Genomic DNA, 57,671 nt, shown 5'->3' on the forward strand with positions numbered 1-57,671 from the left:
AATATAGTTGTTGATGTTACCGATAGTGACAGCATAGCAATGGGAGCTAAATGGTGGGAAGATCTTACAGCTTCCGGTGGAGAGGGTATGGTGGTTAAGCCTTTTGAGTTTATTTCAAAAAACGGCAGGGAGCTTTTGCAGCCTGCTGTAAAATGCCGTGGGAAGGAATACTTGAGGATTATATACGGACCTGAGTATACCTTGAAAGAGAACATAGAAAGGCTTAAGAAAAGATCTCTTGGAAAAAAGCGTTCACTGGCATTAAGAGAGTTTGCACTAGGTATGGAGGCTTTGGAAAGGTTTGTAAAAAATGAACCTTTATACAGGGTACATGAATGTGTATTTGGGGTTTTAGCACTTGAAAGTGAGCCTGTTGACCCAAGGTTGTAAACTTAAATATTAATATTGGTTGGAATCCATTTTTTATTAAATTATTATTAATAATTTAGCCTCAATTGTCGATATGTTATATAACCCTTTGTTTTATGTAAAGTATAACATAAAAAATAATTGAGGCGGTATTATTTATGAAGAAAAAAGTTGAGAAAAAAAATGATAGTAAGATGTTTGGGAATAAACCAAACAAAATACTGGACGTTTTGAGGTTTATTAATGACTTTTTGGAAGATAATTGGATTACAAGGAGATTCTTAAGAAATACCAAGATTAAAGTACGATTAATGGTGTCTTTTATAGCTTTATCAATAATCCCTCTCACCCTAATAGGTATTTTTTCGTATTCATTGTCAAGCAATACCATCGACTCAAAGATCAGAACATACTCCAAGCAATTAATAAGGGAAACAGGCATAAAAACAGAGGATGTACTTGTGAAGTATAAAAACTACGCTATTGAAATGTCACTTTCTGCTGATGTTCAAAAGAAAATAGAAACAGTTTTATCTGGAGACGATTATAGCGGCTTCCAGGCTGTAAGTGAGCTAAATAATATTTTGCTTACAAAATTCTCATCACATAAGGAAGTATCCTTTGCTGCTATTTTGCTGGATAATGGGGAGATGGTAAAATATAACACTTCTGATTCTTTGAATAATGATGATACAGTAAAAAGGTTAAAAAAATTGGCCGATGATAATACTGAAGATTTTGCGTGGACAACTGAAACCTTGGATTCAAAACATAATTTAATTTGTCTAAGAAAAATCAAAGGAGTGTCATGGAGCAAGAATTTAGGGTATTTGCTTATTGGAATAAACAATGAAAATTTTTTGAATATATATAAGGACATAAATATCGGTGAAGGGTCAGAGTTGTTTGTATTGGACAAGAAAGGTAAAGTTATATCGTGTTCAAATAGCAGCCATCTTGGTAAGTTGTATGAAGACAAAGGCCTTATTGGAGAAATTGAAAAAGACAAACATGCTGAGCACATTTTTGATTATAACGATAGTATGGTTTCGTACAAGGAAATAAATGGAACGAATTGGTTTTTGGTTGGTAAGGTACCTATATCATTTATCAATGCAGAACCGAACAGGATAAAAAGTTCTTTGATTGTTTTTGTTATGGCTTGTCTCGGACTTTCACTATTCTTAGCTTACCTAATCTCGGGAAGTATATCAAGACCATTGGACAAGATGGTTAATATTATAAAAGAAGCGAAAAACGGAAACCTTGCTGTTGACATTAGAGACAACTATAAGGATGAAATCGCAATTGTTTCAGAAAATTTTAATGAAATGGCTGCAAATATCAGAAAGTTAATAGAACAGGTTCGTTTTTTATCAGTAAATAATGTTTTAAAGAGCTCGGAATTAATAGCTGAATCTTCTAAACAATCTCATGTTGTATCAGAACAGATAGCAAAAGCTATTCAGGAGGTTGCAAGCGGTTCAGCCAATCAGGTTGAAGAGATTAACAGCACTGTATCCAATATGAATCAACTTGACGAGAGCTTTAATAAAGTTGAAGAAAATATGGTATCTGTATTTAATATGGTAACTAATACAAAAGAATTGAGTCATTATTCTTTAGATACTGTCAAAATGTTGAATGATAAGACTAATGAAACCTGTACTGCATCTAAAGAAGTAATTGATGACATTGTTGACCTGAATCAATATATGAGGCAAATTAAAAAAATTGTGGAGACAATCGTTGGTATTGCCAGCCAAACAAAACTTCTTGCACTTAATGCATCTATTGAAGCAGCAAGGGCGGGTGAAACAGGAAGAGGATTTGCAGTGGTCGCAGGTGATGTAAATAAGCTTGCACATAGATCAGAAGAAGCATCTACAGCAATAAACAATATTATTAATAATATTCAGGAGAAAACTCAGCATACAGTAGATATGGCGTATAAGGCAAATCGTATTCTCGATGAACAGATGGGAGTAGTACGTGAAACAGACGACTCATTCCGTAAGATATATGATGCAATGTCAAGTATTTCCCTTTGCGTTGAAAATGTATCTCAGTCACTTAATAAAGCAATAACTTCAAAGGACAAGGCAGTCAATTCAATAGAAAGCATTTCTGCACTGGCTAATCAAGCAGCTGTTTCAGCTGAGGAAGTAGCCGCTAGTACCCAGGAACAAATAGCAAGTTCGGAAGAGCTGGCACATTTCTCACAAGAATTAAATAACATGGCTCTTAAACTTGAAGAGGCAGTCGAAAAGTTTACGCTTAAATAAGGTAAATTCTATAGCTTATTATATTCTGCTAATTGCTGAAAAAAATTAAAAGTGATGAATCCAAGCACTTTTAATATAGCTATTGTGGAATATTTTAAATAAACCCAAAAAACCAGGAGGCTAAAATATGAAAAAGTTTTTTTCAAAAGCAATTTGCTTTACTATTATGTTAATGTTGTTAAGTTCAACTGTTGGCTGCGGCTCGGGAACCTCAAATGAAGGTGATAATGGTGCAAAAGTTAATGATAGTACAGAACAAGATGTTTCTAAAAAGAATAAAGGACCGCAAGTAGAACTTAAAGTTGCTGTTTTTGACAGAGGGACTAAGGGTTATGTAGCAGATAACAATTTTCAAACAAAATGGATACAGGAAAAGTTCGGCGATCCCAACAACATAAAGGTAACATTTGTACCCATCCCAAGGGCACAGGAAGTTGACAAGCTAAAGGTGCTTATGGCTTCAAACCAGGCTCCAGATATATGTTTTACATATACCGATAGTGTAGTTGTGGACTTTGCCAAGAATGGCGGACTTACCGATTTAACAGAATTAATTGATAAGAATGCACCTAACTTAAAGAAATTCCTAGGCGAAGATTTGCTTAGCTACGGAAGATGGGATAATATTCAATATGCTGTTCCTGCAAAAAGAGTAATGGTAGCAGCTGAGTCAACTTTTATAAGAAAAGACTGGTTGGACAAGGTTGGTTTGCCTGTTCCGAAAACAACAGATGAATTCTATAATGCAATGAAGGCATTCAAGGAAAAGGATCCTGGAAAGCTGGGAGGCAAAGTAATACCTTATACATTTGCTGTTGATCCTAATAATTTAATGTGGGGCGTCAGTCCTTTGTTAGATTCGTTTAAGGAGAAAATATCCGAGGAAGATACTTACAGCCTCCCAAACTGGTTAGTGCCAGGATTTAAGGAAGGTATGAGATTTTTAAACAAGATGTATAATGAAGGACTTTTAGATCCTAAGTTTGCTACAGATGACGGAAAACATAATGATGATAATATAAGCAAAGGGCTGGCAGGAGCATTCATACATACATTTGATTTGACTTATAGGGCAGGAAGCTTTTCAGACAAGATAAAAACCGTTGCTCCAGAAGGCCAGTATATTCCTATTGACCCATTTGTAAATAAAGAAGGAAAACACTTGAAATTTAAATTTAATCCTAACGGCTTATTTATAATAGTACCAAAGACAAGTCAAAGAGCAGCTGAAGCGATAAAATATCTTGAGTGGATGGCGGATCCTGAAGTTTTATTCTATTTGCAAAATGGAGAAAAAGGTGTCCATTATTTAGATGAAAAAAATGGAATACCTGTAAATATTATTCCGAATGATAAGCTTGCTGATGATAATAAGGCGAACTTTATCGATTTGTCAATTATCGTTAACGGTAAGGAATTTGGAAGTGAGGATAAGAATGTAGAAGCTGCTTCTTATGGTTTCCCAGGATATGAAGAGCTTTACAAACAAGCATATAGTGCTGCCATGAATGATGCAAGTTTTATGCCGCACTTAGACAGGGCTATCGAATCAAAAGCAAAATACAGTAAAGTATTGGGAGAAAAGGAAGTAGAAACATTCATAAAAACAATAACTTGTAAGCCTGCAGAGTTTGACAAAACTTACGATACTCTTATACAGGAATACTTAAAAGCAGGTGGTCAGCAAGTAATTGATGAAACAAGAGCCGCATATAAGGCGATGAAAAAATAATAAAGATAAATTGTTTTTTGGTTAATAATAGCATAAATTGAGTGAAATTCCTCAAGTATTAATCATAAAACTACATAAAATATCTTTGTAAAAGTATTTTGCTTTTACAAAGATATTTTATTGGAAATTTTAGTATATGATTAAAGGAGGAGCTAAAATGGCTAGCTGTCAAAGAATACTTTGCTCTGTAGGAAGCTGTATTTATAATAAAGATAAGGATAACCTTTGTACTTTAGATGCAATTCAGGTTAGTGCTGCTGCAAAGTCAGACAGTGGTGCACCTTATGATGAAACATTATGTGCAAGCTATAAAGCTCAAGTAGAGAAGAAATAGAATAAGTATTAAGTAAAGAAGTCTGGTTTCATATTTATTTATGGAATCAGACTTCTTTTATTTTTTAACAAATGAAAATCTCTCCAATAAATGATAAAATTATATTAAGATTTTACATTTGTTTTAGGGGGATATGTATGAAAAGGGTAACAATTATTATAATCTTTATATTTTGTATAAACCTGCTGGCATTGCCATCAACTATTGCCTCAGCAGGTACACCGGGAACTGTAGAAGGCGAAATCCATTATGGCTATGCAACCTATTACGGGGGAGGATATGAGGGCGGATGCTGCATGCTTGATCCTGTTTCAAAGGATTACTTTGTTACTGCACTAAATATATTTGATTTTGATACTGCTCGGATGAGCGGAGCCTATCTCGAAGTTACCGGACCGTTGGGAAAGATCAACGTATTGGTCACAGACCTATTACCTGAAGGCCAAAAAGGTGATTTGGATCTTAATATAGATGCATTTCCCCATGTAGCCAACCCTATAGACGGAAAAGTACCAATATCATGGAGGATAATACCTCTTGATACCGATGGACCTGTGCAATATAAGTACAAGGAAGGCAGTTCTGCGTTTTGGATTGGGGTTCAGATCAGAAATCATAGATACCCTGTTGATAAATTTGAATACATGGACAAAGATGGCAAATTTGTTGAAATTCCACGCAGAAATTATAACTATTTTGAAACTAGAGATATGGGGCCGGGCCTTATACATTCAGGGTTACAGACATATATGGGCAGGAATTTACAGATAAGGACATTCCATTTACAGGAAGTGAGACGATTGTGTCAGGTACAAAACAATTCCCAATCCGTCAAGATAATATGAATAAATATTATTCAATAAACGGGTCAATAAAGCCGAGTGTTGATGTTTCCAATACAGCACTTAATGAAGGATTTAAGGTAAGTATACGTGGTACCTCTTTATCTGCCACAACAGACAGCAATGGAAATTTTACAATTGATAGTATTCCCGAAGGTACAAATACAGACATTATAATAACCAAATCCTCATTCCTTACAAGAAATATAGCATTGGGAAAGATAACATCAACTATATCGGTTAAAAGTCCCATAGTTATGTGGGCTGGAGATATAGAAGTCAATAATGTTCAGGATGGTGCCATAAATATGTTGGATGTTATTGAGGTTGCAAAATTATATAATGCTGTGCAAAATGACTTGAAATATAATCAAAAGGCTGACCTCAATAGAGATGGAAGAATCAACCTTGCAGATATTGTTTTGATTGCAAAAAACTTTAATAAAACCTCAAAAGATTATTTAGATATACAGTAGTATATTAAAAGTGCTAATAATCTTAAATTTATCACTTTTAATACTGTATTATTGAAATACATGGGATTAGGGGGTATAACCGACGCACAGGGTTTTTCCTTCTTTGACCCATTCTGTTTTCATACCTAGAGCCTTTAAGAGTGTGTCTATTTCCACATTCATTGTATCGCCGTTCATATAAGGCGGATTTGTAAATTTATACAGTTTTCCGTCAAAGGTGAAGTCGGTGCTGCCATTGTGCAAGGTACAGGACTTCCCATTCCATTTTATAAGAGCTGATTTGTTGTTAGCATCCAATGTAATTTCCCCGCCAAAAGCATTTCCTATTGATGTTATTAGAGGCACCGTAAGTTTACCGTTTAAAATCCTTGAATATTCATTTGTCATATCATAATCAGGTTTTTTCTCAAATATGTTAAAATCCCAGCTACCAAGCTTATTTCTTATCCTGGTAAGTTGTAATTTTGATGGCTTCATTTCAATTAATGCCACTCCATCGGGGAAGAAATTATCGTATTGGCTTATGGTTTCTTCATGATTATCGGCAAAGACAGCTTTAACTATGTATGAAAAAGCTCTAAGAGATGGGATTCCTGCATCAACATATTCATTGTTATTAAGAGGAGCTTCATTGATTTTTATAAAGTCTGATGAACCCGGTATTATTTTTCTATAAATATTGTAGCCTGTAATATCTTTGGAGTCTATGTAATTCCATGAAATCCTGTTACCGTTATCAATCTCGTCAATTTTTGGGGTAAAGGAAAGGTTGGCAAAATCCCCTAGATCGCACCAACTTCCAGGACCTTTGCTTGAAAGCCAGTTTTTTGAATCAGATCTTCGCCATTTCATTTCACATTCCTCGGAATCACTTGATATGCGAACTTCAATTTCTCCGGATATAGAAGTTCCTGTTTTTATGGTTTCTATAAATTTACCATTAATAACGTATCCATAAGTGTCTTCATATTTTATAACGCCTTCAAAGCTGCCGTTGTTAAATTCGTATAATCCCTTTACATTATTTCCCTGTCTTATAAGGTTGAAACTTCCAACGGGTGTTAAATAAGCTCTATCTAACACGTTCAGGTGGTCATCAATAGTATTGTCATGAATCTCTTGTGTTACTATCAGTTCGTTGCTTTTTGCAAGAACTGATTTTGATGCTTCATCAACCAATTCAAAATGCCAGCTTGCCTTTTGGTTAGGCGTAAGGAATTTAAAAGAGCCGCTGCTTTTATACCAAATGCACCTTCTGGAAATTGGATATGTATCAGATGATTTTTTCAATAGAAGATAGCACCTTTTATCGGTTGGTATATTTTCTAGACTTACTTCTATGATATCACCTGGTTTATAATTGCCTTGGGCATACTCCAGCTTTATTGCTAAATCTTTAGCAGTATTTGTAGCGGTACTAGCTGGTATGTTTTTTGCAGCATCTGTAGCTGTATAATTAACCGCTGATTTAACAGAATTATTAACTGTATTAGGAGATGTTTTACCCCAAATCAGTAAAATTCCTGCTAAAATAACTAATGAAAATATCAAGATGGTATTATATTTTTTATTATCCATAGATAGTTCTCCTGTATATTTAAAGTCTGGTATGCCATATATTGGCCGTTGTATCCCAAGTTTTGATATCAAACCCAATTAATTAAATTATAACAGTATTTCTATCAAATTAATAGTCAGTAGAGGGACAATTTACTTTGTCTTTCGGCTTTTAAGCAAAAAGAAATGATGGAGATATAATTTCAAATAAAAAACATATATTTATTTTAGTATGCTGCCATTAGTCTCCTTATGAACTTTGATTATGATTTCAGACAAATGTTTTATGAATCTCTTTAAAGCTTTTTTTTGCTCGTTATTCATGATAGATGATTCCTTATAATAACTTCTACTAAAGTATATTTGGTAATGACTCAAATATAACTTCTGATACAAATTTCCCGCATGTGTTGGCTTCACTCATCAACACCCGCATAAAAATTGGAAGGAATACTTTAGTCATTCCTTAATAAAACGAAAGTCCAATAAACAGTGTTAATATTATTTTCATAGAAGAACATCCATATATAGGGAGGGATATTACCTGAAATCCGATAATAATCAGCTAGCAGCTTTATACGTGCGTGTCAGCACAGAAGAACAAGCCAAAGAGGGGTACTCAATATCGGCTCAGACAGATGTTTTGACTGCGTATTGCAAGCTATACAGCATGAATATTTACAAGGTGTATAGTGACTTAGGCATGTCAGGAAAAAGTATCGAAGAGAGAGCTGGGCTCAATGAGCTTTTGGATGATGCTGAAAAAGGTTGCTTTGTATATGTAATTGTGTGGAAAATAAGCAGGCTTTCAAGGAGCTTGAAAGACCTTTTGCTCCTGGTCGACAGGTTTGAAAACAAAGGTATATCATTTATAAGTTATTCAGAGAAGTTTGATACATCAACTCCGGTAGGGAGAATGACACTACAAATTCTGGGGAGTATTGCGGAATTTGAGAGAAATACCATTGTTGAGAATGTTAAGCTTGGATTAAGGCAGAGAGCAAAGGAAGGAAAATGGACAGGGAACCATGTTTTTGGGTATGATAATGTGGATAAGGAAATTGTAATAAATGAGAATGAAGCTGAATTGGTAAAAAGGATATACGAAATGTATGTGGAAGAAAATTTGGGTTTCAGGAAAATTGCTGACACATTGAACACTCAAGGATACAGGACTAAAAGAAACGGGATGTTCGGCCATGATTATATAAGAAGAATACTTACCAATCCGGTTTATATTGGGCGTGTAAGGCACCAGATGAAGGATGGAAAGGAATATTATGAAGTTAAGGGAATTCATGAGCCCATCATTTCAAAGGAGCTATTTGAGAGAGTCAAGGATAAAATAAATAAACACACAAGGACCCGATTAAAAGTAAGAAACATCCATGCTTTGGCAGGATTGTTGAGATGCTGCAATTGCGGTTCTAATATGATAGGCAGCTTTAGTAATGCTAACGGCAGGGTGTACAGGTATTATAAATGCAGCAAATACCACAGACAGGGAGGGACTGCCTGTACTTCATATATGATAAATGCAGACAGGATTGAAGAGGAAGTTTTAAAAAGGGTAGGTGAAATAGTTAAAAAAACAGTGATTATAGATATGGTAGCAGAAGAAATATGTAACGTGACTTATGATAGGGGAGAGATGAATGTTAAAGAATTGGAAAAGATAGATAATGAACTGGGGAGATTGACAATCCTAAAAAACAAATATTTTAAACTGTTTGAAAATGATAAGGTTGACCCTGTAATGTTTGCCGACAGGTTGGATGAAATACGAGAACAGATGGAAGACTTAAAAAAAAGGAAAATAGAAGTCAAAAATCAAAGAGACAAAACTCATTTGGATATAACGAGTACCGAGATTGAAGGATATATTAGATCTTTTGACAAGGTTTTGGAATATGTTTCTTCTGAAGAAAAAAAGGAATTACTGCATTATATGATTAAATCAATTGAGCTTGATGAAGAGAAAAAAATCAGGAATATAGACCTGCGATTTCCAATTTAAAAGCCTGTTCCATTAAAAGCCTGTCACCATAAAGATATCCAACTATAAAGTTAAATATGCTGCAGTCAGATATATTTATGCAACAAGGACATGGTCAATTGATCTCTATTTATTAACGAATATTATATTACTATATACACCGTTATTAGGCATAACTACTCTTTTGTTGTCATCAGTTTCGAGAATTGTATATAGTACCTGTATTTCTTTAACTTTTCCGTTTAAATCCTGGGATTTAATTCTGTCTCCAACATCAAATGGCCTGAACAAGAGTATGAGTACGCCTGCTGCAAAATTTGCAAGAGTTCCCTGGAAAGCAAGTCCGATAGCTAAGCCTGCCGCTCCAAACAATGCTATAAACGACGTCATTTCTATACCTATCAAAGCTAGAACAGAAATAACTAATATTAACTTTAGTGCAATGCTCAAAAGTGAAGATAGGAAAGTTATAAGGGTTGCATCATCATATGCTTTTGACAGGACTTTTTTTGATGCATTAACTAATAGTTTAATAAGGTACAGTCCTATTATTAAGACAGCAGCACCAATTAAAATCTTACTTCCAATAGAAATAAGTAAATTATATAAATATTCAGAAGTGATATACTTTTCTAAAAAGTTCATAAGGCTCCTCCTTTAATTATTTCTTTCTTTGCGATACAACAAGATTTGCAGTTGAAAGCATGCTGTTTGGAATAATAATCTTAGTACCATCATCTGTTAAACCCACAGTATGCATAATCTGAATCTCTTTTACTTCAGCAACAATTCCTTTAAACTCTAACACTTCACCAACTCTAAAGGGTTTAAAAAAGAGTATCAGTACTCCAGAGGAAAGGTTTGACAGATTTCCCTGCAATGCCAGGCCAATTGCTAGACCAGCGGCACCAAGAACAGCAATAAATGAGGCTACCTGTATTCCTAGAATTGAAATAACACTGATAAAAAGAACTATCTTTAAAAATATTCCTATAATGGATTTTAGAAAGCTGTTTAATGTTACGTCGTTGATGCTCTTTTTGAGTATTTTTTCCATGGACTTGGTCAAAAGTCCGATTAGCCATAGCCCTATGATAAGTGTTACTATTGCAGCAACAACTTTGCCGCCGTAGTACATTACATTAATAGCAATCAAATTAAGATTTGGCATATAAAATAAAAACCTCCTTCAAAATATTATTGTTTTGATTACAACTATGTATTATATACCAACTTTGTTTTATTATAAAGCAACAAAATATAAAATATTTAAATATTAAGATATTAAAATGTTAAGATGTAAAAAATACAAGAACAATGACTAGTGTTAATGCATGGAATAAGGCAATGTGTGGGATGCCTAAGAGGGGATAGACAGCATTTTCTTAATCAGATTTACATAATTATCTGACTTTTCCACAAAGGGTATCGCAAATAGTCATACCGGAATATATTTTGCTTTTTACATTGGAATGGTTTGGAAAAATTGAAGATGTTCCTTCTTTATATTGCGGCTGTAATTCTTCTTTCCTTCGATTTTAAAACAATGTCTTTATAATATGTCATGTTTTTTTCATCAAAATTATAAAGCTGCTTAGCTGTGCTTTGCTCTCCAGGGGTTATTTCAACCAGGTTTTGAGCTAATAACCTACCAGTTATTTTGGTAGCTTTTGGAGAACCTACAAAAGTTAAATTTTTTGAATCATCCTTGTAATACTTCATATCTATTGCTTTAAGAAGTTCTTCAAGATTGTTTAAATAAAACTGTTCCTTGTACTGATAAACATTTATAGATTTAACAAGGGTATTGTTTTTAAATACATCATACTGAACCTGTGGATAAGGTGTTTGGGCAAAATAATCAGCGATTTTACCTTTAACCTTAAATGTAAGCCTGACGTTGTTTTTTCAACGTAAAAAGATGATGGTACAAAATTTCCCTGATATTTATTCTCAGGCCCATTTTCATAGAAATGTCTGTCTTTAAGAGATGTATTAATATCAATCAGGTCACATACCTTAAATAGTTCAATTCCGCCAATAGACCCATAAAGCAAATTATGGTCCGATATAATTGTCATATACAATCACGTTTAATTGCTTGGAGAATTCTTCCTTTATTTTATTAGAAAAAGCACTTTTAGGAGCATTGGTTTCAGGTTTTAAATTATTTGCTTGCTTTATATTACTGTTACAACTTGTTATCAGTACACAAAATATTATCAATAATAAAATTAGTAAATTTGACCGTGAAGTTTTCATGAGTTTCCTTTCATTAATTACTTTAATATGAATATATCTCTTATTTAGATTATGAATGAAAAACATGAAATTATAGATTTTGGAAGCAATATTCCAATAAACTGATTTATATAGGGTCTGGGACATTCTGCAAGGCACTAATAGCATGGAGCTGCTAATTTTTATATAAACTTCACATTGCTAATATTATTAGAACAAAAATGATAAAAAATACAGAATATTGATAAAAAAATACAGAATATTGACAAAAAATCAATTGAGAGTATGTACTAGCTTATATATAATATAGTATATATAGGTTAATTTATAAAGAAGCTGTCATTTTATAATGTGTGGACATCAATTTAAGTTATGTTTTAAGCATTAAAAGGGGGTTGATAAAAAGTATAAGCGTAAGGGGGAGGCGGAATTAGGGGAGTGAATGTATAAAAGTAGAGTTTTGTATGATCATTTTATTTAATCTTTATTAGGTATTGGTATTTGCAAATATTTATTTTTGGAGACTACGTATGTTTAGAGAAAAAAGAAAATTTATAATTCCTTTTGTTATTACATCAGTTATTTTTAGCAACATCTTTTCAGTGGGCTTTGCGGCAGATACAAACCCACCGGCAGCAAAATTTGAGATTTCCAATGTTACGCCGGCATTAAATGAGGCTATTACATTTGATGCTTCTTCTTCGAGCGATGCAGAAGGTGCAGTAGTAAGCTATGAATGGGATTTTAAAGATGGTACCACAGCTACCGGTGCTCGAGTGACACATTCTTTTACTGAAATTGATGACTATAATGTAACATTAACAGTTAAAGACTCGGCTGGAAATACTGATATAAAAAAGAAGAGGGTGTTTATCGGAAGGCCTCAGGGGTGGACGGAAAAAACACATTCCAAAAGTGCAGATCCTGATTACAAACTTATTTTTCCTGATGATAAAGTATTAAGGATGGATATTAAAATAAGTTCGGCTGATTACCAGAAAATTAGAAACGATGTTCAAAAGATTACCATCAACAGCAATGTTGAGCCTATCTATGTACCTTCTACAGTCGAATTTGAAGGAAAAACGTGGTGGAATGTGGGATTCAGGTATAAGGGAAACAGCTCCCTTGCCAGTTTAAAAAGCAAAACCAAACTTCCATTCAGATTAAACTTTGATGAATATGAAGACCAGAAACCAGAGATTAATGATCAGCATTTTTTTGGCTTCTCCTGTATGACCTTTGCAAATAACTGGAATGACAATTCTTTTATGAAGGAAAAACTTACAGCTGAAATTTTTAGAGAAGGCGGCGTTCCTGCTGCAAAAAGTTCGTTTTGCAGGGTATATGTTGACACAGGAAACGGACCGAAATACTGGGGACTTTATACCATGACCGAGGACCCTTCTGATGCTATGTTAAAGGACCAATTCGGAGACGACAGCGGAAACTGTTATAAGCCGGAGGGCACGGGTGCAGATTGGACATCACCATTTAGGCAGACTGCTTTTGAAAAGAAAAACAATGAAGAGGCTGCTGACTGGAGCGATGTAATAGGTGCACACACAGCATTATGGGCTGCAAAGACTGATGCTGCTACATGGAGGGCAAATCTGGAAAAGTATTTTAATTCGAGAAGCTTTTTGAGGTGGTTAGCTATAAATACGGCTGTAGTAAACTGGGATTGTTATGGTCAAATGGCTCATAATTATTATTTATATAATGATGTTTTAAATAATGCAGGATTAGTATGGATAACGTGGGATCATGGCCTTTCAATGTCTCAAAGCATGATGGGAGGAGGATTTGGAGGAGGATTCGGGGGATCAAGGACAACCAGCTTGTCGTTAAATGAAGTTACCGATAGATGGCCTTTAATCAGAAAGCTCCTTGACGATCCGGTTTATAAGAATATTTATCATTATGAAATGCAGCAAGCTATTAACGGTTGTATGAATGCCAGCAAAATTACTACCAAGGTTAAGGCATATCAAGCTTTGATAAAGCCTTATATTGTAGGCCCGGAAGGAGAAACAAGTGATGTAACTCTATTGTCAGGGGGAGAAAATGCCTTTAATTCAGCTTGTGATGCAATTCTAACTCATATTAACAGCAGACAGACAGCTGTTAATGATTACCTTAAGACAGTTAGTATTTCACCAGTTCCGGTGCCGACTAAAGTGCCTTCTCCTACGCCTACTCAAAAGCCTTCATCTACACCGACAACTCCTGTAGTATCTGAGGACTTGAACAATGACGGTATAGTTAATATGGCGGATATTATACTTATTGCAACTACATTCAATTCAGTAACCGGAAACGAGAAATATAACAAAGCATATGATTTGAGCAATGACGGGTCTATAAACATGCTGGATGTTATTATAATGGCAAAAAAATTTAATACAGTAAGAAATTAAAAAAGCATAGTATATTGATTAAAGCTTTATCAATATGGTTTGAAATTTTATATTCAATAGTAAGATGATTAAAGGGATAACGTGAATTTAAGATATTCACATTATCACTTTAATAAAGATACCGAACTGTAAAGTTAAATATCAGTTCGGTATCTTTATTAATCACAAATCATAAATTATAGAAAAATATAAAGATCATTTTCCTAGGTCAGCTTTGATTGCATTAAACCAAACATCTGCCATCTTATTATAACCGGTAGCATTAGGATGGACTCCATCTGCAAGGTCGTTAGAAGTAAGGGCTTTATACATTTCTACAAAATATACAGGTTTGCCTGCACTAGCCTTTTGTTGAACAACTCCTGGAATTTTTGCATTATAGGCTGTCACATTTGATGCAGACATTGGAAAAGGAATAATGTCCGATACATAAAGCTTCCCACCTGTGGGTAATTTGGCACAGATCTTGTCAATTAATGTGCCCAACCTGTCAGGAGCACCTGATGGAGTCTGGTACATATCATTGGTACCAATATGTAAAAGCACAATTTGCGGTTTGTAGGTATCCATCCATGTATTGATATTTGTATCAATCTGGCTGATTGTCCATCCGCTGTGGCCTTCGTGGTTTTTATCGCCAAGCTCTGAAGGACCGTTTGACATAGAACCTACAAAATCAACCTTAAATCCATTACTGGTAATCTGCTGCCAAAGTTTAATCCTGTATCCTCCCGGCACAGTAAGCCCATCTGTTATGGAATCACCCAAAGGCATTACCTTTATAGTAGTTTTGGCACTTGGTATTGGCGTTGGTGTTGGTGTATTGGTTGGTGCAGATGCTTTTGTTGGATTTTCAGTTACAACCATTACGTTTTTGCCGAAGTATTTTCCAATAATTACTACATCAGCCATGTTTATTACCCCGTCATCGGTTAAGTCATATGCTGAAACATATTTTCCATCTCCATCTATTGCATTGAATTTGGTGGCTAAAAGGATAACATCAGCCATGTTTATAACTCCGTCGTTACTTAAATCACCCCTTATTGCTGCTGGTGTTAAAGGGCGTATTGTAGGTTTTGGAGTATTTGTTGGATCAACTGGATCAGTTGGATCGATTGGATCCGGACCGCCCCATATTCTGAAATTACCGCTGACATGTAGTAAACCAAACATAAAGAGACATCCGTCATAATACCTGTATTGTCCGCTAGGAGCAGATAACTTCCAAAGATCTTCAACAAAATCATATGCCTGAGCTTTAGTAGCTGCCAAGCTTGCAACAGCATTCATTGCAACAAGTCCAGGTGAATGGTCATTATTAGTTTGTGTACCATCGAGTTTATAACATCCTCCGTAAGTTGTACGACCCTTACTTACAAAGAAATCCTGTATTCTGTCTGCATAGGTATTTGCCCATGCATCTTTTTTAAACCATGCATAATCAAAAGCACTATTATTTACAGTACGCCAAGCATCATAGCGGAAGTCAACATGCTCTGTACCCCATGATACGCTCTTTGGTGATCCGTCAAAATTTGCATAGTCAGGTGCTAAGCCTGTTGTTGGATGAGTTGTCTTTTTGAAAAACTCTCTGCTTGTTGCAGCAACTTTTTTCCATGTTTCCCTGTCTTTTTCCGGCCCCATAAAGCAAACAGTTCATAGAATCCAGGGAGATGGTATGAAGGATCTGTAAAGTCATAGTTACCGGCACTAGGACAGAAAACTACCTGGTTTGAGTTTTTATTAATAAGGTTGTATCCTTGTCCATCATCAGACTGATGTAAGCATGCATCCAATATGGCATTAGCTTCAGCTTCATAGTTGAAAATTCCTGTACCGTTTCCCCAACGTTTTGAAGCAAACAAAAGTGCCATTGCAAAATATTCATCACCATCGGAAGCTGGTGTTTCATCCATATGGCTTCCGTCAGTTCTACATTGCCATGCAAAAAATCCTTTAAACTGACCGCTTTTTTGCTGCATATAGGTCTTAGCCCATTTCCAGAGCTTGTCAAATTCAGTCTTCTTATCCATCTGCACACAGTGCATCATTCCATATGACTGGCCCTCACTACGGATATCGTTATTATTGACATCGAGAATATACGCCATATCAGTACCTACTTCATACATGATCTTATGGTTACTATCGCCATGAAATAGTGACTGAAACTCTTTTTCCAACTTTGCCTTGATTTCTGCATCAGTATGTCCAGCCTCTTTAAACAGGTTCCTGTATACTCCGGTTTCAATTGCACCTTGTGCCGGTAATACAGGGGTTGCGGCATTAGACTGTACACCTGCCTGTACAAAATATGTAGCTATAATGCTGCATATCAGCACCAAACTCAGTAGTTTTTTGATTTTCATACTTATACTCCTCCAAAGAATGATATAATATTGATGAGATTAAATATTTACTTATCACTCCTTTCATTAATAATAAATAAACTGTAAGGTATTTGAACAATATGGGTACGACAATACGATTATACCTATATTATTGCTGCTTTAATTTATTTGAAATGCTACACAATAGTTTGGTAGTACAACTACTATCTAACTTCCATACAGTAATATTCGTAAACAGAAAAATTTTTTGACGATTTTTATGTTATTTTTTAACTATAATTTTAATGATATAGAGTATTCAATAAGTTTGTTATATAATTATATATGTTTTTAAAGGTACTTAAACAATCGGTGTATAAGGAAGATAGAAATGACGAGTGAAGAGTTGGCTAAAATAATTGGAGTATCGAGAAGTACTGTATCGAGAGTAATCAATAATTATCCTGACATACCCTTAGAGACCCGGGAAAAAGTTTTAGAAGCTATAAAGAAATATAATTATTATCCCAATTCCTCAGCAAGAAAACTTGCAGGTGTAAAGGATACTACTCTGGGATTATTTATTCTTGATATAAAAGATATGGAGCAGCCTCACCATGTAATTTTAAATGATGAAAATCTTTTGTATGACAACACTTTTTTTGCACCGTTTATAAGTGCATTTATTGACCATGCAAACAAGAAACTTTTTTATGTTTTTGTATCCACAATTTACAAAACGAGCGAATTATGGAAAATTGCAAGTGCATTTAATGAGAAAAGGATAGATGGAAGTGTAATAATAGGCAGTAACCACATAGATTATCTAAAAGTGCTGGAAACGATAAATAAAGATAATTTCATAGCCTTTATAGATGTTGAGGAAGATAAATCAAACATTGCAAATGCAATTTATGTTAATATAAACAATTACAAAGCAGCCTTTGATGTCGTGAAATACTTTGCAGAGCTTGGACATAAGGATATTGGCATGATAACTGGTAATTTAGATAAATTGTCAGGCAAAAAAAGGTTCGATGGATTTAAAGATGCAATTCTAAGTTTGAATTTGCCCCTTCGTGAGGAATGGATTTATTATGGAGATTTTATGGAAATGAGCGGCTATGAAGGAATGAAAAAGCTGTTATCTTCAATTAATACGCCGACAGCAGTATTTATATGTAATGATACCATGGTAATTGGTGCTTATAGAGCCATTGCAGAATTGGGTCTAAAAGTACCCGATGATATTTCTATAATTGGTTTTGACAATGCCCAATATTCTTCTCTCATGTCGCCTCCTCTTACAACGGTAAATGTTTCTTTGCCCAAGTTGCTAAAATTGCAGCAGATCTGCTCATAGAGTCAATTGAGAAAAATGAAATAGCTCCTGTCCATAAGCTGGTGGATGCTGCTATAATAGAAAGAAGTTCGTGCAGGAAGATATAAAAGGTAATATAAAAAAATAATAAAAAAAGTGATTTCACAAAAATAACAAATTTTATGTAAAAATCACTATTTAATGTCTGGGATATTATGGTGTATTCTATAACACAATTTCTCACAACAACAATCATTCCATATGTTTTACTGTATTAAAAACCTTGGCTATAATAACTACATCAGCCATATTTATAGAGCCATCAGTGTTTAAGTCATTAGCCTCAATATATTTCCTATCACCTTTTACACAATTGAAGGTTTTTGCCAAAATGATTACATCAGCCATATTTACTGAGAGATCTTCATTTAAATCCCCGTAAAGTATCGCAGGGGTTTTTGTAGGTGATGGAGGAATGGTTTCTCCGGTCTTAATGAGTTTAATATCATCGATTTTAACTGTCTGTGCAGTTCCTGTTCCTGCAATCCTTAAGAAAGTTGCTTTCGAAAGATTAATATTAAAATCGGAAAGGGGGATCAATATTTCCTTATATGAATCTGTTAAATTACCATAAGTTCTAAGCTTCAATGTGCCTGTTTTGCTGCCGTCATTTAAGGAAATGCCTATAGTTGATTCTTCACCGCCAAGGGCTCCTCTTATTGTAAGTGCCAAATAATCAAAGGCTGATATGTCTTTGTTTAAATATGTATCGAAGTATTCAGGGTTTGTTACGCCATTGTAGAAGAAATGCAGGTTTTTCTCCCCTTCAAGATTGTAAATTCCTCCTTGGATGTTTACGTTTTGGTTTAAATCGTTCTTTTTTGCCTGCCATTGTGCTGCACTGTTAAAATCGTCAATTACCAAAGTTTCAGTAATTGATGGAGTGGATGTCGGGGTAGAAGACTTGGCATTTGTTGGAGTGGGTGTGTTTTGCACCCCAGTCGGTGTTGGTTTTACAGGTGTAGGATCAGTGCTGGTGTCATTTGACATACCCATTGACTTTGGTGCCACATTTAATACTTTTCCATCTGAAAATACAACACTTTTAATTATGTCAGAAGCATTATAAGCAACATAGTTTCTTGTGGTGCCTTTTTTAAATACTGCATAAAAAGGTGTATTTGCTGATATGGTAAGATCCGGTGTTCCTAATTCCATTAAATTTCTGATCCAGTGAAAAGTATGAGCTCGTGTTTCACCATCTTCAACAGCACCATTCTCATTCCATTTATTAAGTGCTGCAGCGGGATCTGATAAAGCCATATACTCACATACGATATCCTGCCACATGGCGGGATTTTTGTCCGCACCAGTATACGCGTTTACTTCAGCCCACATTTCATCAAGATTTCTCTTTATATAGCTTGGATCTGTTGCAAGATATAATGATGCACCTGTAATTGGCATCCAGTTGATACCGTGAATTTCTATAGGATCTGCGGTCCACCAGGTTCCATGGGTGTATTTGCTTCCCCAAACCATTCCAACTGTATTGTATGGGCAGCTTTTATCGAAAACATCTCCATAGAGGTTAAACCAGTAGTTGTTTACTGCCTGTATTTCCGTTGTATAAAGGTAAACGCCAAGGTCTCTTATATAGGTATCTTTTATAGCTTCTCCAAGGAGTATCATGGACTGATATGCATTAAGTGCCTCGGAAGAAGACTCCTGATTATTTCCATCCCAAAACTTTGCGTGGCCTGATGCCCAGGAATGGCCAGCATATGGATCAAAATTTCTTAAGAAAGGAAATCTCAAATCATTCCTGTTTCCATTTGCGAAATCGCTGATAACGAGTTTTATCATTTTACCCCAACGGTTGTCGGATGCCCATGCGGGGTCACGTAGAGCAATTTGTGCAGCACCATTTATGAAGTAACCATAATGGAAGTGGTGGTCGTTAAGCTCGTTATTTGAGCCAAAGCTTGGGAGCCAGCCAACCAATGTTCCCCAGTTGTTGTTGTAATAGAAGTAGTTTTTAGATTCTCCGGGTGTATATGTAAAGAAATTTTCAAGTTTGCTCTTCATTTCATTGAGAAATTTTTGTGCTGCGGTAGTATCACCAATTTGTTCGGCAATTGGAATCAAATTACCAAGCCTTCCAAAGTCTTTACCTGCCCAGTATGTATCATCTGAGTCTATATAAGGAGTTTTGCTTTCTGCTTGATCCACAAAACCCTGTAATTTGCTTCTTATAGATGCATTGGAGGATATGGCATCGGGAAGGGAGGGAAGTATTCCATTATACTTGTATTGAGTTGTAAATTTGCTTCCCGTTATAGTTTTCATTGTTCCTCTGATTGTTTTATATGTATATGAAAGATGGGATATATTCGAATTGTTCCTCCACTGGTGAGGATATAGGGCTATAACGGTATCCTTGTTAGTGCCTTCCATTGTTGTAGTTGATATATTGAAGGTAGTTGTTACAGTGCTGTCAGATTCATTATATTTCCAATCAACCTTTGTATCTGTAATAAAGGCAAATGCATACTGCTTATAAAAATTAAATGTGTTTTCTGAATTATCCGGGAGCAGTGCAATGGAAAAATAGTTTTTCCCCGATGGTAAATTACAATTTAATGTATTTGTTCCTATTCCGGTCCAGTTAGATCCAACTGGGGCAAATAACCCGTAATAGTTATTGTTGATTTTGACAGCAAGGCAGTTTGATGATGCATTTCCGATATAAACTACCGGAAGAATGTTTTTAAATACAAGCCTTGGTTTTGCATCTGCAAAATAGAAATAGGCATAGGGGCTTCCGTGGGTAAATGTCGCCTTCATTTGCTTTGAACCGCTAGACATCATTATATCTATTGACCAATCTGTTTCTTTGTCAGCCTTGGCATCTTGTGGTGTAAATGTTGACGGCTCTACAATAAAGTCACTGTTTGCAGCTGTCATAGTAGTGTTTGGCTCATTTCCGGGAGCTAAAGCTGGATTACCTATTTGTATGCCTGTTGGTTCACAGCTGAATGCAAGTGGGTGTGGATACATCGGATCCGAGAACTGCTTCCAGTATACGGAGCTCGACCAGTTGTTGGTATGTACGGCACCTTGGTAATTCGAGGTTTTGTAGATTGTTGCCTGAACGTCACCCTCACTGCCTGGAACCGTTGATACACTGCCTGCACCAAGATCATTCACCCAGTTGTTGTCAGCACTGTAGGCAGGAAAAGAGGCAGTAAACCAGGTTGTGACCATTGCGAAAACGGTGATTAATGAAATGATTCTAATGTTTCTGTACATATGTATTCTCCTTTATTTTAAGTTATGTACTCACGTGTTGGTGGTTATTGTATATAATTGCTTCTTTAATGTCAATAATTTTACTTCAATTCATTTTTATGGAATATAAATCAATATTGATATAATAGATAACAATGTGTTAGTGAGTTTTCATACCAATATTCATTATCTATGGGAAATTACAAATTAAATTATGATAAGATATCAGACTTTTGATGTTTAGTGTCGTATAAGTAATATAGATTAATAATACTTTTAATCTATATTTATACTGTGATGGGAAATTATGTAGAATAGCGGTGTTAATAACTAATTTCAGTAGAACTAACATTATTTAAGCTAATTTGAAAAGTAATTGGGGGTAACAAGTATGAAAATAGAAAAGATAAGGTTTATTGAACCTGGAAATTTACCATACCGAAAGTCAATTAAAAACCTGTATATATATGATAAGTATATAAGAACACCATCTCATGGGTTGATGACTTTAGCCACTATTGCTAAAAAAGTTGTAGATGATACGTTAATGTATAGTGAGTCTATATCAGATATTATATGGAAGGATGTATTAGATGCGGATATCGTTTTTATTGGAATCTTTACATTCAGTGCTAATAGAGGGTATGAGCTTGCTAAGTTTATAAAACAAAACTCCAAAGCAATAGTTGTAATGGGCGGTTTGCATGCTTCAATGAATTATCCCGAGGCTGTTAATTATTGCGACTATGTTCTTTTAGGAGAAGGAGACGAGTCAATAGGTGAATTTATTGAGGCGGTTCAGAACTCTAGAGATATTGATTTTCCAGGTGTGGCTTATATGAGTGGTAATAAAATTGTCATACAGGAAACAGAAAACCGCCGGAGGACATTAATACTATTCCTGACAGGTATTTGCTGTACAATTATAAAAAAATGGCAGGACATAACACTATCTGGCCTCAGGTTCATGCCTCAAGAGGATGTCCCCATAACTGCGATTACTGTGCCCTTGTATGTCATTTTGGAAGGAATGTGCGAACAAGAACACCCGAAAATGTGGTGGAAGATATAAAACAGGCAATTGGATTTCACGATGAAAGAAAAATTCCACGTCTTAGTAAAATGCTTTGGATTACAGATGATAACTTTTTTGCTGACAGAGATTGGGCCATATCAGTTTTAAAAGCCATCATAGCAAGCGGTATAAAGTATTCCTTTACCATACAAGCAAGGTATGAAGTGGGTTTTGATGATGAAATGTTAAAACTATTAAAAAATGCCGGCTTTTTTGAAATTGCAATGGGAATAGAATTTTTAGAGGACGATGCGTTTAAAGAACATCATAAGAAAAGCAGTTATGATGAAATAGTACGCTCTGTAAGAAATATACAGGGACATGGTTTGAAGGTGAGAGGACTATTTATTGTTGGTGCAGATTGTCATGTGAAAGGTGTAGGTGACAGGCTTGCGGATTTTGTCATACAGCATGATATACATGGAGTTTTGATTCAATCCATGTACTTTGTACCTGGAACACCAGTATATGAGGCAAATAAGGATAGGCTTATACATAAGGATTGGAGCAGGTATAATGGGAATGTAGTGCATTATCCTGAGAGAATCAGTCCGTATGATTTGCAGAAGGAGATCATTCATGCAAGCAGGAAAATTTATTCGGTGAAACGGTTAATTAAGGCGGTATTTACGGGAAAAGGACTTAGCAGGGTGTTGTTTATTGGGGAGTTCTTCTGGCATAAACATGTGCGAGATAGTTTGAAACGGGAACTACTTTATTTGAAGAGTTTGGAGAAGGATATGAGGGTGCCTTCGGATGAGTTAAAAGAACACTATGTTCATGGAAGTTAGGGAAGGTGAAACTTTGAAAAAGATTTTAATTATTTTAAATAAGTATTAAACTCATCTTGCAAGAAAAGCAACAAATCTTAATTCACTCTGTAATTATCCTGCATACATCTCCATCACAGGATACAACAGGTGTATTGGCAGCCTTTTTTGCCGGAGGTGTTGATGTGGCTGCTATAGGCGTATTTGTGGCTGTATTGGTATTTTTAGGTGTGCTGCTTATAGTTGATTTTTTTGTTGCAGTAGAAGGTTTTGGACTTTTGTGAGCAGGTGCCGAAGGCTTACTTGTGAATGTATGGAAAGGGCTTACAACGACTGGAGTAATTATTTCAATGTTTGCAGTCGCAGTTGGACTAGGCATGTCCTGGGATTTTGATGAAGGTAAAGGTGTGGTGTGGGGCGTGGAAATCCCTGGCACTGTTGGAGTAGATGCAGGTTGGTTCTGCAATTCTCCTTTTTCACATCCCCCACATATTAATATAAAAAGCATGATTATAATCAAATGAATATGTTTTATATTAATTACCACACTAAACCTCCTATCTTATATTAAAAGTTTTATTAATCTTACATTTGGCGGAGTAAATAACGAACGGTTCAACGGGATTTGCGACAGACAAATGCAGGAGATTAATTACTTTTAATATAGTAACGATTTAAATATTACTTCCGGTTATTATTTAATATTTCCATTAACTTTTTATAGGTGGTTGCACCAACTATCTGATCTGCTATATTTCCATTCTTATCGATTACAATCGTTGTCGGTATTGCTGAAACACCATATTTATTAGCGATTTCCATTTTTGAGTCAAGAAGAAGATTCATATTATAGCCGTTATCCTTCATGAATTTAACCGCAACATCTTTTGTTTCACCAATGTTAACTGTCAATAGTACAGCATCTTTACTTTTGGCAATTTCACCAGCAGCCTTGTTGATATCAGGCATTTCATTTTTGCAAGGACCGCACCATGTAGCCCAGAAATTCAGCACTACAGTTTTACCTTTATAATCGGAAAGCTTGACTTTTTTTCCATCAGCATTTTCCAATTGGAAATCAGGGGCTTTTGTTTTTGCAGATGGATCAAAAGCACTTTTTTCAAAGACAATATTTTGTCCTTCATAACCCAATTTATAAGTCTGTACGGATAAAAGCTTTACATCGTCAACAGGCTTGTCGTTCACTCCAGTTTTTACAGCGGCTATCTTGTCAACAATATCCATGCCCTCATACACTTGACCGAAAACTGAGTGTCTTCCATCAAGCCATGGGGTACCTCCTACTTTGGAATACTCATCAATAAACTTTTGATCCATTCCTATGGATTTGCAATTTTCTTTTAGCTCGTCATTAAATAAGGGATTCTGGACTATAAAAAACTGGCTTCCGTTGGTGTTAGCACCGCTGTTTGCCATGGAGAGAGCACCTCGAATGTTGTATAGCCTTTTGCTGAACTCATCACTAAATGGCTTACCCCAAATACTTTCACCGCCTGTGCCATTTCCTTTAGGGTCACCGCCTTGAATCATAAAATTATTTATAACTCTATGGAAAATAAGGTTGTTATAGTAACCTTTCTGTGAAAGTTTTACAAAGTTTTCCACTGCTATTGGAGCATCTTCATAGAAAAGCTTTATCTTTATATCTCCAAAGTTTGTCTTCATAACAGCTACCATATCTCCCTTTATGGGCTTTGAAAGCTGGTAGGCAAAAGAGGAGGCAGAATTGTTAAACTTTGTGAAAAGTTCATTGATTTTTTGGGAATCAAGGCTCTTTTTAGTCTGGCTTATAACTATAAGCCCATTATCATAGAAAACATCTTTACCAAGGGCATTTTCAGCCAATGCTCTTAAAGGTACAAGCATTCTGCCATTTATTATTTGGGCAGGCTCGTCCATGAGTACTTTCTTATCACCGACCAGCATTGTTTTATTGTTTGAAGTAAGTTTGACTTTATTACCATTTGCAGTTATTGTTGCAGTGCTTGTTTTAGTGTCAAAGCTTACTTGGGCACCGAAATTTTCAGATACAAACCTTAAGGGAATTAAGGTTCTTCCGTTTTTAACCAGTGCTTTAACTTCCTTGTTGGAAGTGTCAATATATGTATCGGTATTGTTTGAGTATGCCATGTTGCTGTTTGCAAATAAAACAACTGAATCCTTTAAATCATTTTCCAGCTCGGTGGAAAGACCAAACACATTCATGCTGCTTGATATGAGTAATAACATAAGAGATTTGCTTAAAAGTTTTTTTGCCGTCATGATAACTACCGACCTCCAAAAATAAAGTATTTAGTGTTAAAAGTATAACACATGGTAGATTGTGGTGCAATTCTAATTAGGAATGGCTTTCACTGCTATATCATTATAGCTGTCGGTGGTTGCGTTGAAATGCTTTGCAACAATTATAATATCGGCAATATTTATAGTTTTATCTTTATTAATATCGTAGTCGGGTTTGAAGTTTTCATCATCCGAGTTGCTATTAAAGCACTGAGCAATTTTAATCACGTCTGCCATGTTTATTGAATTATCCTGGTTGATGTCACCAGCCCACAACGTAACAGGGGAGTCAGCAGAACCAATATTCATAAATGGGCTTTCAGCATCTACATTTTTAATATTCCTGCATAAATATCTTTAATTATATATTATTCGACAGAACATTTATATGTTTTATAGTATTAATTGAATAATGAATAATACATTTTGCACTTAATGGGTATTTCCTACAGGTAATACCATTGCAAAGATTTCCAACGCAATTACCGATACATCGGTTACAATGGCGTTCAAGGCTCATTTGCGTAATCAAAAACCTGTAGTAGTTGCAGTTTCAACTAATGATGGGTTGGGAGCTAATGCTCAAAATCTTGGTAAGCTTATGAACATGAAATATGTATTTATTGTTCCTTTCGGTCAGGATAGCCCTAAGGATAAACCAAATTCAATCATATCAAAAACTGAACTTATCATACCGACAATTTTGGAAGCACTTAATGGAAAACAAATTCAACCTATTATTGTATAAGTAAAAAGCTCGTAAGCAAAAAAGGCTGCCTTAATGGCAGCCTTTTATAAAGTGGGATTATTCGTTTATGTATGAACAACAGTAGTCGGCAAGCTCCTTAACCTTAAGTTTAAACTTTGAGTTTGCAGGGACTTCAAAGGACTGGCCTTCATTAACTGTCAACCATTCGCTGCTCTCCGGAAGCAAAACATCCATAGAGCCTCCTAAAATTTCCATTATCTCTTTTGCAGCAGTACCGAATTCATAATCACCAGGCAGCATTATTCCTAGTGTTTTCTTTTCTCCATCTTCGAATATAACAGTTCTGCTGGTAACCTTTCCATCAAAATATACATTTGCCTTTTTAACAACACTAACTTTAGTAAAAGTTTCCATAATAACCTCCGTTTAATATTAATATTGGGTATATCGTAATCCTAGTTGTTTTTTCAATTATATTATATTTTATGCTTAGAATAAACCATTGATTTTATCTCTAAATTTCTCTATAATTTCATTGTGGCTGGCATTAGGTAAAATATTAATATAATTAAGGCTTTCCATTGTTTTAGATACTTACTAAGGAATTAAACTAAATCCCGTCTAGGGGGGTGCAGGCTTGAGTGAAAATGAAAAATATCTCCTTGGGTTATCCAAAAAAGGAGATATTGAAGCTTTTGAATTGCTGATGGAAAAGTATCAAAAAAGGGTATTCAATATTGCACTAAGGCTTTTAGGTAACCATGATGATGCAAGTGAGGTTACCCAGGAAGTTTTTATTAGAATTTTCAAGTCCATGGGCAGCTTTAAAGGTGAATCCCAGATATCTACATGGATTTACAGGATTGCCACCAATGCCTGTCTTGATGAACTCAGAAAGCGTAAAAACAAGTGGGTCTTGTCTCTTGATGAGGAGTATCACAGGGAGAATGGAGACTATATAATACAGGTAGAGGATGATAAACCGACACCTGATGTTATAGTGGAACAGAAGAACTTAAAAAGTGCGGTAAATAATGCTATACACAAGTTGTCAGAAAAATATAAGCTCATTATTGTACTCAGGGATCTTCAGGGATTTAGCTATGAAGAGATATCGGAGATTGTCAAGACTCCTGTCGGAACGGTCAAATCAAGGATTAACAGGGCTAGATTACAGCTTAAAGAAATTCTTTTAAAAGAGAAGGAACTTTTTTCGGATAATTTCGTCAAAGATATTGAAAGGAGGGCTGGAGATGAAAAAATGTGAAGATATCAGGGAACTTATATCCCAATATATCGATGGTGATATGAACAGTGACCTGCTTTCTGAGTTTGAGGAACATATTTTGTCCTGCGAAGATTGCAGGAAAGAGCTCCATGACGTAAAAAACGTCATAGCCATGCTAAATAATACTCCAGAGGAAGACCTGCCTTTAAATTTCAAGGACGAACTTCATGAGAAGCTGTTAGAAGAGAAAGCCAAAAAGCAAAGTGCTATAACCCTGATTTTAGTGAGGTATTCCCATGTGTTTGCATCAGCAGCCGGGTTTCTTATTATATTCACAATTTGGTTGGTTTACAATAATAATATATCAATTAAAAATGACTTACCAAATACTACCTCGGTGCAATCTTACGACAGCAAGGAATATGGTTCTAATGAAAATATGCAATTCAATTATAATCATAATCCAAAGGAGAGTGTAAACAGCGAAACTCCCCAATATAATGACGGTTTGCATAAAATAAGCGGAGCTGCCGGGTATTCACAATCAACTCAGGATCAAAGCTCTATTGTCGCAATGGACGTGATACCGACATCAGCATTAAATAAATCACAGCCAGTAGAAAAATATGATTCTCCCGAAGTGAAGCAAACTGAAGATAAAAACATCACAACAAGATTTAGTGAAAATATTACAGGTAAAGCTGAATTAAAAGCTAAAACGGATACCAATTCAAAAAAGGAGATTACTGATAAGTCTACAGAATCCACTGTTATTGGAACGGTTTTTAGTGAAAACCTATATAAGTCAGCTGATTTTACGCTAAATACAAAAGATGCCAAATCAGGAAGAGATTCCATAAGAAGCATCGCAGCTTCATTAGGCGGCGAAGAATTTAGAGTATCTTTAATCACAGGAAGTGTTGAAGCTACTCAAAAATCTGTTAGTGCGATACCTAATGGTATGATAGCTGAATCTGAAAATGCTGACTTGCTTAATTTCAGGATTCCTGCAAACAACTATAACACATTTTTGCAAAAGGTAAATGACACCCTTGGTGCTTCTAATGTAATAACAAATACTGTTGTAAATAATGATTATGAAAGCCGGAAGAAGGAAATTGAAGCTGAGGTTTTTGAAATTGATAAAAAAATTGTAAGCAATGCAAATAACAGTTCATGGAACGGTTCAAGCGAATACAATACTTTAATTAATAATAAAAATAATCTGAACAGGGAACTGGATGAAATAAAATGGAATTCTCAATATGTTTTTGTCACTTTTAAAATTAAGAAAATATACTAAGGTGTAATATTTTTTATTTTTTTGAAAATAATTAATTACAGCTGTTTACCGCTGTAATTTTTTTGTGTAAAATATTATATGGCATAAGCACGATAGAAAAAAATCGATTATATATTGAAGATTAATCATTTTTAAAAATGATTTTTGATGATTTTTATATGTAGATTGCTTGTGAGAAGAGGGGAATTAATTAATGGAGATAAATGCGGTTGTAGACAGAATTGAGAATGGAAATGCGGTTTTATTATCTGAAGATATGGGAATTGAAATCAGCATTCCTGAAGAAAATATAATTAATACATACCATATGGGGGATAGGTTAACCCTTACAATTAACGGGGATTTTGACATAAGGAATGCCTAAAAAATCACTTCCCATTTTGAGCGATTGTTGGCAAGTTAAGTCAACACATGAGCCAAATTTATAGTGGAGGTTATATTTTAGTTATTACTAATAAATTTAAACGGGGAAATATATGAATAATAAAAAATTGATGCTGATTGACGGTAATAGTATTTTAAACAGGGCATTCTACGGACTTCAGGGAAAGGAAATACTTGCTACAAGTGATGGACTGTTTACAAATGCAGTGTTTGGCTTTATAAATATAATGAACAAATACCTGGATGAAGAAAATCCGGGTTATTTATGTGTAGCATTCGATCTTAAGGCTCCCACATTCAGACATAAGGAATTTGACGGATATAAGGCAAACAGGAAGGGAATGCCCAAGGAATTGGCTGTTCAGGTGCCGGTTATAAAAGAGGTACTGGATGCTATGAACATAAAAAGGCTTGAATATGAGGGATTTGAGGCAGACGATATCCTGGGTACAGTTTCATTATGTGCAGAAAAGGAAGGTTTTGAGGTAGTTATACTGACAGGGGATAGGGACTCGCTGCAGCTTGCTACTGACAGGACACGAATTAAGCTTCCGGTTACTAAGGGATGGAAGACAGAAACAGAAGAATATAATCATGATAAAGTTATTGAAAGGTACGGTGTTACTCCAGAACTTTTTATTGATGTAAAAGGGCTTATGGGGGATACATCTGACAATATTCCCGGTGTACCTGGAATTGGTGAAAAAACAGCTATTGATTTGGTGAAAAATTTTGGAACCATTGAAAATATATATGAGAGTCTTGATAAAGTAGAAAAAAAGAGTGTTAAACAAAAATTAGAAGACAACAGGGACCTGGCCTTCTTGAGCAAAAGGCTTGCAACAATTGATAGGAATGCGCCAGAAAGGTGTGGACTTAAAAGCTTGCAAGATCTTCAAAAGCAAGAGGTTGACAGGGAGAAACTGTATAATCTCTTTAAAAGACTTGAGTTCAAAAGCTTTATAGAAAAATATAACTTGAAAGAGGAAAGGTCAAAAAATCCTCTGAAACTGCGGGATGTAGAGGTTGTAAGAGATATCGGGGATTTGGAAAAAATAAAAAAGGAAATACTCGCTGAAAAAGGTGCACGGTTTATTATATTCTTGAAAAGACAGATGACTTCAATTCAAGTCTTAAAGGTACAGGAATTTCATGGGGACAAGAGAAGACTGTATATGTTAATATCACCGGAGATTTTACTGAAGATATATTTTTAAGCCAGTTTAAGGAAGTCTTTGAAGCAAATGATGTAAAAAAATATGGTCATGATCTAAAGAATCTTATTGTTTATCTCAAAAACAAGGGCATATCTTTAAACGGTCTTTCTTTTGATACAATGATAGGTGCATATATACTTAGTCCTTCAAGGGATACTTATACAGTGACCGAGCTTTCTGAGGATTATATGGGTTTAGATGTATCTTCCATTGAGGAAATGCTTGGGAAGGGGAAAAAGAAGCTGCAAATTAATGACATACCTGTAAATGAGCTGGCTCCTGTTATAGGTATGTATTCCGAGCTTATTTATAGCCTGTATGAGCTTATTCACAAAAAACTTGACGAAAATGATCAGCTAAAACTTTATTATGAGATTGAGCTGCCCCTTATTGAAGTGCTTGCCGATATGGAGCATTTGGGAATAAAGGTAAATATAGATACTCTTAAGAGTTTTTCTGTTGAGATGGAAGACAGAATAAACCAGCTTATTAAGGATATTTATGAGCTTGCAGGGGAAGAATTTAACATAAATTCTACAAAGCAGCTAGGGGTTATATTGTTTGACAGATTAAAGCTGCCTGTTATTAAGAAAACCAAGACTGGTTATTCCACCGATGTGGAGGTATTAGAGCAGCTTGAACCCATGCATGAGATAGTTGCCAAGCTGTTGGAGTACAGGCATTTGGTAAAGCTTAAGTCCACCTATGTGGAAGGGCTTATGAAGGTAATGAACCCAAGTACGGGAAGAATTCACTCCAGCTTCAACCAGACGGTGACGGTTACCGGAAGAATAAGCAGTACTGAGCCAAACCTTCAGAACATTCCAGTAAAACTGGAAATGGGCAGAAAGATAAGAAAGGTTTTTGTACCGGAAAATGAAGAATATCTTTTATCTGATGGAGATTACTCACAGATTGAGTTAAGAGTCTTGGCACATATTACCGGTGACGAAAATATGATAGCCGCCTTTATAAATAATGAGGATATTCATACGTCTACAGCGTCAAAGGTATTTAATATACCAAAGGAACAGGTTACACCATTTATGAGGTCAAGTGCAAAGGCTGTTAATTTTGGTATTGTTTATGGTATCGGAGATTTCAGCTTATCAAAAGATTTAGGTATAACCAGAAAAGAAGCCAGAAAATATATTGATGAATACCTTGGGGAATATCCTAAAGTTAAACAGTATATGCATGATATAGTGGTGCAGGGAAAAGAAATGGGCTTTGTATCAACTATTTACAATAGAAGAAGGTACCTTCCCGAGTTAAAATCCTCAAACTTCAACATAAGATCTTTTGGTGAGAGGATTGCAATGAACACGCCTATTCAGGGAAGTGCAGCAGACATTATTAAGATTGCAATGGTTAAGGTGTACAAGGCACTAAAGAATAGAAACCTTAGGTCAAGGCTTATTTTGCAGGTCCATGACGAACTTATAATTGAAACTCACAAGGATGAGCTGAAAGAAGTAGAGGAGCTTTTAAAAGAATGTATGGAAACTGTAGCAAGCCTTCTGGTGCCTCTTACTGTGGAAGTAAGATCGGGTGGAAGCTGGTACGATGTTAAGTAATGATTAAAGAATTACTTACCCTTGCGAGCGGGTGTTCACGAGTTAAGTGAACACGAAAGCGAGCATTTAGGGGAAGTTATTTCTTTAACATTACTAAGTAATGATTAAAGAATTACTTAGTAATGATTAAAAAGAGGAAAGTAATCAGCGGATGTTTGAGAAGCTTTGAACATCCGCTTAATTTTATGAGGGTACGATATATGAAAATAATTGGCGTTACCGGTCCTATAGGAAGCGGAAAAAGTACACTTTCCGATTATTTTGCAAAAAAGGGTGCAAAGGTGATTGATGCAGACCTTATATACAGAGAAGTGGTACATAAGGGAAAGCCTGCTTTAACTGAGATAGTCCGGGTATTTGGTAATGAGGTGCTTGATGGGGAAGGGCAGCTTGACAGGAAAAAACTGGCAAGCATTGTTTTTAATGATAAAGTTAAGCTTGAAGTATTAAATGGATTAACTCATAAATATATTATAGAGGAGATAATCGAAGAAATAAAAAAGGCAAGAGAAAGCCATGTGGAAGTATTGGTAATTGAATGCCCCATTCCGATAAAGCATGGGTTTATTGACCTGGTTGATGAGGTTTATGTTGTAGTTGCAGATGAAAAGGTTAGGGCAGAGAGGATTATGAAAAGAAATAACCTTTCATTTGATGATGCTTTGAAAAGAATTAGGTCACAAATGACTAACGATGAATATATAAGTATAGCTGATAAAGTAATTAGGAATGAATCTGATTTTGATAGTCTTATAGCACAGTTGGAAGGAAATATATGAGTAAAATTAAGAAAATAATAGTTTTTTTCATACTTTTGATTTTGATCGCTGGTATATCCGTAAGCGGGTTAATTATTGCGGCAAAGAGAGTATACCCTGTAAAATACAAGGATAGTGTAATAAAATACTCAACACAATATGGAATTGATCCATATATGGTACTATCTGTAATAAAGGCTGAGAGCAACTTTAGAAGTACTGCCGTTTCACCCAAAAAAGCGATGGGGCTTATGCAAATTACAGAGGACACTGGAAAATGGGCAGCAGGGAAAATGAAGATCGAAGGCTTTGAAATTGATGATTTGTTTGAACCAGATACCAATATCAGAATAGGATGCTGGTATCTACATTATCTTGAGGACCAATTTGAGGATTTTAATAATGCAACAGATGATGAAAAAATAGAGTATGTTTTAGCTTCGTACAATGGCGGCAAAACAAATGTTTTAAGATGGATAAAAAATGCTGAAAAAAGTGAAAATGGAATATTCAGTGAAAATATTACATTTAAAGAGACTAAGCATTATCTCAAAAAAGTTAAGGGAAACTATGATATATATAAAATGTTGTACAAGAATATATAATTTCTCAAAGAAGATTATATAAACAATTCTTAATTATGAATTATATGATATGTAGAGATTATGATGTTTAGAGATTATGATGTTTAGAGATTATGCTATTTAGAGATTATGATGTATTTTTGAAATGAGGGGAAGAATTGGGAATGTCATTAAAAAACGGTTATTTGTATGTGATAAATACAGTTTTGCTCTTTAGTACTTATGAAGTTGTAAGTAAAACTCTGGTTGGAAAAATTGATCCATTCCAAGTAAACTTTATCCGCTTTTTATTAGGCGGAATAATTTTGTTCTTATTTCTGCTTTACAAAGGTGATTTAAAGCTTGGAAGGAGAGAACTATTGGCAATTACAGCAGTAGGATTTATAAACGTTGTAGTCAGCATGAGTCTTATGCAGCTAAGCCTTTATATGAAAGGAGCACAAGCATCTTTATCCGCTGTAATATTCAGTAGTAATCCCATATTTGTGTGTGTTTTTGCCTATTTTTGGGACAAGGAGAAATTCAATCGGGTTAAAGCAGCCGGGCTGGCCCTGGGCATTTTAGGTATCGTGGTTATTTTCTATGAAAAGTTAAACATTGACTCAATGGATTTTAGAAGTCCCATATTTGCTTTATTGTCAGCAATTTTTTACGCACTTTACACAGTTCTTGGACGCAAACAGGCTGTAAAAATCGGCAGCCTTAAGATGAACGCATATTCATTCATAGCCGGAAGCCTGCTACTGCTGCCTATAATGTTGTTCATAAAGGGACCTAATGTTTTTCAATTCGACTATTCGGGTACATTACAGATAATTTACCTTTCCGTTTTTGTGACGGGTATTGCTTATCTAACATATTTTAAAGGTTTATCAATTATAGGGGCAGGGAAGGGGTCGATGGTGTTTTTTATAAAACCTGTACTTGCAAGTATCATTGCTATAGTGTTTTTAAAGGAGCAGCCTTCAGTATTTCTGGCTGCAGGTACGTTATTAATTCTGATATCCATAGTACTGGTATTAAATTCTGAAAAGCTTGTACGCAAGTAATATTTTAGTCATTACTAAGGCATGAATGAAAAATTACTTTTGCTTTCTACGAGTGTTGACGTGTTAACTCAACGCATGAGCGAAATTTATTGCGGAAGTTATTTTTTAAATCATGCTTAAATAATATATTGTGCGAAAAATTTGTGCTGGTAATGGATGGTAAAGTCTATGGGTTTGAATAACAGAAATAAACTTTAAGATGTCTGGAAATTACAGTGTCTTGGTGTATTGAAAGACAATGGAGATAGATTTATATTTCGACACCATAATTTCCCAGACTTAATCTCTTATCCTATAATGATCTTCCAACAGCTTCGGCTACCGGTCTTAATTCATTAACAAGTTGATCGAACTTTGAAGGCCTTAATGATTGTGGACCATCACATAATGCATTGCTGGGATCTGAATGAACTTCGATGATAAGTCCATCGGCACCGGTCGCTACAGCTCCCTTTGACAGGGCATTTACATACTTCCATGAGCCTGTTGCATGGCTTGGATCTACTACTATTGGCAGGTGGGACAATTCCTTGACAAGAGGAATTGCACTTATATCAATTGTATTTCTTGTAGCAGTTTCATAAGTACGAATGCCTCTTTCGCATAGTATAATATTAGAATTACCGGCAGCCATGATATATTCGGCAGCCATAAGCCATTCTTCAATTGTAGCAGCCAAACCTCTTTTTAATAAAATAGGTTTATTAGTGAGGCCTACTTCATGAAGCAGCTTGAAGTTTTGCATATTTCGTGCACCAATTTGAATTATGTCAGCATATGACGCAATAAGATCTACATCACGGGTATCTACTACTTCAGTTACCAGTACAAGTCCTGTTATATCTCTTGCTTTAGCCATTATTTTTAGACCGTCTTCTTCAAGGCCTTGAAATGCATAAGGAGATGTACGCGGCTTAAAGGCACCACCCCTTAAAATTTTTGCACCCGATTCCTTTACTTTTATTGCAGTTCCAATATATGTTTCTTCATTTTCTATGGCACAAGGTCCGGCCATTATAACTACTTCCTTACCGCCTATTTCAACATCTCCAACTTTAACAACCGTTGGCTCCTTCTTGAGCTCTTTACCTGCAAGTTTGTAAGGCTTCATAATAGGCACAAGACTCTCAACACCAGGCATATTGGAGATATCCTGGGTATTTAGCAATCTCTTGTCACCAATTGCACCAATAACTGTTTTGATCTCCCCAAATATAGGGTGAGTTTGAAAACCAAGATCTATAAGCCTTTTTTCCACTTCATCAATTTGATCCCTGGTTGCATTTGAATTCATAATTATAATCATATTTCATACCTCCTGTTTATTATAATTTCCAATAAAATAAAAAATTCCTGTAAAATAAAAAACTCTTCGTCCTTGAAAGGACGAAGAGTAGCTTCGCGGTACCACCTTAATTGGCAAAAATGCCCACTTAATATGTACGGGATAAACAACGTGTACTATCCGATACACTTTTCCCTTTAACGGAGGAATAACCGATCCAGCCTACAAGTAAACTAATACCTTCAACCGATAACTCAGAGGGGAACTTCAATTATTATGCATTTCCGGGCTCTCACCAGTTCCGGATCGCTGCTAATGCCTTTTATAATTTACTCATCCTCGTCACAGTATTTGACACAAACAATTTTAAAGCAATAATTGTAAATTATTTTTTATATACTATCATAAAATATTGTCCCATGTCAATGAGAATTTATAATAAAAAATTAATAATGGAATGAAATATATAGAAATTTTTTATTTTTGTACACTGAAATTATATGAAATGTACGAATTTTATATTATGATATATATAGAGAGAGAAATTAAGAGCAGTTATTTTATGCTTTTAATATAGATTATTTAGAGTAGGGGGTTATAACTTATGAGAAAAGAAATTGGACGAAAGGTTATGCTAAGTAAAAACCGAGTAGTTCTGTGGGCTTTATCTGCTTGCCTTGTTTTTGGACAGGCTTTAAGCGGGTTGGCAGCATCAGCAGCTGGTGCATCACCGGTACCTTTGCCATCGGCTGTTGGATGGGAAAAATGGGACTATTTCAATTATGCAGAAGCAACACAAAAATCGCTTTATTTCTATGATGCAGAAAAATGTGGGCCTGGTATTACAGGAGGAAAGATTGAATGGAGAGGTGACTGCCATTTGGAAGATCAAATGATTCCTCTCAAAAATACCACTCTCAGCAAGAGCTTTTTGGAAAAGTACGGCAGTATCATTGATCCGGATGGCGACGGCTTTATTGATGTGCATGGTGGTTACCATGATGCAGGCGACCATGTAAGGTTTGGACTTCCCCAAGCGTATGCAGCTTCTACAATTGGATGGAGTTATTATGAATTCAAGGATGTCTACAAGGAACTCGGAGAAGAAGAGCACATAATTGATTTAATTAAACTATTTACAGACACGTTTCTAAGAGCGTCATTCCTTGATAAAGACGGCAATATGATTGCTTTTTGCTTCCAGGTAGGCGATGGTGATCAGGACCATACATATTGGGGACCGCCTGAACTATATCCAAAGAATCTTATTGCTACAAGACCGGCAAGATTTGCTACTGCTGAAAAACCCGGCAGTGATGTATGTGCAGGAACGGCAGCGGCACTGGCAACTTCATATATGAATTTTAAGGATACTGAACCTGAGTATGCTGAAAAGTGTTTAAAATATGCAAAAGCTATGTATAAGTTTGCAAAAACATACAGAGGTATGGCAGATAGCGGTGGATATTACGGTTCTGCTTATGATGATGATGAACTTACATGGGCAGCTGCATGGCTTTATGAATGTACAAATGACATGAGCTACATTAATGATATTGAATCTGCAACAGCTGACGGACTTTATACAGGATACTTGAAAAAGATAGTACGTGATAACAATAACAACACATGGCAAAATATATGGACTCACAGCTGGGATGCTGTTTGGGGCGGAGCTTTCGTGAAACTTGCGTATTTGTTCCCTGAACATGAAAGATTTGATTACTTTGCAAGATGGAATACTGAGTATATGTCAGGCGGTGTGATAAAGCACGAGGATCCTAAAGATGGTACATATATTGAAACATCACCTACCGGATATACTATGTTAAACGGTTGGGGATCAGCCCGTTATAATACTGCTATGCAGTTATGTGCACTGGTATACCAAAAATATAACCCTGAGAGAACAGATTTTGGTGCATGGGCAAAGAGCCAAATGGATTATATCATGGGAAGAAATCCTATGGGGTATTCTTATATTGTAGGATACGGGCATGAAAAGGGGTTGCCTTTTGTACTGCATCCTCACCACAGAGCTGCTCACGGATCAAAGACACTCAATATGGATGATCCTCCTCAACACAGACATATATTATGGGGGGCACTTGCAGGAGGCCCAGATAAAAACGATTATCACTTGGATGTGACTACAGATTATGTGTATAATGAGGTTGCAGTAGATTATAATGCAGCTTTTGTAGGAGCGGCTGCCGGTTTGTATAAGCTATATGGTAAGGGACAGAAGCCCATACCGAATTTCCCTCCAAAGGAGCCGTCATTTGATCCATATTATTGTGATATTCAACTGATGCAGGAAAATAAAGAGAGGACCCAGGTAACATTAAAGCTGCACAATGAGTCCAGCCAACCTCCACACTTTGAAAAAGGTATGATGGTAAGGTATTTCTTTAATATCAGTGAGCTTATCCAAAGCGGACAGTCAATTGATTCTGTAAAATTTGAGCTTTCATATGATGAGCAGATGTCACTGCAGGATAATCCTGTAAAAGCATCAGGGCCTGTTAAATGGGATGATGCCGGTACTTATTATTATGAATTTGATTGGTCAGGATCTGATATTTATGGAGACAGAGATTACCAGTTTGCTATTATCGAAAAGCAGGATGCAAATTACCAGAACTACTGGGATCCAACAAATGACTGGAGCAGGCAGGGAGCAGAAAAAGATGAATTTAAGTTAACCAAATATGTTCCGGTTTATCTTGATGGTAAATTGGTATATGGAGAAGAGCCTCCTAAACTCAAGCCAACTCCAACACCAACAAAAAATCCAAATGCAACTCCTGCAAATGATGCAAACATAAAAATATCTTACAAATGCAGTGAGGCAAAGGACATTGCTACAACCATAAGAGCATCTATAAAAATTGATAACACAGGTAAATCACCAATAAACTTATCAGATATAAAGGTACGTTACTGGATGACATCAGACAATGCACAGGGGACATTCGTTTGTGAATGGGCACAGATCGGAGAAGGAAATGTAAAAGGTACTCTCAACAAGATTGATAATCCTGTAAGCAATGCAGATACATACTGTGAAATATCATTTTCAAAAGAAGCTGGTATTCTTGCTCCAGGAGGAACAACCAACATTATTCCTTTCAGGATAGAAACAGGCAGTTCCTTTACTCAGACAAACGATTATTCATATAATGATGATATGGCAACCGGATTAGGAGATAATACAAAAATATCCGGTTATGTCAACGGTGCTTTGAAGTATGGTACTGAGCCTGTTAAGATTAAACCTTCAGCACCTCCTGGTTATAAGATATCCGGCTACATCAATCCGGGGTTTGATTATTCCGTTGATGCATCAGATAAACTAAAAGCAGGTTTTAAGGTGGAAATACTGGATTCTCACAAATATGCGGTTACAGGCAGTAACGGGTATTTTGAAATAACCGGTGTAGAAGCAAATGATGATGGGTATACATTAGGAATCAGTAAGCTGAATTATCTTGCAAGACAGAATATCATTACTTCTTTGGAAGCTGATGTAGAAATAGGATCGGAAGAATCGCCTTTAGCAATGTGGCCAGGTGATATGGCTAAAAACGGTATACAGGACAATGCTATAAATATCAGCGATATAATAGAAATTTCAAAGGTGTTCAATTCAACACCTCAAGACACCAAATACAAAGAAGCATTGGATATAAATCTGGATAATGCTATAAACCTTAAGGATGTTATAATTATTGCAAAATATTTTAACAAGGTTTCAAGCGATTATCCCGTGTAATAGTGGGTTAAGGAAAAAAATAGCTTGCAGCATAAGGCTGCAGGCTATTTTTTATACCTATTAATCTGTTAAATTACGGTAAACGATCTGCTATAATTCAATGGCTTGAAATATTTAATTAACTATAGTATAATATATATGTAGGAATGCTTTTCAAATCAAAAATCAGTGTATCTCTCACTTCTTAATTTCATTAAAGTCTGGATTAAGAATCTATATTAATCACATTATTGAATTGCTTTTTGTTAACATAAGATTTAATCATTGTTATTTCATAATGCTTAAAAATCATTCCAGCTATTGCTGCCTATAATTAGATTTTGGCAAGCTATTTTGTCGTGAGGAGGAATTGTGAATGTTTACAAGAGATTTAAAAAGTATGGGTATATTTTTATTGGTATTTTTAGTTTTCATTTCCTGCACAACAATTGATGCATATGCAGATGATTCAAATAGCGTTTTTAAGACAGCCAAAACAATAAAAATTGGAGAAAGTATAAGTGCTCAATTAAGTAAAACCGCTGAAAAAGATTATTATGCATTTGTAACAAAGGCCGCCGGAAGCTATATTATAAGGTCTACAGGTGAAATTGATACTGTTGGTGTTCTTTATGACCAAAATTTTAAAGAGATTAAAATGAATGATGAGGGGGATTCAGGAACATCCAACTTCTGTATAGTTTCAAATCTTGAAGCAAATAGAACCTATTATGTATGTGTTTATAGTTATACAAAGGATGATACGGGCGATTATCAAATAAGTGTTGTTAAGAGCGACATGCTGATACATTCATTTAATGAGTATAGTAAAAATGATATTATAGCCAATGTAGTAGTTTTTAACACTACCAAGGTGCCTATTAAATTATCTGATATAAAATTAAGATATTATTATACAAGTGAGGGTAATGCAAATCAAACATTTAAATGTGATTATTCCAGCGTTGGAGAGGATAAGGTCATCGGTAAATTTGAAAATACTAATGTTAAGTCGGAAAATGCCGATACTTATGTTGAAATAATGTTCAATGATAAATCAACTGTTATTGAATCAGGCTATTATACAGAGATTAAGATTATAATTCATAACAGTGGAAGTGTAAAATATAAAATGGATAATGATTGGTCAGCTAATAGATATGCAGAAGAGTATACTATAAACAGCAATATTACCGGATATTTAAATGGGACTTTAAATTGGGGCAGTGAACCTGATCATGAATGAAAAATATAGTAAAATACAGTGTATTGGGAGGAAAAATAAATGAATGAAATGCAAGTTGTACTATTTAGCCTAAATGAAATTGCCTGTGGAACGGATTCCTCGCAGGTCCACGAGATTGTAAAGTTCCAGGAAATTAGCAGAGTTCCCAATATGCCCAGATTCATAGAAGGAATAATCAACTTAAGAGGTAAAGTTGTTCCAATAGTCAATTTGAATAGACGTTTTGAATTAGGTGAAACACCTGTAACTAAGAAAACAAAAATAATTATTACTAGAATAAATGAATCATTTATAGGGTATTTGGTTAATGAAGTTTCGGAAATAGCCAAATTTCCAGGTAAAGACTTAGAGGAGCCGTCAGAGATATTAAGGAAGATAAACAATACCTACATTAAATGTGTTGGAATAAAAGAAGAGAAGATAACAATAATTCTTGATCTTGCCGCTATTTTGAGCGACAATGAGTTGGAAATGATTAATGGCAGCACCTTGGTAACAGTATAAAGTGTAAAAAATACATAAAAAAATTCCTTACCAGCTGTCTGTAAGGAATTTTTCTTTTATTTCTAGAAAATTATACATTAAACCTGAAAAGTGTAACATCACCATCATTCATAATATATTCCTTTCCTTCGGAACGGACTAGTCCCTTTTCACGGGCAGCAGCATAAGAACCGCATTCTATTAGATCTTTGTATGCAACAATTTCTGCACGTATAAATCCTCTTTCAAAGTCACTGTGTATTTTACCTGCTGCCTGAGGTGCCTTTGTGCCCTTAATAATTGTCCATGCCCTTACTTCGGGCTGGCCTGCGGTCAAATATGAAATAAGGCCTAGAAGCTTGTAACTAGCTTTTATCAGCTTGTCCAAACCTGACTCCGCTATGCCGAGTTCATTTAAAAACTCTGCTTTTTCATCGTCTTCAAGCTGAGCAATTTCTTCTTCCACCTTTGCACTTATAACAATAACTTCAGCACCGTCTTTTTGAGCAAATTCCTTCAACTCATTGACAAATGGGTTGGTGTCAATGGTGGACAAACTGTCTTCTGCTACATTTGCTGCGTACAGCACAGGTTTTGATGTTAATAGAAATACATCATCCATCATTTGCAACTCTTCAGGCGTGAAGCTCATAGATCTAACGGACATGCCATTTTCGAGGCTTGTCTTTATTTTTTCATAAAGCTCAATTTCCAAAAGGTATTTTTTGTCTCCTGACTTTAGCATCTTTTTGGTTCTATCAATTCTTCTTTCTATAACTTCCAAATCAGCAAAAATCAATTCAAGGTTAATGGTTTCGATATCTCTCTTAGGTCCGATTGAGCCATCAACATGGACAATATTGCCATCTTCAAAACAGCGAACTACATGAACAATTGCGTCTACTTCGCGTATATGTGAAAGGAATTTGTTACCAAGACCTTCACCTTTGCTGGCACCCCTGACGAGACCTGCAATATCAACGAATTCTATTGTTGTAGGGGTTACTTTATCCGGATTATACATTTCGGCTAGTTTTTGCAGTCTTTCATCAGGCACTGGAACAATTCCTACATTTGGCTCTATTGTACAAAAGGGATAATTTGCACACTCGGCACCTGCCTTTGTAATTGCATTGAACAAAGTGCTTTTACCCACATTTGGCAAACCGACAATTCCTAATTTCATTTATATCTATCCTTTCATTTTAAATAAGTAAGTTCCACCATAGTATTATAACATGAATTTTCCTGCGGATACAACATTACCAATTCTTATGGAAATACATTTTTGAGAAAGGGAAGACCGTTTTTCCATTCAAGCTGTGCAAAAGGTATACCGAATTGTCCTATTGAACCCCAATATACCGAAGGTAACTTTGCTCCCATTACTATTGCTAATAATGAGTCGCTAACCGGCAAATACAAATACATTTTATTTGAATAATCACATACCATTATTCTAAATTCATTCTCAACTTCCCAGTCAATTGTTTTTGTAAATAATAGATCTTTAATATTCTGGTTAGTAAAATCTTCTAAAACTTTTGGGAGTCCATGATTTTCAATGTCTTCATACTTTATACCCAACTTTTCAATATGGTTTTCCAAGGCTACATAGTTTACTAGGTTATCGTTATAAACTTTATACTTTTCTCTTGAACCAAAATTACTTATCAAAGATTCAATAAGCTTATCTTTATCAAATATCAGGCATAGGCCTTTATGATTATCTGCATAATGTGACCATAATGTCGGTTTGTTAAAACCCCTGTATATCCCTTTGTAATGGTCAGGCACATTAAATATATTCTCTGAATCCCGGGAAAAACATATTACTTTATGATTGTTCCGAAACTTATCAAAATAATCGCGAATTTCATGTATCTTTTTTAAAGGCTCGGAGTTTTCAACTACTGTGTGATTATCAAAAGCAGGAAAGTAGGGATGCAGTATTTGGTATTCTCTAGGATCATTTACTTCAGAAAGGGGAGACAGTCTTAATTTCATATCTTTGAGTATACACTCCAGCCCTTTTTCAAGTGTAGTATAGTGGTAAACATATTGGTCAACTGATTTAATGTGATTATCAAAACATTCGTTCATAGGTACACCCATATAGCTTATTATTATATAAAATATAATAACCATTATATAGCTAAAAAATGTGGAAATAATCAACTAATAATTGGATCTATATGGAATTGTAGTGAAAATAAAGTCGAATAAATGATAATTGTGTCAGATTGGATATGTTATGTATTCTTATACTATAATAGAAATGTAAATGATGTTTAACTGATGTGTGTATAGTATATATTCCATTCAGTATATCTATAGAATATTGTAATACTACATTGATGTTATCCATAGGTACCATGGCTAATACGCTAGATCAAAATATTCTATTGATATAAATTAAATTTAACTTGGGGGTACGTATATGGTTAAAAAGATCAAGAGTTTATTTTTAGTAGCAGCCTTTATGACTACTTTGATTCCTAATTGTGCCATAGCAGCTTCTTCAGATGTAATCATTGATACAAATTTCAACGACAACAAGATAAGCGGCTGGCAATTGGATGTTTCTGGTGAATCTAAAGGCAGTGTAAAGGTTAAGAACAAAGCATTAATGGTAAATGTAGAAAGTAAGGGTGTTAATAAATGGGACTTGGCTTTAAAGCATTCAATAACACCTTTAGAAGTTGGAGGAACTTATAAAGTCGAGTTTTACGTATATTCCGACAAGCAGGAAAGCATTTATGCAAAGATAGGCGACTGTAATGATCCATTTAGAGAATACTGGAACAACAATTGGAGTCCTATAGAAATAAATAGACATAAGAAGTCTATATCTCAGACTTTTACAGTTACAAACTCATCTGATGCAGAAGAAATGGCATTTCATCTCGGCGGAGAATTAAAGGGAATAGCACCTTGCAAAATTTACTTTGATGACATAAAAATAATAAAATTATCTTCTAAAAATGATGTATTAAAATATAACTTTAATGACAATAAAATAGGGAACTGGAAGCTGGATTTGGTGGGTGATGCTAAAGCGTTTACCTACGTAAGAAACGGACAGTTAAAGGCACAAGTGTTTTCAAAAGGAACTAACAGATGGGACATAGCATTAAAGCATGCAATAACTCCTTTGGAAATTGGTGCAACATACAAGGTTGACTTTAAGTTAAATGCTAGGAAAGATACAAGCGTTTATGCCAAGATAGGTGATACTTTAGCTCCATACAAGGAATACTGGAATAACAATTGGAGCCCTATTAAGCTAACTGCCAATACACCAGTGGCAATTTCGCAGACTTTTGTTGTAACAGGTCAGTCAGATCAGGAAGAGATTGCGTTCCATTTGGGCGGTGATTTATGCCTATCTAGATTTTGTGAAATAAGCTTTGATGATATATGCATTACGAAAATCCAAAAGACTGTACCTACGCCAACACCTACACCAACTAACCCGCCAACACCTACATCTACTCCAAAAGATCCTTCAGATATTTTGTATTACAATTTTAATGATGATGCTATTGGTAACTGGGTTCTTGATGCAACCAACGGTGCAGTAGCAAGTTATAAGGTAGAGAAGGGTGAAATGAAGCTTCATGTTGATGCTGCAGGTGAGTCACCATGGGATGTAGCTCTTTATCACAAAATACCATCATTAAAAGCCGGATCAACATATAAAGTGCAATTTGCAATCAAAGCTTCAAATGATGCAAAGGTTTATCCCAAAATCGGTGATGTAGGCGAGCCATTTAGAGAAGTATGGCATCCTCAGGATTGGATGGCTCTAAATATATCTGCAAACAGATTGCTTGTAGTATCGGAATTGTTTGTACCTAATGCTACTTGCCCTGATGAGCTTATAGCTTTTCATTTTGGAGGAAGTAATTCACTGATTTTACCAAATGACTTTATACTGGATGATATATCAATAAGAGAGGTTGCACCTGTACTGACTGCTACACCAACTCCGACACCAACTGTTACACCAACTCAATCTACCGATATTTTGAATTGTAATTTTGATAATGGTGACATAACTGGATGGAATATTGATACAAATAATGGCGGAGAAGCAGGTTACAAGGTTGCAGGTGGAGCATTGCAGGTTAATGTTCAGGCACCCGGCGTAGAGCAATGGGATGTAGCTCTCACTCATAAAATACCTTCATTGATTGCAGGAACAGCATATAAAGTTGAATTTAAGATCAAATCTTCAAAGGATTCAAAGGTATATGCCAAGATTGGTGACGTTTCTCAACCATATAGGGAAGTGTGGAATAATAATTGGAGCCCGATGAACTTACCTGCAAACCAGACTTTAACAATTGTACAAACTTTTGTGCCAAGTGTTACATGTCCTGATGAGCATTTAGCATTCTTCTTTGGCGGAAGGAATGCAAACGCAGAGCCAAATAATATTGAACTGGATGATATAAAAATATCACAGGTAATCGCAACAAGTGCTCCTACTCCTACCCCAACTCCAGCAGCTCCTGCAGGAGTTATAAATTACAATTTTAATGACGGCTCCAATGGAGAGTGGATACTAGATACAGCTAACGGTGCTGCAGCCACTTATGCAGTAGAAAACGGAGAGATGAAAGTTCAAGTTAATGCAGCTGGTGAAAATAAATGGGATGTGGCTCTTTATCACAAATTACCTGCTTTTAAAGTTGGTAAAATATACGACATAAAGTTTAAGATGAGAGCTTCAAAAGATGCCAAGGTCTTTGTAAAAGTTGGAGATATTGGTGAACCATTCAGAGAAATATGGAATAACTCATTTAATGAATATACACTAACAGCAGATCAAAATGTTACAGTATCAAGCTATTTTATCCCGACATATGATTCTGCTGATCAATTGGTGGCTTTCCATATTGGCGGTAAATTAGCCGGTGAAGTACCATATAATCTTTTCTTTGACGATATTCAAATTACTGAAAAGTAATTTCAAGACAAATTTAGGCATGATTGAAATATAACTAAGCACTACATTACCCTATATTTTTACCTAGAAAATGTGGTGTATTCTGCACCACATTTTCTCATGTCAACAGCCAAGGTTCTAATTGTCAATAATATGTACAATTCCGCTGTTACCGTCAATCTCTATCATCTGCCCATTTTTGATGTGTTTGGTAGCAGGGCCCACATTCACAACTGCCGGATTCCATACTCCCTTGCAACGATGCTGCCATGACTTAGCATACCGCCCATATCCATTACAATACCTGCTGCATTTAGGAAATATGGAGTCCAACCTGGATCGGTGAAGGGGGCAACAAGAATTTCACCGGGCAGCAGCTTATCTTCACATTGACAATCCATTATAACCCTGGCAGCACCTCTTGCAATACCTGAGCTAACAGGTATGCCATTTAAGCATGAATCTACCTTTTGAAAGGAAGAATGTAACGCAGCATTAGCATCATATTTACCGATTACTATCGGAGGTGGTGTAAGGCTCTGGTTTTCCGTAAATTCCTGCCTGCGTAATGCAATGAGCTCATCAATCTTTTTGACAGCTTTACCTTTAAGCAGCATATCCAATTCTTCCAATGTTATAAAAAATATATCATCCTTTTCTCTTAAAGTTCCTTCATTGATAAAGCGTCTTTCCATTTCGTAGAGAGATTTGCGTGCAATTGATAACAAGCGGACCACTTCGCTTTTATAATTTTCTCTGGTTGAAAGTCCGCTTCGGGCTTTACTGAGGAAAAAGTTGAAAAGGATGCGTTTAATTGGATTTTTTAATTTTTTCATTACATCTTTATAAAGCTCATCTCTTAGTTTTTTATTCTCATTCTGCTGGGATATAAAATCATCAGCTTTTCCAATATATCCTTTGAGCATATCCAGAATATAATCAGGCTGTTCCGACCATCTTGGAACAAATAGATCTACTTCACCTCGTGCGTGGTGGCCGTGAAGCTCCATAAAAAAATTCCATCTTTCAATAAATTCCTTTCCAATATTTGATTCTGAAAGCTCTTTTCTTAATATTTCAAAGCTTCTACTTTCAAGGACAATTTTTTTTATCTTTTCATTTTTTTCTATCCAGGAAGCAAAATGAATAAGCTCTCTTCCGGAATCAGCAGAAGCCATATTTCCAACACCTGTTAGAAGTAGGTTTCCTGTTTTATTTTTATCATCATTTAGCCATTTTTTACATATTCCTAGAAATCCTGATGTAAATCCCATACCCGAACTTATGCCTATTCCAGCTGTAAAAATATTCTTCTTCCAAACCGTATACCAATGCAAACGATCAGCAAGATCATTAATACTGAGGCTTTGATAGTTAGCCTGCATCGACCTTACTGAATTGTTTCGCATAATATTAAACAACCGATCTGTATTGCTTTTTCTGCTAAGGAACAGGTATGCCATAAGTAAGAAGGGGGATGAGACTATAAATGCAAGTGTTTTGAACAATTGGTAAATAAAATTTTCTTTACCTTCTGCTTCGAAAACATTTGTGGGAACGCCTCCAAATACTTCAGATAAATCCATTTTGACCGGACCAGGCATGTTCTGAACCATCTTGCCGAATAGAGAAACGTTAACATATATCCTGCCTGCAACCATTCCAAAAATCAATCCTTTATCAAGGTTTATACCTAAAATTCTTAAAAAGGGTTTGAAAAGAGTTTTAGTCATATGTTGGAAGTAGGTATAGGTAAGAGGTGTAACCACATATGGCATTATCTCTCCCACATTAACATTGCTCCATACTGTTTGATCCTTTTCTTCAGATAAGGTGGTAATTGGCCGGGATTGTAGGATATATGGCTTCCCATTTATTGATGCCCATTCTATATCTTGAGGGCGGCCAAAGCTCAGTTCTATTTTTTTGCTAAAATAGAGAGTTTTTTTAATAGTTTGACTGTACTTTGTGATTCATTGCTATTACTTGATTCAATTATAGACAGATTATTCTTTGAAACTATTGTTCTTTGAGGTGTTACACGGCCTGAAACCAAAGCCTCGCCTAGTCCTTCAGTGTATTCAATGACTATTTGATTCCTGTTCCCGGATATGGGATTTGCAGTGAATATAACACCTGCAAGCCCCGCGTTCACCATTTTTTGAACTACGACAGCCATTAAAGCTTTTTTATGGTCAATCTTTTTGTGGGTGCGATAAAAAACTGCACGGTCATTAAACAAAGAAAGCCAGCAATTTTTTATACATTTAAGGATATCAGCCTTTCCATTTACATTAAGGTATGTATCCTGTTGGCCTGCAAATGATGCACCGTCAAGATCTTCAGTTGTTGCACTGGATCTTACAGCATAGAAACCTTCCTCACTAAGTGTGTTTAGCGATAGGAGTATTGACTTTTCTACACTAGCAGGTATAGAGGAGGCTGTAAGTAAACTGCGAATTATGGATGCTTCACTTTTTATCCCTTCAATATTATCGGGGGGAATAGCTTCAAGCCTTATAAAAGCATCATTTATGAGGGGTATTGAGTTGAGAAATTCTTCATAGGCATATGTTGTAACGCAGAATCCATCAGGTACCGGAAATCCTTTATTTAAAAGTAAAGCCAGGTTTTTTGCTTTTCCTCCTGCAGCTAGGTGATGAGTAGGTGTTATTTGCTTTAAAGGTATCACAAACGAATTATAATATTTAGTTTTCATATATTGTTATTCCTTTCTAAAAAAGATGGATAACCCACTTACTTTATGATTTTATGAAACACCCTTAATATTATTAAGGAACAGATTAACTAAAAAGTCAATAATGAATTTAATGCATTTTCCATATATGGATTACAAATACATAACAGTAATATGATTTTAATTTCATGAAGGTTTATCGTATGATGTAAATTTAATGGCAGTATGGTAATATAAAAAGCAGTTAATTAATGATTTATACATTAGGCACATCTTACTTAAGAAATTCTTAATAATTTCATTCGCCCTTTTGTAAGATTTAAGTTTTATACTTTAGATATAGTAAAAAAGTGAAAGGGTGATGGGATGAAAACTGGAATAGAGAGGGGAAAACATGAACATATTAGTCTGCGATGATGAAAAGGAAATAGTGGAAGCAATAGAAATTTACTTAAAGCATGAGGGATATGAAGTGTTTAAGGCATCAAACGGACTTGAGGCACTATCAATAATAGAAAATACAGAAATTCATCTCATAATAATGGACATAATGATGCCGAAGATGGATGGTATAAGGACAACAATGAAAATAAGGGATAAGAAAAATATTCCTGTTATCATGTTGTCTGCCAAATCTGAAGATACAGACAAAATTCTTGGACTTAACATTGGTGCAGACGATTATGTCACAAAGCCATTTAATGCACTTGAGCTAATGGCCAGGGTAAAGTCACAGCTTAGAAGGTATACAATGCTTGGAAGTATGGAAGTAAAGAGCGATATGTGGAGGAGTGGTGGCCTTGTTGTGGACGACATCCGCAAAGAGGTAACAGTAGATGGTGAAGCAGTTAAGCTCACGCCTGTTGAATACAAAATATTAAAGCTCCTTTGTGAAAATGCAGGAAGGGTTTATTCCATGGACCAGATATATGAGCAGGTTTGGAATGAGCCGTCCTTCAATCCTGAAAACACGGTGGCAGTCCATATCAGGAGAATCAGGGAGAAGATAGAGCTAAATCCTAAAGAACCGAAATATTTAAAGGTGGTGTGGGGAATTGGATACAAAATTGAGAAATATCAGTAGTACAATATGGTTTAAGCTTATAACAGGGGTGATTTGTATTGCCGGAATGCTTCTAGTATTATACAGTATTACCGGTTTCAATGACATAAGGTTTGTAAGAGAACCTAGAGACTATAATGAAAGCACCGAATTAAAGAATAAGATAGACAAAATATATTATAGCTTGGCTGAGTTAGCAATACTTAGAAGTGAGGATTATATAAAATCAGGAAAAACTGTTACTGAAGACAGACTGAGGAATCAAAAAAATAATATTTTACAGGAGAAATTTAATGCTGTAGAAGTTATTAAAAGTCAATATGACTCATTTATTGAACAGGCAAAAGCAAATAATGACAGTGATCAAACTCGGTTGATCAAAGAGCGGGATGACCTGATATCAAAGGAAAATGAGAATTATGATAAAAAAATAGCTCAGATTAATAACGATATAATAAATGAGGATTTATCCAGATATAACGATATAATCTTAAATTTATCGGCTAGTAAACTGTATTTCAGCATAATATCTGCTATTGATGGAAAAATAGCTGACAATACTGTAAATAAAAATGATTTAGAAAATTTCTTCAAAAGTCTTCCTTACCATATCAAGTCTCAGAATGGCTCCTATTATGGATATGATGGTCAATTTTATGGTAGAAGTGACAACTCGCTTGCTGGAATTACTATTTACGTAGGTGTATCGGAATCGGATTATGCAGAAGGTAAGAAAATATATGAATCTAACAGGAATCATGGTCTGGAATGTCTTTATATTGCTATTTTGGGCATGATAGTTTCTATCCTTGGATATATATTGTTTTTAATTTCGGCAGGCCGAAGGAAGAATTCTATAGATATTCATTTAACTTTTGTGGATGGACTATATCTGGATGTAGGTGCTTTTATTTTACTTTTACCGGTTATAGGATTGATTATATTTGTCGGTTTTGTTCCAAGCAGAATTATGGTCACTGACACAATGACATTTATGCTTGTGGCATCACCTGCTGTTATAGCTGGAGTCGTGTTAAGCCTTTTGTACTCTTCGATATTCATAAAACATCTAAAGAGAAGAACAGTACTAAAAAATACACTGGTATATGCTGTTCTACGCTATATCAAACGCTTTATAAAGGGGTCTGCCGATCAATACGGTAAGCTTGCACTTTCGGGACAAACTGCATTTTATATAACAGCATTTTTTATTGCTTATAATTTTGTAACAGCAGTAGCACTTTATATGTTTTATTATAGTTTAAGATGGTCCCGTGGTGCTGCAGTGCTTTTTGCACTTTTGATCTATGGTGGTGTAAACCTTCTGATGCTCATGTATATAATAAAGAGGATTTCATACTTCAAGGTAATTGCAGAAGGAGTGAAGAAAATAAAGGGCGGCCAGCTTGCGTGGAGGATTCCGGAAGGTCCTAATCTGGTAATGACAGAGCTTTCAGATGACATAAACAATATTGCACAAGGCCTTGGTGCATCAGTTGAAAATGAATTAAAGGCGGAAAGAATGAAGGCGGAGCTTATAACAAATGTTTCACATGATTTGAAAACACCGCTCACATCAATAATAACATATGTAGACTTACTTAAAAAGGAAGGCCTGGATTCTGAAAATGCACCTAAATATCTTGAAATACTGGACATAAAGTCTCTAAGGCTAAAAAACCTGACAGAGGACTTGTTTGAAGCTGCGAAAGCTTCAAGCGGTAATATAACTGTCAACATGGAACAATTGGATCTTGTATCCCTTATTAAGCAAGGCTTTGGAGAATTAGGCGATAAGGTGGAGGCATCAGGGCTTGACTTTATAACAAGCTTCCCTGGTGAAAAGATAATGATAAAGGCAGATGGAAAGCTTCTATGGCGTGTTGTAGATAACCTTCTGACAAATGTATTCAAATATGCAATGCCTTCTTCAAGGGTGTATGTATCGGTATTTAAAGAGGATGGTTTTTCTGGAATTGTTATTAAAAACATATCTGCATTCCCGCTTAATATTCCTGCCGAAGAGCTGATGGAGAGGTTTAAGCGAGGAGATGAGTCAAGAAACAGCGAAGGCTCGGGATTGGGGCTTGCAATTGCCAGGAGCCTCACAGAACTCCAAGGAGGAAAACTTACAATAGATATAGATGGAGATCTATTTAAAGCTACTGTAAAGCTGCCAGTGAAATGATAATCTATCGGTATATCATGGTTTTGCCAAGAAGCAAAAAAACGTAAAAATATCCCATTAAGCTATTTATTTTAGCTTAATGGGGTATTTTATGAATAAAATCTTATATTTTACTATTTAAAGATTGGGGGCTACATAATAGTGATAACCAGTGTTCGGCTGTCTGAAAGCTATTAAAGTAGGTAGCTTGTGCACCGGATTGTTTAAAAATAAATTCAATGGTAACTTTTAACATTGGGTTATCCCTTAATATAACTGCAGTCTTATTCAATCCAGCTGTTAAAGCGAGGGTTTGTGCCTCTACATGCAAGTGAATGAACTCAGAAGTGCTGCCTTTATAGAGGGTTAAATCTACAATAGCATTGAAGCCAGGGGTTAATTTATCTATGGCAATCATGATGTCTTCCAGATAATATTCTAATTGCGATGTCTTATCCCATAAACCTAAAAAAGTAATGATAAGTATATTACTTGATACATTTACTGATATCTCATAAGAACTGTTTTTTGCGATTTTGGTTAAATCCATCATATCCATAAAACTCACCTGAATCTTTCCTTTTATAGTTTGTCCATAAATCCAAGTATTGATTGTTCTTGTAATATATATCGGCATATTTGCATATTTAAATAACATTATGTATTATTACACATATGGGATTTGCAGGTGGTTTATGTTGTTTTATTATTGATAATCTAAATACGTTTTACCAAAGTTCTTAGCAAGCATTATAATATCGGACATATTGATTATTCCATCGTTATTAAAGTCCGCAGCAGCATTATACAATGTATGTGAAGATGTTAAGCTAAATACTTTGGCTATTATAATCACGTCTTCCATATTTATTACCTGATTGTTATTCATATCGCCTTCCATTAATCCTATGGGACTGTTTGGACCGGAAATAGATAAGCTTAAGCGATCTGATGGAATTTTAACATTTATGTTCCTGGTTAGAAATCCGGGCTTTGAAATTTTTAATGTAAATTCTGTTAAAGATGGTGTGATTCCATTAATCTCAAATAATCCTTTAAAGTCAGATGATGCCGAATAATTAGTTCCTTCAATTTCTGCCTTAAAACCTTCACCCTTTACATATCCATTTATTGACCTTAGTGATGCTGAAGGCGTACTGGTCGGGCTTGGTGTTACGGTAGGGGATGATGTTATGGTTGGCTTTAATGTAGGTGTAGATGAGGGCAGTCCCACATTAGCCTCTAAAAAGGCATCCATGGCAATTGTCGGCCTTCCGTTAAGGTTCCATGCACCTTTGCCATATCCGGCCCAGTTATAACACTGGGTTCCCAATAAAATACCCCAAGACCTTTTCCATTTGAGACTGATCTGACTTTTTTTATGAGGTCTGAAATCAAGCTCTTTGAGCTGCTTGCAGCAGTATTATCCATACCAACTTCGCATATCATTACTTCCTTTCCATACCTGGAAACCATATCATTCATGTTGGTGAGGCACTGGTTACTTAAGGTGGTAAAGTTATCCTGATTGGGATAAAGAGACATACCTATTATGTCGTATTTGCCGCCATTGTTCTTAAGGCCGTCGAAAATCCACTTGAATAAACTGTTATCATATCCATTTGATATATGTACTATCACCTTTGCCTCAGGAAAAACAGCCTTTACAGCATCATAACCCCGGGTAACAAGCTGGGCAAAATTTTTCATGCTTACTGATGCTTTTCCGTCATCCCAAAGCATACCATTGTTGGTCTCATTTCCAACCTGAACCCATTCAGGTGTTACTCCATTGTTTTTTAATGCATTTAATACGTCTAAGGTGTGATCATAAACATCAGTCTGTAACTGCGTGATTGTGTGGTTTTTCCAGGCTTCAGGCTTATACTGTTTTCCTGGGTCTGCCCAGGAATCGCTGTAATGAAAATCAATCATTATTCTAAACCCCATGTTGGCACAGCGCTTCGCAAGGGCAACAGTTTCAGCTTTGCTACAGTGGCCGCTGTATGGATCATTTGACGGATTTACCCATACTCTCAGTCTTATTGAATTTATCCCATGTTCCTTTAAAATTTGAAGGCAATCTTTTTGTACTCCGTTATCGTCATAAAACTTGTATCCTTTAGCTTCCATCTGAGGCAACCAACTAACATCGGCTCCGCATGAAAAAGCAGCGGCATGGGCTTCTATGAATGATAACATGTTGATAAGAATAACAGAAATAAATACCAGTGATAAGATTGCCGGAATTTTAAAAATATAATTTTTCATTTAGAAATTACTCCCTCCTATTTTGTAATTGAGAATCGGATATTATTTCTTAGCCATTACTAATGCGAAAAGAAACTGCGATTTTATGGGTATATTAGAAAAAAGTTTTATAATAATTTTTGTTTGTACAATAATTATTGTAAAATATATTAATATATAAGTATTATATCAAATGAAAAATTTTTGTCACAAAATTATAAGGTTAAGTGTTAACATTATAGATAACGTTATTAACCTGCTTAAGATTAACTTACAATGTTAACATAGTGTACACTAAAGTGATAGGAGTGGATTGTCATAAGCATGTCAATGGAAGGTCAGATTAACAGATTTAAAAATGTTTCTGATGATTTCAGACTAATTTATGAAAAATATTATCGCGTAATACTTCGCCATACAGCTTATATTACCGGAAGTATTCAAACCGCTGAGGATTTGACACAGGAAGCTTTTATAAAGCTCTATAATGCACCTCCGCAGCATTCAAATATTATAGCCTGGTTGTCAATGGTTGCAAATAACCTTGCTTACAACCATATAAGGAATGAAAACTCGAGAAGAAGCAAGGAACCAGTCATATATGAAGGTGAATCGGATAAGGTAATATCTATCGAGGATGCCGCTATCATGAATTATGATATAAGGCAGACCAAGAAAATACTTGATTCAATGCCGGAAAGAGACCGGATTTGCTTACTTATGAAGTTTTCAGGCTACAAATATGATGAAATTGCTGAAGTAATAAAAGTGGAAAAGTCTTCAGTTGGAACTATACTTGCCCGTGCACAGGCAAAGTTTAAGGAAAAGTACGTAAAGGGAGGTACATTAATATGAAATGTCAGGATAATGGATTCTTACAGGCATATATAGACGGAGAGCTGGAAATCGATGAAAAAAAGCAGCTTGAGGAGCATATTGTTAAATGCGACAGATGCAGAGATGCATTGAGCATTATAAAATCAAATGATGATTTTGCATATATGAAAATTAAGGAATATAGAGATAATATGTATGACAGGGTGAATGATGCAGATGAAATTATTCGGCCTGCAAATAACAAAAAGAAAGATAAAAACAACCAAACAAAAATTGAAAAAGGAGTGTATAAAATTATGTTAAAAAATAAAAGAATCGCTGCTGTTGCATGTGCTGCAGTAATAATGACTACATGCCTGGCTTTCCAGCCCGTTAGAGCTGCAATATCAAACACACTACTTATATTTAGAGCAAATGATGTAAAAAGTATTAATATTACCCTAGATGATATTGACAAAATCAAGGCTCAGCTTACAAAAACCGATGCTGAGATAGATCTTAAGAATATGGGTAAAATAAAGACTACAGGCAGCGTTGAAAACAAAACTTTAAGCATTGAGGAAGCCAAAGCATTAAAGGATTTTGAAGTTGCTTTTCCAGCCGAATCAATAGCTAATAATCCTCAAATTTCTACGGTAAATCCTTTTACAATGGAATTTACATTAAATGTTCCAAGCATAAACAAATTCTTAAAATCCTTCGGTACCCAAACACTATTGCCTGAAAGCCTGGACGGGAAAACATTTCAGGTTAATTTCCCAAGGGTAATTAATATAAATTATAATGACAGCACAAACGGCTATCTTCAGATGATACAGACAAAGAGCCCGGAAATCAATGCACCTGAAGGGGTTAATCCGGATGATATATACAATTCATTATTATCCATGCCGCTTTTGCCTGAAAACATAAAGAAGCAGTTAAGCAATGCTAAGGATTGGAAGGATACACTATATATCCCTGTTGTTGACTCCAAATCCCAGGAAGTAAGTGTTAATGGGGCAAAGGGATATATTATAAACTCAGGTTCCCAATACAATAATATTGTGTGGTATAATAATGAAGTGTTGTATTCTATTGGCGGTACGGTGAGCAAGGATGAATTAATAAAAATTGCTAACTCTGTGAGGTAATAATGGTTATTGAGACGAATAATATCACTAAATTTTATGGCAAAAAGCTGGGTTGTAAAGATATTTCCATATCGGTCAAGGAAGGTGAGATATTTGGGTTCCTTGGCCCTAATGGGGCAGGTAAAAGCACATTTATAAAAATTATGACAGGCCTGCTTTTTCCTACATCAGGCACAGCTATGATACTTGGAAAGCCCTTAAACGATATATCGGTAAGGAGGAGAATAGGCTTCCTGCCGGAAAATTTTAAATATGGGGAATGGATGACAGGGGAAGATCTCCTGTCTTTCCATGCGTCTTTATACAAGCTTGATAAGAACTTTGTTAAAGAAAGGATAAGGGAAGTCTTATCTTTGGTAAAACTTACAGGTCATGAAAAATACAAGCTCGGAACATACAGTAAAGGTATGCAGCAGCGATTAGGCCTGGCTAGTGCTCTCCTTCCCGATCCTGATCTTCTGTTTCTCGATGAACCTACTTCAGCACTTGATCCCATAGGAAGAAAAGAGGTTAGGGATATAATGACGGAGCTTAAAAGGAGAGGCAAAACAATTCTATTAAACAGTCACCTTTTAAGTGAAGTGGAAATGGTGTGCGACAGCCTTGTAATTATAAACAAAGGCTCGGTTGTTATTCAGGGTGATATGCAGGAGCTCTTAAAGGGTGAGGAAATTTTGCACATACATGCTGAGGATATAAGCGGGGAAATACTTAATATGCTCAAAAAAATCGATGAAAAATTGGTATTTGAAAACAACAGGATCAGTATGAAAGTTAACAGCAAGGATGATGTTCAAAAGACTGCTGCCATAATAGTAAATGGAGGCGGAAAACTATATGAACTTAAAACCCAGGGAACAAATCTGGAAAGTAAATTCATCAGCCTGATAGAAGGTGGTGATAAAAAATGATGACCATAGCTTTCACCACATTTAAAGAGGCCTTGAGGAAGAAACTGCTGCTGTTAATAGGAGCACTGTCGGTTATTTATATATTGTTGTTCACAATAATTACTTACTTTTATGCAAAGGATGTTAAAAACGGAACACTGATGGATACGGTTCAGATAGCCAGCATAGCGTCTCAGCTCATATCAGTTATGGGATTTTATTTTTCCAGTATGCTGGTTGCACTTCTTACAATAATGACATCATTAAGCTCAATATCCTCGGAGGTTGAGAATGGAACAATTCATTCAATAATAACAAAGCCATTAAAACGTTATGAATACATAATGGGTAAATATATAGGTCTTGGGATTATATCGGTATCATATGCTACAATTTTATTTCTGCTGGTAATTCTTATTCCTAAAATTAATGGGCTGCCTGTTACAAATATAATGGATCTGTCAGGAATTATAAAAGGGTGGGGGGTATTTATACTAGAGCCGCTGGCTATACTTTCATTATCTATATTTGGAAGCTCTATTTTCCATACCCTTACAAATGGTATAATTGTTATTGCAATATATATCCTTGGTCTTATAGGAAGCATGATGGAGCAAATAGGTTCCTTAATTTCAAACGACAATCTGTATAAATTCGGAATATTCTCGAGTCTTATATCTCCATTTGACTTGATTTATAGAAAGATGATTTCGCTGGTTTTTTCCGGTGCAGTCATTGCAAACCCCATGAGCGGGG

The 57,671-nt window shown here is 35.5% G+C and carries 47 protein-coding genes, 2 pseudogenes and 1 other annotated feature (2 of these 50 running past the window's edge); of the genes and pseudogenes, 29 read left to right on the forward strand and 20 right to left on the reverse strand.

All coding sequences use genetic code 11. The features are described from left to right. The 6 genes from Bccel_RS02125 to Bccel_RS02145 form a co-directional block, all read left to right on the forward strand. Positions 1-390 carry the final stretch of a polynucleotide kinase-phosphatase gene (locus tag Bccel_RS02125; RefSeq protein ID WP_036946449.1) on the forward strand. It extends 2,223 nt beyond the left edge of the window, so only the last 390 of its 2,613 coding nucleotides appear in the window; the start codon falls outside the window, past its left edge; its stop codon occupies positions 388-390. 137 nt (positions 391-527) lie between these two features. Then, positions 528-2,654, forward strand: coding sequence for a methyl-accepting chemotaxis protein (locus Bccel_RS02130; RefSeq protein WP_036946452.1), 2,127 nt, complete (start codon positions 528-530; stop codon positions 2,652-2,654). Positions 2,655-2,781: 127 nt separating this feature from the next. Continuing rightward, on the forward strand, positions 2,782-4,386 hold the full coding sequence (locus tag Bccel_RS02135) for an extracellular solute-binding protein (protein ID WP_036946455.1): 1,605 nt from the start codon (positions 2,782-2,784) through the stop codon (positions 4,384-4,386). 157 nt (positions 4,387-4,543) lie between these two features. Continuing rightward, positions 4,544-4,720, forward strand: coding sequence for a DUF1540 domain-containing protein (locus Bccel_RS28570; RefSeq protein ID WP_160317679.1), 177 nt, complete (start codon positions 4,544-4,546; stop codon positions 4,718-4,720). Positions 4,721-4,857: 137 nt separating this feature from the next. Further along, the gene (locus Bccel_RS02140) at positions 4,858-5,565 is read left to right on the forward strand and encodes an expansin EXLX1 family cellulose-binding protein (RefSeq protein ID WP_050752997.1); all 708 of its coding nucleotides are present in this window, start codon (positions 4,858-4,860) and stop codon (positions 5,563-5,565) included. After that, positions 5,523-6,038, forward strand: coding sequence for a dockerin type I domain-containing protein (locus tag Bccel_RS02145; RefSeq protein ID WP_050752998.1), 516 nt, complete (start codon positions 5,523-5,525; stop codon positions 6,036-6,038). The genes Bccel_RS02140 and Bccel_RS02145 overlap by 43 nt, the downstream gene beginning before the upstream one ends. A gap of 66 nt (positions 6,039-6,104) precedes the next feature. On the opposite strand, the gene Bccel_RS02150 is transcribed toward Bccel_RS02145, so the two are convergent. After that, positions 6,105-7,616, reverse strand: a complete 1,512-nt coding sequence (locus tag Bccel_RS02150; RefSeq protein ID WP_036946459.1) for a stalk domain-containing protein — start codon at positions 7,614-7,616, stop codon at positions 6,105-6,107. A gap of 559 nt (positions 7,617-8,175) precedes the next feature. Here Bccel_RS02150 and Bccel_RS02155 point away from each other — a divergent pair. Then, positions 8,176-9,612, forward strand: a complete 1,437-nt coding sequence (locus Bccel_RS02155) for a recombinase family protein (RefSeq protein WP_036946462.1) — start codon at positions 8,176-8,178, stop codon at positions 9,610-9,612. Positions 9,613-9,717: 105 nt separating this feature from the next. Here Bccel_RS02155 and Bccel_RS02160 read toward each other — a convergent pair whose 3' ends face one another. From Bccel_RS02160 to Bccel_RS02170, 3 genes are all read right to left on the reverse strand, one after another. Continuing rightward, positions 9,718-10,236 (reverse strand): mechanosensitive ion channel family protein, encoded by a 519-nt coding sequence (locus Bccel_RS02160; protein WP_050752999.1) that lies wholly within the window; start codon positions 10,234-10,236, stop codon positions 9,718-9,720. A gap of 16 nt (positions 10,237-10,252) precedes the next feature. Further along, the gene (locus Bccel_RS02165; protein WP_050753000.1) at positions 10,253-10,762 is read right to left on the reverse strand and encodes a mechanosensitive ion channel family protein; all 510 of its coding nucleotides are present in this window, start codon (positions 10,760-10,762) and stop codon (positions 10,253-10,255) included. Positions 10,763-11,094: 332 nt separating this feature from the next. Next, entirely contained in the window at positions 11,095-11,313 is a 219-nt protein-coding gene (locus Bccel_RS02170; RefSeq protein ID WP_036946465.1) for a hypothetical protein, read from the reverse strand. 1,049 nt (positions 11,314-12,362) lie between these two features. Here Bccel_RS02170 and Bccel_RS02185 point away from each other — a divergent pair. Continuing rightward, the gene (locus tag Bccel_RS02185; RefSeq protein WP_050753002.1) at positions 12,363-14,252 is read left to right on the forward strand and encodes a CotH kinase family protein; all 1,890 of its coding nucleotides are present in this window, start codon (positions 12,363-12,365) and stop codon (positions 14,250-14,252) included. A gap of 195 nt (positions 14,253-14,447) precedes the next feature. On the opposite strand, the gene Bccel_RS30820 is transcribed toward Bccel_RS02185, so the two are convergent. Both Bccel_RS30820 and Bccel_RS31165 read right to left on the reverse strand, forming a co-directional pair. Next, a complete protein-coding gene (locus Bccel_RS30820; protein WP_050753003.1) occupies positions 14,448-15,899 on the reverse strand; it encodes a glycosyl hydrolase family 8 in 1,452 nt (483 codons plus the stop codon). Beyond that, on the reverse strand, positions 15,806-16,624 hold the full coding sequence (locus Bccel_RS31165; protein WP_050753004.1) for a family 8 glycosyl hydrolase: 819 nt from the start codon (positions 16,622-16,624) through the stop codon (positions 15,806-15,808). Before Bccel_RS31165 ends, Bccel_RS30820 begins: the two co-directional genes overlap by 94 nt. A 352-nt stretch (positions 16,625-16,976) precedes the next feature. On the opposite strand from Bccel_RS31165, the gene Bccel_RS02200 reads away from it, so the two are divergent. Then, a complete protein-coding gene (locus tag Bccel_RS02200) occupies positions 16,977-17,948 on the forward strand; it encodes a LacI family DNA-binding transcriptional regulator (protein WP_242856984.1) in 972 nt (323 codons plus the stop codon). A 210-nt stretch (positions 17,949-18,158) separates the two neighbouring features. Here the strand turns inward: Bccel_RS02200 and Bccel_RS02205 are convergent, their stop codons facing one another. Further along, positions 18,159-21,218: a glycosyl hydrolase gene (locus tag Bccel_RS02205; RefSeq protein WP_050753005.1), complete on the reverse strand. Its 3,060-nt coding sequence runs from the start codon at positions 21,216-21,218 to the stop codon at positions 18,159-18,161. A 370-nt stretch (positions 21,219-21,588) separates the two neighbouring features. Here Bccel_RS02205 and Bccel_RS32280 point away from each other — a divergent pair, with 370 nt between their 5' ends. After that, the gene (locus Bccel_RS32280; RefSeq protein ID WP_338053594.1) at positions 21,589-22,269 is read left to right on the forward strand and encodes a radical SAM protein; all 681 of its coding nucleotides are present in this window, start codon (positions 21,589-21,591) and stop codon (positions 22,267-22,269) included. Further along, positions 22,230-23,063 (forward strand): B12-binding domain-containing radical SAM protein, encoded by an 834-nt coding sequence (locus tag Bccel_RS31170; protein WP_338053595.1) that lies wholly within the window; start codon positions 22,230-22,232, stop codon positions 23,061-23,063. Before Bccel_RS32280 ends, Bccel_RS31170 begins: the two co-directional genes overlap by 40 nt. 82 nt (positions 23,064-23,145) lie before the next feature. Here Bccel_RS31170 and Bccel_RS02215 read toward each other — a convergent pair whose 3' ends face one another. From Bccel_RS02215 to Bccel_RS02225, 3 genes are all read right to left on the reverse strand, one after another. Beyond that, complete coding sequence (locus tag Bccel_RS02215) at positions 23,146-23,589, reverse strand: hypothetical protein (protein WP_036946477.1); 444 nt, start codon at positions 23,587-23,589, stop codon at positions 23,146-23,148. 134 nt (positions 23,590-23,723) lie between these two features. Further along, positions 23,724-25,325, reverse strand: coding sequence for a peptidylprolyl isomerase (locus Bccel_RS28575; protein WP_081927348.1), 1,602 nt, complete (start codon positions 25,323-25,325; stop codon positions 23,724-23,726). A gap of 72 nt (positions 25,326-25,397) precedes the next feature. After that, on the reverse strand, positions 25,398-25,655 hold the full coding sequence (locus tag Bccel_RS02225; RefSeq protein ID WP_036946480.1) for a dockerin type I domain-containing protein: 258 nt from the start codon (positions 25,653-25,655) through the stop codon (positions 25,398-25,400). A gap of 151 nt (positions 25,656-25,806) precedes the next feature. Here Bccel_RS02225 and Bccel_RS02230 point away from each other — a divergent pair, with 151 nt between their 5' ends. Then, positions 25,807-26,094, forward strand: coding sequence for a flavoprotein (locus tag Bccel_RS02230; RefSeq protein ID WP_081927350.1), 288 nt, complete (start codon positions 25,807-25,809; stop codon positions 26,092-26,094). A 57-nt stretch (positions 26,095-26,151) separates the two neighbouring features. Here Bccel_RS02230 and ppnP read toward each other — a convergent pair whose 3' ends face one another. Continuing rightward, the gene (gene ppnP / locus Bccel_RS02235) at positions 26,152-26,469 is read right to left on the reverse strand and encodes a pyrimidine/purine nucleoside phosphorylase (RefSeq protein ID WP_036946483.1); all 318 of its coding nucleotides are present in this window, start codon (positions 26,467-26,469) and stop codon (positions 26,152-26,154) included. Between the two features lie 223 nt (positions 26,470-26,692). Between ppnP and Bccel_RS02240 the strand changes: the two genes are divergently transcribed. From Bccel_RS02240 to Bccel_RS02265, 7 genes and pseudogenes are all read left to right on the forward strand, one after another. Further along, positions 26,693-27,322 (forward strand): RNA polymerase sigma factor, encoded by a 630-nt coding sequence (locus tag Bccel_RS02240; RefSeq protein WP_036946486.1) that lies wholly within the window; start codon positions 26,693-26,695, stop codon positions 27,320-27,322. After that, positions 27,309-28,586, forward strand: coding sequence for a zf-HC2 domain-containing protein (locus tag Bccel_RS02245; protein ID WP_036946489.1), 1,278 nt, complete (start codon positions 27,309-27,311; stop codon positions 28,584-28,586). The genes Bccel_RS02240 and Bccel_RS02245 overlap by 14 nt, the downstream gene beginning before the upstream one ends. 193 nt (positions 28,587-28,779) lie before the next feature. Then, complete coding sequence (locus tag Bccel_RS28580) at positions 28,780-28,950, forward strand: DUF3006 family protein (RefSeq protein WP_081927352.1); 171 nt, start codon at positions 28,780-28,782, stop codon at positions 28,948-28,950. Positions 28,951-29,062: 112 nt separating this feature from the next. Further along, positions 29,063-31,764 (forward strand): annotated as a pseudogene (polA, locus tag Bccel_RS29475) (DNA polymerase I). A gap of 227 nt (positions 31,765-31,991) precedes the next feature. Further along, the gene (coaE, locus tag Bccel_RS02255) at positions 31,992-32,543 is read left to right on the forward strand and encodes a dephospho-CoA kinase (RefSeq protein ID WP_409372143.1); all 552 of its coding nucleotides are present in this window, start codon (positions 31,992-31,994) and stop codon (positions 32,541-32,543) included. Further along, positions 32,540-33,127 (forward strand): lytic transglycosylase domain-containing protein, encoded by a 588-nt coding sequence (locus Bccel_RS02260; RefSeq protein ID WP_036946498.1) that lies wholly within the window; start codon positions 32,540-32,542, stop codon positions 33,125-33,127. Before coaE ends, Bccel_RS02260 begins: the two co-directional genes overlap by 4 nt. A 143-nt stretch (positions 33,128-33,270) precedes the next feature. Beyond that, on the forward strand, positions 33,271-34,155 hold the full coding sequence (locus Bccel_RS02265; RefSeq protein ID WP_036946501.1) for a DMT family transporter: 885 nt from the start codon (positions 33,271-33,273) through the stop codon (positions 34,153-34,155). 292 nt (positions 34,156-34,447) lie between these two features. Here Bccel_RS02265 and aroF read toward each other — a convergent pair whose 3' ends face one another. After that, positions 34,448-35,461 carry a 3-deoxy-7-phosphoheptulonate synthase gene (aroF, locus tag Bccel_RS02270; RefSeq protein WP_036946504.1) on the reverse strand — a complete coding sequence of 338 codons (1,014 nt, stop codon included), beginning with the start codon at positions 35,459-35,461 and terminating at the stop codon, positions 34,448-34,450. A 73-nt stretch (positions 35,462-35,534) separates the two neighbouring features. After that, positions 35,535-35,795, reverse strand: a binding site (T-box leader). A gap of 249 nt (positions 35,796-36,044) precedes the next feature. Between aroF and Bccel_RS02275 the strand changes: the two genes are divergently transcribed. The 3 genes from Bccel_RS02275 (at position 36,045) to Bccel_RS02285 (ending at position 40,944) form a co-directional block, all read left to right on the forward strand. Beyond that, positions 36,045-39,215, forward strand: coding sequence for a glycoside hydrolase family 9 protein (locus Bccel_RS02275; RefSeq protein ID WP_050753006.1), 3,171 nt, complete (start codon positions 36,045-36,047; stop codon positions 39,213-39,215). Between the two features lie 355 nt (positions 39,216-39,570). Continuing rightward, complete coding sequence (locus Bccel_RS02280) at positions 39,571-40,440, forward strand: cellulose binding domain-containing protein (RefSeq protein ID WP_050753007.1); 870 nt, start codon at positions 39,571-39,573, stop codon at positions 40,438-40,440. Between the two features lie 39 nt (positions 40,441-40,479). Then, entirely contained in the window at positions 40,480-40,944 is a 465-nt protein-coding gene (locus tag Bccel_RS02285) for a chemotaxis protein CheW (RefSeq protein ID WP_036946507.1), read from the forward strand. 70 nt (positions 40,945-41,014) lie between these two features. Here Bccel_RS02285 and ychF read toward each other — a convergent pair whose 3' ends face one another. Both ychF and Bccel_RS02295 read right to left on the reverse strand, forming a co-directional pair. Next, the gene (ychF, locus tag Bccel_RS02290) at positions 41,015-42,109 is read right to left on the reverse strand and encodes a redox-regulated ATPase YchF (RefSeq protein WP_036946509.1); all 1,095 of its coding nucleotides are present in this window, start codon (positions 42,107-42,109) and stop codon (positions 41,015-41,017) included. 86 nt (positions 42,110-42,195) lie between these two features. Next, positions 42,196-43,026, reverse strand: a complete 831-nt coding sequence (locus Bccel_RS02295) for a DUF2971 domain-containing protein (RefSeq protein WP_036946512.1) — start codon at positions 43,024-43,026, stop codon at positions 42,196-42,198. Between the two features lie 337 nt (positions 43,027-43,363). Between Bccel_RS02295 and Bccel_RS02300 the strand changes: the two genes are divergently transcribed. After that, positions 43,364-45,898 (forward strand): carbohydrate binding domain-containing protein, encoded by a 2,535-nt coding sequence (locus Bccel_RS02300; protein ID WP_036946515.1) that lies wholly within the window; start codon positions 43,364-43,366, stop codon positions 45,896-45,898. A gap of 206 nt (positions 45,899-46,104) precedes the next feature. Here Bccel_RS02300 and Bccel_RS02305 read toward each other — a convergent pair whose 3' ends face one another. From Bccel_RS02305 to Bccel_RS02310, 3 genes and pseudogenes are all read right to left on the reverse strand, one after another. Next, complete coding sequence (locus Bccel_RS02305) at positions 46,105-47,667, reverse strand: PEP-utilizing enzyme (RefSeq protein WP_152965896.1); 1,563 nt, start codon at positions 47,665-47,667, stop codon at positions 46,105-46,107. A gap of 75 nt (positions 47,668-47,742) precedes the next feature. Continuing rightward, a pseudogene (locus Bccel_RS32430) lies at positions 47,743-47,829 on the reverse strand (hypothetical protein); the annotation flags it as partial. Further along, entirely contained in the window at positions 47,796-48,596 is an 801-nt protein-coding gene (locus tag Bccel_RS02310; RefSeq protein ID WP_050753009.1) for a PEP/pyruvate-binding domain-containing protein, read from the reverse strand. The gene Bccel_RS02310 and the pseudogene Bccel_RS32430, both read right to left, overlap by 34 nt. Positions 48,597-48,969: 373 nt before the next feature. Here Bccel_RS02310 and Bccel_RS02315 point away from each other — a divergent pair, with 373 nt between their 5' ends. Together Bccel_RS02315 and Bccel_RS02320 are read left to right on the forward strand one after the other, a co-directional pair. Continuing rightward, positions 48,970-49,659: a response regulator transcription factor gene (locus tag Bccel_RS02315; RefSeq protein WP_036946521.1), complete on the forward strand. Its 690-nt coding sequence runs from the start codon at positions 48,970-48,972 to the stop codon at positions 49,657-49,659. Continuing rightward, complete coding sequence (locus Bccel_RS02320; RefSeq protein ID WP_036946526.1) at positions 49,631-51,826, forward strand: sensor histidine kinase; 2,196 nt, start codon at positions 49,631-49,633, stop codon at positions 51,824-51,826. The genes Bccel_RS02315 and Bccel_RS02320 overlap by 29 nt, the downstream gene beginning before the upstream one ends. 103 nt (positions 51,827-51,929) lie before the next feature. On the opposite strand, the gene Bccel_RS02325 is transcribed toward Bccel_RS02320, so the two are convergent. The 3 genes from Bccel_RS02325 to Bccel_RS02330 all read right to left on the reverse strand — a co-directional run bounded on the left by Bccel_RS02325 (position 51,930) and on the right by Bccel_RS02330 (position 54,076). After that, on the reverse strand, positions 51,930-52,364 hold the full coding sequence (locus Bccel_RS02325) for a hypothetical protein (protein WP_152965897.1): 435 nt from the start codon (positions 52,362-52,364) through the stop codon (positions 51,930-51,932). A gap of 147 nt (positions 52,365-52,511) precedes the next feature. Next, positions 52,512-53,063: a dockerin type I domain-containing protein gene (locus Bccel_RS31175; protein WP_242856985.1), complete on the reverse strand. Its 552-nt coding sequence runs from the start codon at positions 53,061-53,063 to the stop codon at positions 52,512-52,514. Continuing rightward, the gene (locus Bccel_RS02330; RefSeq protein ID WP_242856986.1) at positions 53,048-54,076 is read right to left on the reverse strand and encodes a glycoside hydrolase family 53 protein; all 1,029 of its coding nucleotides are present in this window, start codon (positions 54,074-54,076) and stop codon (positions 53,048-53,050) included. The genes Bccel_RS31175 and Bccel_RS02330 overlap by 16 nt, the downstream gene beginning before the upstream one ends. A 303-nt stretch (positions 54,077-54,379) precedes the next feature. Between Bccel_RS02330 and Bccel_RS02335 the strand changes: the two genes are divergently transcribed. The 4 genes in view from Bccel_RS02335 to Bccel_RS02350 are tightly spaced (at most 2 nt apart) and all read left to right on the forward strand, a layout consistent with a single transcriptional unit that may run on beyond the window. Then, on the forward strand, positions 54,380-54,910 hold the full coding sequence (locus tag Bccel_RS02335; RefSeq protein ID WP_242853233.1) for a sigma-70 family RNA polymerase sigma factor: 531 nt from the start codon (positions 54,380-54,382) through the stop codon (positions 54,908-54,910). Then, positions 54,907-56,025: a DUF4367 domain-containing protein gene (locus Bccel_RS02340; RefSeq protein WP_036946532.1), complete on the forward strand. Its 1,119-nt coding sequence runs from the start codon at positions 54,907-54,909 to the stop codon at positions 56,023-56,025. The genes Bccel_RS02335 and Bccel_RS02340 overlap by 4 nt, the downstream gene beginning before the upstream one ends. Before the next feature lie 2 nt (positions 56,026-56,027). Further along, positions 56,028-56,936: an ABC transporter ATP-binding protein gene (locus Bccel_RS02345; protein WP_036946535.1), complete on the forward strand. Its 909-nt coding sequence runs from the start codon at positions 56,028-56,030 to the stop codon at positions 56,934-56,936. Next, positions 56,933-57,671 carry the 5' portion of an ABC transporter permease gene (locus Bccel_RS02350; RefSeq protein ID WP_050753010.1) on the forward strand. The gene runs 38 nt beyond the window's last position, so 739 of the gene's 777 nt are visible here — the first part of the coding sequence; the start codon lies at positions 56,933-56,935; the stop codon falls past the right edge of the window. Before Bccel_RS02345 ends, Bccel_RS02350 begins: the two co-directional genes overlap by 4 nt.

Origin of the sequence: Pseudobacteroides cellulosolvens ATCC 35603 = DSM 2933, assembly GCF_001262605.1 — a bacterium.
In the GTDB taxonomy this organism is placed as follows: domain Bacteria; phylum Bacillota; class Clostridia; order Acetivibrionales; family DSM-2933; genus Pseudobacteroides; species Pseudobacteroides cellulosolvens.

What these genes read in the sequence shown, in the direction of transcription:
- Bccel_RS31175 (WP_242856985.1), bottom strand. Translation starts at nt 53,063, where the DNA reads ATGGATGCCTTTTTAGAGGCTAATGTGGGACTGCCCTCATCTACACCT.
- Bccel_RS02330 (WP_242856986.1), bottom strand. Translation starts at nt 54,076, where the DNA reads ATGAAAAATTATATTTTTAAAATTCCGGCAATCTTATCACTGGTATTT.
- Bccel_RS02205 (WP_050753005.1), bottom strand. Translation starts at nt 21,218, where the DNA reads ATGTACAGAAACATTAGAATCATTTCATTAATCACCGTTTTCGCAATG.
- Bccel_RS28570 (WP_160317679.1), top strand. Translation starts at nt 4,544, where the DNA reads ATGGCTAGCTGTCAAAGAATACTTTGCTCTGTAGGAAGCTGTATTTAT.
- Bccel_RS02280 (WP_050753007.1), top strand. Translation starts at nt 39,571, where the DNA reads ATGTTTACAAGAGATTTAAAAAGTATGGGTATATTTTTATTGGTATTT.
- Bccel_RS31165 (WP_050753004.1), bottom strand. Translation starts at nt 16,624, where the DNA reads ATGAAAATCAAAAAACTACTGAGTTTGGTGCTGATATGCAGCATTATA.
- Bccel_RS02345 (WP_036946535.1), top strand. Translation starts at nt 56,028, where the DNA reads ATGGTTATTGAGACGAATAATATCACTAAATTTTATGGCAAAAAGCTG.
- Bccel_RS02275 (WP_050753006.1), top strand. Translation starts at nt 36,045, where the DNA reads ATGAGAAAAGAAATTGGACGAAAGGTTATGCTAAGTAAAAACCGAGTA.
- Bccel_RS32280 (WP_338053594.1), top strand. Translation starts at nt 21,589, where the DNA reads ATGAAAATAGAAAAGATAAGGTTTATTGAACCTGGAAATTTACCATAC.
- Bccel_RS02135 (WP_036946455.1), top strand. Translation starts at nt 2,782, where the DNA reads ATGAAAAAGTTTTTTTCAAAAGCAATTTGCTTTACTATTATGTTAATG.
- Bccel_RS02260 (WP_036946498.1), top strand. Translation starts at nt 32,540, where the DNA reads ATGAGTAAAATTAAGAAAATAATAGTTTTTTTCATACTTTTGATTTTG.
- Bccel_RS28575 (WP_081927348.1), bottom strand. Translation starts at nt 25,325, where the DNA reads ATGACGGCAAAAAAACTTTTAAGCAAATCTCTTATGTTATTACTCATA.
- Bccel_RS02340 (WP_036946532.1), top strand. Translation starts at nt 54,907, where the DNA reads ATGAAATGTCAGGATAATGGATTCTTACAGGCATATATAGACGGAGAG.
- Bccel_RS30820 (WP_050753003.1), bottom strand. Translation starts at nt 15,899, where the DNA reads ATGGGGCCGGAAAAAGACAGGGAAACATGGAAAAAAGTTGCTGCAACA.
- Bccel_RS02315 (WP_036946521.1), top strand. Translation starts at nt 48,970, where the DNA reads ATGAACATATTAGTCTGCGATGATGAAAAGGAAATAGTGGAAGCAATA.
- Bccel_RS02285 (WP_036946507.1), top strand. Translation starts at nt 40,480, where the DNA reads ATGAATGAAATGCAAGTTGTACTATTTAGCCTAAATGAAATTGCCTGT.
- Bccel_RS02140 (WP_050752997.1), top strand. Translation starts at nt 4,858, where the DNA reads ATGAAAAGGGTAACAATTATTATAATCTTTATATTTTGTATAAACCTG.
- Bccel_RS02300 (WP_036946515.1), top strand. Translation starts at nt 43,364, where the DNA reads ATGGTTAAAAAGATCAAGAGTTTATTTTTAGTAGCAGCCTTTATGACT.
- Bccel_RS02325 (WP_152965897.1), bottom strand. Translation starts at nt 52,364, where the DNA reads ATGGATATGATGGATTTAACCAAAATCGCAAAAAACAGTTCTTATGAG.
- Bccel_RS28580 (WP_081927352.1), top strand. Translation starts at nt 28,780, where the DNA reads ATGGAGATAAATGCGGTTGTAGACAGAATTGAGAATGGAAATGCGGTT.
- Bccel_RS02200 (WP_242856984.1), top strand. Translation starts at nt 16,977, where the DNA reads ATGACGAGTGAAGAGTTGGCTAAAATAATTGGAGTATCGAGAAGTACT.
- Bccel_RS02165 (WP_050753000.1), bottom strand. Translation starts at nt 10,762, where the DNA reads ATGCCAAATCTTAATTTGATTGCTATTAATGTAATGTACTACGGCGGC.
- ychF (WP_036946509.1), bottom strand. Translation starts at nt 42,109, where the DNA reads ATGAAATTAGGAATTGTCGGTTTGCCAAATGTGGGTAAAAGCACTTTG.
- ppnP (WP_036946483.1), bottom strand. Translation starts at nt 26,469, where the DNA reads ATGGAAACTTTTACTAAAGTTAGTGTTGTTAAAAAGGCAAATGTATAT.
- Bccel_RS02310 (WP_050753009.1), bottom strand. Translation starts at nt 48,596, where the DNA reads ATGAAAACTAAATATTATAATTCGTTTGTGATACCTTTAAAGCAAATA.
- Bccel_RS02245 (WP_036946489.1), top strand. Translation starts at nt 27,309, where the DNA reads ATGAAAAAATGTGAAGATATCAGGGAACTTATATCCCAATATATCGAT.
- Bccel_RS02295 (WP_036946512.1), bottom strand. Translation starts at nt 43,026, where the DNA reads ATGAACGAATGTTTTGATAATCACATTAAATCAGTTGACCAATATGTT.
- Bccel_RS02170 (WP_036946465.1), bottom strand. Translation starts at nt 11,313, where the DNA reads ATGAAGTATTACAAGGATGATTCAAAAAATTTAACTTTTGTAGGTTCT.
- Bccel_RS02185 (WP_050753002.1), top strand. Translation starts at nt 12,363, where the DNA reads ATGTTTAGAGAAAAAAGAAAATTTATAATTCCTTTTGTTATTACATCA.
- Bccel_RS02130 (WP_036946452.1), top strand. Translation starts at nt 528, where the DNA reads ATGAAGAAAAAAGTTGAGAAAAAAAATGATAGTAAGATGTTTGGGAAT.
- Bccel_RS02225 (WP_036946480.1), bottom strand. Translation starts at nt 25,655, where the DNA reads ATGAATATTGGTTCTGCTGACTCCCCTGTTACGTTGTGGGCTGGTGAC.
- Bccel_RS02335 (WP_242853233.1), top strand. Translation starts at nt 54,380, where the DNA reads ATGTCAATGGAAGGTCAGATTAACAGATTTAAAAATGTTTCTGATGAT.
- aroF (WP_036946504.1), bottom strand. Translation starts at nt 35,461, where the DNA reads ATGATTATAATTATGAATTCAAATGCAACCAGGGATCAAATTGATGAA.
- Bccel_RS02265 (WP_036946501.1), top strand. Translation starts at nt 33,271, where the DNA reads ATGTCATTAAAAAACGGTTATTTGTATGTGATAAATACAGTTTTGCTC.
- Bccel_RS02150 (WP_036946459.1), bottom strand. Translation starts at nt 7,616, where the DNA reads ATGGATAATAAAAAATATAATACCATCTTGATATTTTCATTAGTTATT.
- Bccel_RS02160 (WP_050752999.1), bottom strand. Translation starts at nt 10,236, where the DNA reads ATGAACTTTTTAGAAAAGTATATCACTTCTGAATATTTATATAATTTA.